Source organism: Streptomyces polygonati (assembly GCF_042650325.1).
GTDB classification, from domain to species: Bacteria; Actinomycetota; Actinomycetes; order Streptomycetales; family Streptomycetaceae; genus Actinacidiphila; species Actinacidiphila polygonati.
Genome location: NZ_JBHSBB010000014.1, coordinates 629753 through 687423, shown reverse-complemented (window position 1 = coordinate 687423; position 57671 = coordinate 629753). Strand labels below are relative to the sequence as shown.

Genomic DNA, 57671 nt, shown 5'->3' with positions numbered 1-57671 from the left:
TCGTCGTACCGCCCCGCCAGCCGGAAAACCTGCCCCCGGTGGGCGAGTACCTCGGCATCGCCGGGTGTGAGAGCGAGGATGGCGGTGAAATCGGTGAGCGCCTCCTCGTACCGCCTCGTCAGCCGATGGGTCTCCCCCCGCTGGGCGAGGGCCAACGCGGAGGTCGGTTCAAGCGCGAGACTGGCCGTCAGATCGGCGACAGCCTCCTCGTACCGGCCCGCCAGCCGATGGGCTACCCCCCGGTGAGCCAGAGCCTCGGCGGAGGCGGGGTCCAGCGTGAGACTGGCCGTCAGATCGGTGACAGCCTCGTCGTACCGGTCCGCCAGCAGATGGGCCTCTCCCCGGCGGGCGAGGACCTCGGAGTCGCCGGGTTCGAGAGTGAGGGCCGCCGTCAGATCCGCGACGGCCTCCTCGTAGCGGTCCGCGCGCAGATGGGCGATCCCCCGGCGGGCGAGCACCGCGGCGGCGTCCTCGGCGGGCCCGTCGTCCCCGGCAGCCCCGGTGTGCCGCTGGGCGGGGTCGGCGAGCCCCGCGGCCTCCTCCGCGGGGTTCCGGCTCGTGCCGCCCGCGGCCGCCGCGCCGGGAGGCGTCCCCGCCGGGCCGCCCCGGGAGACACCCACCGCTCGTACGGACTCCGCCGCGGCGCCGTCGCGCTGCGCCGACGGATCGGCGGCGGGCCGGGCGAAGCGGTCCGGCGACGGCTCGCCGGGGAGGCCGCCGCGATCCCCCCGGGCGTTCTCCGGCGTCTCGTTCGCGGTGGCCGGCGACTCGGCGCCGCGGCCCTGGCGCATGCGCAGGGGGCGGGGGGTCTCGGCCCAGTGCTCGGCTCCGGGCGGCCGGAGGTCGGGGCCGGCCGGGTCGGTGACCGCGGCGGTGAAACGCGCCCCGGAGGGGAGATGGTCGGGACGGAAGGCGGACAGCGCGGCCTGGACGTCCTCGACCTCGTCACGGCGGATCGTGCCGCGCAACTGCTTGCGCACTCCGGCCGTGAACTCGTAGCCGCCGCCGCGAGGGTCGTCGGTGGCGCCGGGCACGCGCTCCAGCAGTCCGCTGAAGACGATTTCGGCCAGCGCGGAGGGAGGACTGCCGGGCATCATGGTGGTCTGGACCATTCGCATGATCGGCGGAGTCAGCGGCACGGCGGCCAGATACGCGGCGAGCCGGAAGACCTCGGGGGAGGCGGTGGCGCGGAACACCGCGAGCGGGTCCGCGTGCCGTTCCGCCGGCGGGAACCTTGCCGGCGGCGCGCCGGGGCCGGGTACCAGCAGGGCGGCGCCGTCGAAGTCGCCGCCGGAGGCGACCGCGTTCGCCCAGGGGCTCAGCCATTCGGGAGTCAGTTCGAGTACGGGGACGGCGATCCGGTCCCGGTCCGCGCCGCGGGCCCGTCGGCGGCCCGACAGGCCGTAGGGCGTCCACCGGGTCTCCGTCGTGGGACGCGCGCCCCCGGCCACCCGGAACCGGCCGCTGGCCGGCGGGAACGCCGTGCGCTGCCAGAGGTGTTCGGGGAGCATCTGGACGACCGCGGCCGGCCCCGCGGCGGCCCACACCCGCAGCAGCCGCCCCAGTTCCGGGGAACGCCATTGCGGCGCCACCAGGTCGGTGAGGACCAGGGTGATCCGCCGCCCCGCCCGGTCGCCGGACCAGGTCCCGGGATCCAGCGGCGGCGATCCCGGATCGGCCACGAGCGCGGGAAGCTCGCCCCGCCCCGGCCGCAGCCGGCGGAGCCGCACCTCGACGAAGGCTCCCGACAGCTGGAGGAAGCGGTGCAGTTCGCGGGCGATCGGGTCCCAGAAGGCGGCGCTGCCGCTGTACTCGTCCAGGACGAGGACCGCGGACAGCCACCGGCCGTCGGCGGGCCGGAGCACCGGCATCCACTGCTCGGAGCGCGCGATCCAGTCCGCGGTCAGATCCTCGTCGAGCACGGAGGCGAACCGCTGCGGTGTCCGGCGTTTGAACGGGCGCAGCGCGCGGGCCAGGCCGCGGGTGCCCGGCAGCGCGGCGGCCCCGGCCAGCCGGATCGGCGAGAGCCGGTCGCCGGTCGGCCCGTCGGCCGCCGGGGCGGCCGTCTCGGAGGAGACGTACAGCCGGGTGGGGCCGACGGCCGGGCCGGTCACCTGCGCGGCCGGCCGGTCCTGGGCCTCGCCCGCCGCGGTGTCCGCGGTGGCCGGCGCGGAGGACGGGGCGGCCCGTACCGGCCGGGACGGCAGATGGTCGGCGAGCCAGACGAGTTCGGCCACCTCGCGCGGTGACGGCGGCTGGTCCGGTGGGCCCAGGGCGGCCAGCAGGCTTCCGAGGTCCGCGACGCCGCCGGCTGGCTTCCGGCCGGCGGCGTCACTGCCCTGGGGGCTCATTCGGTGGGGACCGTCGTATTCAGGTGCTGGAAGATCAGATCGGCCACCCGCTCCATGTCGGGGACGTCCTGGCCGACGGCGTGGCCCATGAAGTAGACCGCGTTGAGCAGTTGGTCGACGGCCAGCTCGCCGGTGGCGGCGTGCTGGACGAAGCGTTCGATGATCCGGTCGGCGTCCTCGTCGGCCGTCGGCAGGTGCGCGCGGACGATGGCCCGCAGCCGATCGCGGTCGGCGCCCGGTGACAGGTGCAGCCGGACGCAGCGGCGCAGGAAGGCCGGCGGGAAATCGCGTTCGCCGTTGCTGGTCAGGATCACGAACGGGAAGGTGTGGCAGTGCACGACACCGTGCCGGACCGTGACGCGGCGGCCGTCGTCGGCCGGCCTGACCTCCACCACCGGATGGGCGTCGGCGGCGCGGGACAGCTCCGGGATCTCGAAGGTGCCCTCCTCGAAGACGTCGAGCAGGTCGTTGGGCAGGTCGATGTCCGCCTTGTCGATCTCGTCGACCACGAGCACGCGGGGCAGCGCGTACGGCGCCAGGGCGGTGCCGAGCGGGCCGAGGCGCACAAAACGGCCCAGGTCGCCGGTGGTGCCGGTCCCGCCGCCCTCCCGGTTCACACCGGCCTCCTCCAGCCGGCCGAGCGAGTCGTAGCGGTAGAGCCCGTCGCGCAGCGTGGTGCGGCTGTTGACCGGCCAGCGCAGGACCCGGCCCAGCCGCAGCTCGCGGGCGACGGCGTGCGCCAGCGAGGACTTGCCGACGCCCGGGTCGCCGGTCACCAGCAGCGGCCGGCGCAGGTACAGCGCGGTGTTCACGGCCTCCACGGTGCGTGCGTCGACGTGGTAGGCGGCGGCCCTCGGGAGCCTGCGCCCGGAGTCGGCGCCCGCGTCGCGTTCCTCCGGCGTCAGCTCGGTGACATGGTGCCCGTCCTCGGCGCGGTCGGGCGCCGACAGGGCGAAGTCCCGCCAGGGCGGCGGCGGGGGCAGCAGACCGATGTCGTCGTGCGGAGCGGCCTCGCCCCGGTAGATCCGCCAGTCGTTCACGCGGGTTGTCCTTCCTCGGCCGGTCGCAGCCGGGCGTCGGGCAGGCGGCGCCCCGGGTCGTCCCAGAGCACCGCGATGCGTCCGCCGACGTGATCGGCGTCCTGGGTGAGAAGGGCGTCGTTACGCAGCACACGCACTCTCTCGGGCACCTCGTCCCGCCCCGACCCGTCCAGGGCGACGCACACCGCGGAGAGGAACGGGTTCCCGGAGCAGGGCGTGTCCCCGGGGAACCCGCAGATCACACTGCCCCGTTCGCCCAGGGGGGAGCCGCGCCGCCAGACGATGACCGGTACGCCGGCCTCGATCGCGACCCGGTAGGCGTCGGCGGCCGTCTCCGTCCGGGGCGAGCCGGCCAGCACCAGCGCGGCCCGCTCCGGATGGGTGTCGATGAACGCCTCCAGCGCGTCCACGCGCTGCCGGTCCCGTCCGCAGACGCACCACAGCGCGCCGGTGACCTGCCTGCCGTGCAACCGGTCCCAGCGCGTCTTCCAGCCGGCCAGCAGATCGATGTCGTCATGCCGCTCCAGCGCCCGCAGCACCACGCGCTGTTTGCGGCCCAGTGCCGACGCGCGGCCCGGCCACAGCGCCCATTCCTCTATGGCCTCGTCCATCGCCTCGACGGGCAGCAGCACCTCGATGAGTCCGGGGTCCGTGGCGCCTCCCATGACACGGATGTGCTCCGGCAGGCTGTCCTTGAGCCAGGCGAACGCTCCGGCCAGCGGCAGCGGAGCGGATTCTCCGGCGGGGGTGATGTCGGTCGCCGAGCGATAGTGCCAGACCGCGGCGTGGAAGAGCCGGTGGTCCCGGGCCAACGGTCGGATGCGGCACAGGATGGAGGGGTACTCACGCCGCGCCGAGACGGGACCGGCGTTGAGACGCTCCCGGGCGCCCGCTTCCCGCCGGACGTGGGCGGCGGCGGTCACCACCGCGTCCCGCAGGTCCCGCACCTCGTCCGATCGTCCCTCCCCGGTCGTCCGGCGCACCAGATCCGCCGCGAGGGCCAGCGGATAGGGAAGCTGCCGGTCCTCGGGTTCCTCGAGGGCCGCCAGCTCGGTGAAGGCGTCCCGCAGGTCGAGCAGCGGGTAGTGCCGGGGCAGTTGGGCGTGCTCAGGGGCGGCGTCCGCGAACGCCCTGGTCAGGTCGCCGGTCGAGGTCACCGGCGGCAGGGCGGCCAGCTGGCCGAGTATCTGGCGGGTGTCGGCCGACGGGAGGGCCGGGGCTTCCCGGTCCTTGACGACGGCCTCCGCCAGTCGGCTCCACCGCGTGTCGGTGCCGTGGAACCGGTCGTGGGCCCTGATGAGGGTGCTGTAGACATCCGGGTCCAGGAGGCGCAGTGCGTCGACCGGGGTGGCGAGACCGCCCATCGGGGAGTTCACCTGCCGGGTCCCCTTGACCACCGAGCACACGCCCCCGGTCTCGGGGTTGAGCACCGGACCGCCGGACAAGCCGTGGTTCACCTCCTCGCCCGCCAGCGCGACCATCGGAACCCCCTGGAGTTCCTGGCGCCCGCCGTGTGTGAAGAAGGCGACGCGCGGCGTGATCCCCTCCCCGGTGTCCCAGGTGGAGGAGTGGCCGGCCGCCGTCAGTGAGCCGGCCTGCGGGGGCCGGGTGCCGTCCAACCGGACGCACGGATGATCGGTGAGGTCCGCCAGCTGGACCACGGCGAGGTCGGGTGCCGTCCAGACGCGGCTGCGCGGCTCCCCCGCCGCGGCGCGGACGGTGCCGGTATGCCTCCGGCCGTGCCAGGTGATCGCGATCTCGTCACCGACCGCGGCGCCGGCCACATGCGCGCAGGTGACGACCCAGCCCGGCGCCACGAAGAAACCGCTGCCCGTCTCCCTGCCCCGGACGAGCACCAGACACTCGCCGAGCAGCGTCTCCAGCCCTGAGACCGCTGTGTCCCGCCGCATCGCCGGCTCCCGGTCGCTACGCGACGGGGGCGGGTGCGGGGCCTGCGGGGGCCGGGGGTCCCGCCGGGGCCGGTCCGGCCGGAACCGCCGCCGCGGGGACCGCCGGAGCGGAGGAGTCGGGCGTCCACTTCAAGGTGACGCCCAGCGTGGCCTTGCCCCCCGCGCCGGCCAACGCGGCGACGACCCCGTGCTTGCTGACCGCCAGCTCCAGTCCGAACGACACCGTGATCTCGTCCGGTCGGACGGCGGACACCGCCCCGTGCACACTGGCGGCCACCGAGCGCAGGGATTCCTGCAACCCCCGCAGCCGCTCGACGGCATCCTCGGCCAGCCCGGAATCGCTGGGACCGTCGTCAGGCCGGCCCTGGCCGTCGGACTCCACGGTCGCCCAGATGACCTGGCCGTCCGGCATCAGCAACTGCGTTAACTCCGGCACGAGCCCCCCTCGCCCAACAGACCGTCACATCTTATAGCGCGGGCCCCGCTCGCGCACCCGCCACGTCTTCTGTCCGTCGGCCGCCGGACGGGCCGCGGCACAGGGCCGTTCACCAGGCGTTGTCACCATGTGCGGGCCGTCATCACCCCGTGCGCGTCATGGCTGAGCAGGCATTTCGCACCAGTTTCGGCGGCGCGCGCCATCGCGCGGGCACGCCCGCCGCCCGGGCCGCTCGCACCGGATGTCAGGAGAGCCCGCCATGCCCAACGTCAACCGCCGAAGGTTCCTTCAGCTCGCCGGAGCCACCACCGCCGCGTCCGTGCTCAGCGACGGCATCGCCAAGGCCGCCGCGATCCCGGCCGCCGCCGGGACCGGGACGCTCCAGGACGTCGAGCACGTCGTCGTCCTGATGCAGGAGAACCGTTCCTTCGACCACTACTTCGGCACCCTGCGAGGCGTCCGCGGCTTCGGCGACCCGCGTCCGGCCACCCTGCCCAGCGGCAAGAGCGTCTTCCACCAGGCGAATTCCTCCGGGCACGAGACGCTGCCCTTCCGGCCGAACGCCGACAACCTGGGCCTGCAGTTCATCCAGGACCTCGACCACAGCTGGTCCGGCACCCACCAGGCGTGGAACGGCGGCAACTACGACCGCTGGATCCCGGCCAAGACGACGACCACGATGGCGTACCTCACCCGCGCGGACATCCCCTTCCACTACGCCCTCGCCGACGCGTTCACCATCTGCGACGCCTACCACTGCTCGATGCTCAGCTCCACCGATCCCAACCGCTACTACATGTACACGGGATACACGGGCAACGACGCCAAGGGCGGCGGCCCGGTGCTGGGCAACGAGGAGGCCGGCTACGGCTGGTCCACCTTCCCTGAGGTGCTGGAGAAGGCGGGCGTCTCCTGGAAGGTCTACCAGGACACCGGCACCGGCCTGGACGCTCCCGGCGGCTGGGGCTGGACCAGCGACGCCTTCATCGGCAACTACGGCGACAACTCACTGCTCTACTTCAACCAGTACCGCAACGCCAAGCCCGGCAACCCGCTGTACGACAAGGCGCGCACCGGCACCCATGTCCAGGGCGGCGACGGCTACTTCGACCAGCTCAAGGCCGACGTGCTGGCCGGGAAGCTGCCCCAGGTCTCCTGGATCGCCGCCCCCGAGGCCTTCTGCGAGCACCCCAACTGGCCCGCCAACTACGGCGCCTGGTACGTCTCCCAGGTGCTGGCCGCGCTGACCGCCGACCCCGACGTGTGGAGCCGGACGGCCGTCTTCCTCACCTATGACGAGAACGACGGCTTCTTCGACCACGTGGTGCCGCCGTTCCCGCCCGCCTCCGCCGCCCGGGGCCTGTCCACCGCCGACGTCACCCAGGATCTCTACAACGGCGGCCAGTCCGGGTACGCCGCCGGGCCGTACGGGCTCGGGCCGCGCGTGCCGATGCTGGTCCTGTCGCCCTGGAGCACCGGGGGCTGGGTGTGCTCCCAGACCTTCGACCACACCTCGATCGTGCAGTTCATCGAGAAGCGGTTCGGGGTACGCAGCCCCAATGTCTCGCCCTGGCGCCGCGCCGTCTGCGGCGACCTCACGGCGGCGTTCGACTTCACCCGCAGCAACCCGGCCGCGCCCGTGCTCCCCGGCACCGGCGGCTACGCCCCGCCCAACCACAACAACCCCGGCAACTACGTCCCGGCCCCGCCGGCCACCGGCGCCGTGCCCAAGCAGGAGGCCGGCCTGCGCAACGCCCGCCCGCTGCCGTACAACCTGGCCGCCGACACCGCGCCGGTCGGCGGGCGGATGCAGTTCACCTTCAGCAGCCTCGGCGCGGCGGGCGCGGCCTTCCTCGTCACCTCCGCCGTACGCACCGACGGCCCCTGGCCCTACACGGTCGAGGCGGGCAAGACCCTGACCGACAGCTGGGCGATGCCCGCCGCGTCGTCCCGCTACGACTTCTCCGTCTCCGGGCCGAACGGCTTCCTGCGCCGTATGGCCGGCACGGCGGGTTCGGTCGGCCCCGAGGTGACCGCCCGGCACGACGCCGCCACCGGGCACGTCACGCTGGTGTTCAGCAACCCCGGCCCCGGCTCGGTCACCTTCACCGCGACCGATGCCTACGCGCCCACCCAGCACTACACCTACACCGTGAAGGCGGGCGGTTCGCAGAGCGTCCCGGGGTGGGGCGTGGCGGCCGGCAACCGCTGGTACGACATCACGGTCACCTCCGGCGCCGACACCGCGTATGTGCGGCGCTTCGCCGGGCACGTGGAGACCGGCGCCGCGAGCACCAGCGACCCGGCCACCCTCACCGCCTGACGGCTCTCCGCCCCCGGCCGCGCGTCCGCCCTCGCGTCCGTCCGCCGGGGGCGGGTGCGGGGCGGGCGACGTAGGGTCCGGCGCCGGATCAGCCGTACACCCGGGAAGTCTCCTAGCGGCCGGGCCGGCCGGGCCCATCGGTCCCGCCGGACCGGTCGGCCAGGCCGGACCGCCAGGCCCAGGCGATCAGGGCGGCGCGGTCGTCCATCGCCAGCTTGGCGAGGACGTGGTTGAGGTGCGTCTTGACCGTCGCCTCGCCGACCACCATCGCCTGAGCCACCTGCCGGTTGTTGAGGCCCTGGGCGACGAGCCGGACGACATCGACCTCGCGGCGGGTGAGCCCCTCGGCCCCGGGCGGCCGGCCGCCCGGGGCCGCCGGTGACGGGGCGGCGGCGTCCGGCTCGGCGGCCTTGTCTGCGTTGTCGGCGTTGTCGGCCTTGAGGACGAGCAGCTGGACCAGGCGCCGCTGGACCGCGGGGTCGAGGACGGTCCGTCCGGCGGCGACCTCGCGGACCGCGTCCAGCAGCGCCTCGCCGGTGGCGTCCTTCGTCAGGTAGCCGGCCGCTCCCGCCCGCAGCGCCGGAAGCACCGCGTCGTCGTCGGCGTACGTGGTGAGGATCAGCACCCGGACCCCGCTGCCGGCGGCGGCCAGCCGGGCGGTCACCTCGGCGCCGTCCAGTACGGGCATCCGCAGGTCGACGAGGGCGACGTCCGGCCTCAGCTCCGCCGCCAGCCGTACGGCCGTGCCGCCGTCGCCCGCCTCGCCGACCACCTCGATGTCATCGGCCGACGACAGCAGCAGGACGACCCCGTCGCGCACCACCGCCTGGTCGTCGGCCACCAGCACCCGAATCGTCACCTTTCCGCCTTTCCGCACGCGCCCGGCGTCCGGCGGCACGGCGTCCGGACTGGCGGCCGGGCCGCCTACGCCCCCATCTTCCCGCCGTCGCCGCCCGCCGCTCCCGGCCCCTCGGCGGCGGGTGCGGAAGCCGCCGCCGAAGCCGCCTCGGCCACCGGTACCCGCAGCGCGATCCGCCAGCCGGTCCCGTCCGGCCGCGGCCCGGCGCTCACCGTGCCGCCGGCCGCCTCGATCCGCTCGCTCATGCTCCGCAGTCCCGTCCCGCCGCCCCGCACCCCCGACCCCCGGTGCCCGGCCGGCAGGCCGTGGTCGCGGACGGCGACCCGCAGCTCGCCCGCCTCCCAGTCCACGCGCACCTCGATGGGGCTGCCGGTGGCGTAGCGGGCCGCGTTGGTCATGGCCTCCTGCACCGCGCGGTACACCGCGTGGCCCGCCTCGGGGTCCAGCCGGCCGGGGCGGCCGTTGATGCGCAGGTCCGCGTCGCCGGGGAAGCCGACGACCAGCGCCTTGAGGTCGTCGACACCGCGCAGGTGGGGCGCGCGCAGGGCGCCGACGGCGGCGCGCGCTTCCTGGACGCCGTCGCGGGCGAGGCCGGCCGCGCGGTCGAGGGGGCCGGTCAGCGAGGCGGGGGAATTCTCCCGGCGGGCGATCGCGCGGATGGCCTGGAGGTGTACGGACAGGCCGGCCAGGCTGTGCGCGAGTACGTCGTGCATCTCCCGGGCGATGCGGTTGCGCTCCTCGGCGGCGGCGGCCTCCTGCCGCGCCTGCCGGGACGCCTCCACCTCGGCCAGCAGGGCGACGGCCCGGTCCCTTTCGGCCCGCAGGGCGCGGCGCTCGACGGACCGGTCGGCGATGGCCCAGGTACCCACGCCGGCCAGCAGGCCGGCCGGGCTGCCGGAGACGGCCGCGATGGTGACCCCGAAGGCGACCGACACCGCCACGACGCCCGCCACGCGCGGCGGACCCGCCGGTACGCACAGCGGCAGGACGGAGGCGCCGGCCAGCACCGGGACCTCGCCGAGGCCGTTCGGCGCCAGCGCGACGGCGGCCAGTCCGGCGCCGATGGTGACCGCGACCGCGCATGCCGCACCGTACGACGGCCGGGTCCGCCGGGACGCCAGCAGGCCGATTTCGGCGCACAGGACGAGGACGCCGACGACGAGCCGGCGGGTCGGGCCGACCGCCGCGAGCACGGTCACCGCCCCGCACGCGAGCATCATGGCCCCGCCGGTGAGATCGCGGCGGTCCAGGGACGGCCACCGCCTCGTACCGTTGGTGCGCTGCTCGGTCGGCATCCCTGGGTCCCATCGCTCGACGGCCGGCGCCAGCTTGCCGGGCGCCGGCCGGTCCGGACCGGACGCGGTGCGGCCCGCGCGGTCCGGCCGCCGCCGTCCGGTCTCCGCTCTCCGGCCGCTGACTGTCCGGCCGCTGTCTGTCCGGTCTCGCTGTCCGGCCCGGTCAGACGTATGTGCCGGGACGGGCCGCGGGGACCGCGCCGGGCGATGCCGGCCGGCCGGCGCGTGCGGTGAGCAGCCGGCCCCGTACCACGATCGTACCCACGCGGAAAACGACCTCGCCGAACGCCATCAGGAGGAGCGCGGTCACCCATGCCTGGCTGGTGGTGATGTGGTGGGCGGCGGAGAAGCTGGTGAGGTGCGCGGCGCCCGAGGAGTGCGAGGACCAGACGGCGAAGCCGAGGCGGAAGCCCATGCTGAGCACCCACAGGGCCGCCGCGCCGGCCGTCGCCTTCACCCACGCGTGCCCGTCCGCGTACCGGACCCGGGTGAGCAGGCCCCCGGCGAGGCCGAAGACCACCCCGATCGCGGTGAACAGCGCGATCAGCGCCAGGTCGTTGCCCGCGGTCGGTATCTCCCGCAGATACTGGCTGGCCGCCCATCCCATCAGGGCCAGCGGCAGCAGGACGGTACGGGCGCTCAGCCGCTCCTCCCGCAGCTGGCGGAAGACGATCAGGAGGAGCGCGAGGTCGATGATCCACTCGGAAAGACTCATACCCCGACTGTGCGGCGCGGGCTCCCGGAAACCTTCAACCCGTGGGTGGAGCCCGGGTTGAACCCGCGCTCTCCACCCGGGACCGGCCGGGCCCGCGCCCACCGCGACATCCCGTGCCCCTGACGGCGGAGGGCGGGCCGGGACCGCGAGGGTCCCGGCCCGCCCGGCTGTCGGGATGCCCGGCCGCCGGTCACGCGGTGAGCCGGGCAGACCTCAGGGGGTCATGCACACCGTTCCGTTGAGCGTCAGCTGCTGCGGCACCGGATTGCGGGCGCTGTAGGTGGCGGTGAACCCGATGTCGACCAGGGCTCCGGGCGCGATCGCGGCGTCGTATCCGGCGTCGCGCAGCGTGACGCTCTGGCCGTTCTGGGTGACTGTGGCGCCCCAGGCGTTGCCGATCCGCTGATCGCCGCCGAAGGTCCAGCCGAGCGTCCAGCCGTTCACCGCGACCGGGCCGGTGTTGGTGATCTTGATGTCTCCCTGGAAGCCGGCGCCCCAGTCGCTGGTGACGGTGTAGGCGATCGCGCAGCCCGCGCCCGTCGCGGCGGGCCTGGTGGAGACAGTCACCGGCGGGGAGGCGGCCGAGGCGGTCCCCGTGTCGTCGAGCGCTTTCACGGTGAAGGCGTAGGCGGTCGCCGGGGTGAGTCCGGTGATCGTCGTCGAGGTCCCGGCGACCGTTCCGCTGCCGGAGCGGACCGGGCCGGACCCGCTGTCGGCGAACACCTGGTAGCCGGCCAGGGGCCGGCTGCCGGGGGTGGCGGCGGGCCAGGTGAGGGTGACCGAGGTGGCGGTGACCGCGGAGGCGACCGGGGCACCGGGCGCGGACGGCGGCGTAGGCGTGGGGTTGCCGGGGGGCGTACCGGAGGTGCCGGGCGCGTCGCCCCAGACCGCGGTGGCGCCGTCGTAGAGCACGATGTCGTGCACGGTGACCGGGGCCGAGCCGGGCGTGGTGGAGACGCCCTGGTAGGACCAGTCGCGGGTCGGATCGTGCGGGCCGGGGAAGGTCAGCCGGAACTGCACCTCGCGGTGGAAGGCGGACTGCCCGGCCGGGGCGATGTCCTGGCCCGCGCAACTCACCGTCAGGTAGTAGATGTTGTCGGCGTAGAAGGTGGGACCGCTCGGTGCGGAGCACTGGTTGTAGGCCGAGGTGAGGGTCACCTGGGACGGGCTGGTGCCGGCGTCGAGGGTGAAGTAGTAGCGGAAGCTGCCCTGCGTGAGGTGACGGGCGGGCCAGCCGGACTTGTTGACCACCTGCGCCTTGATCTCGTAGAAGTTCGTACCCGCCGCGTTCACCGCGGCCTGGGTGAACTCCTCGGGGCCGTCCGGGGTCTCCTTGGGCGGGAAATTCGCCAATGGGGTGCCGCCGTACTGCGCGGTGAGTGCCGCCAGCGCGCCGGAGAAACCGGCGTTGTAGTCGAGTGCGCCTTCGGTCTCACCGTAGTTGGCGCGGTCGTCGGAGAATCCGTCGTCGGCGGAGCCGGGGCCGCCGACCAGCAGACCGTAGTCGAGGTGGCGGGTGGCGGTGGGTTCGGTCATCGACTGGGACCAGGAGCCGTGGGCGGCCCTGCTGTGCGGGTTGCGCGGCCACGCGGTGTTCTTGCCGGAGTTGGTGAACCCGATCTCGTAGCTTTCCCCGGCCGGGTTGTCGCCGAGCGCGTAGTCGATCTGCCGGACGCCGAAGTCGTGGTAGGTCAGCGCCCTGGCGGCGTCCGTGCCCCGGCCGGTCAGCCAGCCGCTGAACTGCAGTGCCACGAAAGCGGTGTTGGCGGAATACCGCAGCGAGCCCCAGGTGTCGAGGAATGCCTCGCCGCCGGGCGAGTAGGCGACCTTCTTGCCGTCCACACCGGTGGTCCACCAGTCCAGCCAGCGTTCGGCGTCGTCGATGTAGGCCTGCTTGCCGGTCAGTTCGGCGAGCAGCACATAGTCGCCGTAGGACTTGTCGTCCCAGGCGAGCGTCCAGTTGTACTCGGGGGTGGTGGTCTGCTGCATCTTCGGCAGTTGGGCGTAGTACGTCTCCGCCTTGGCGAGATAGGCGGTGTCGCCGGTGGCCCGGTACAGCCAGATCGCCCCCCAGACCAGCTCGTCCCAGTAGCCGCTCCAGGAGTTGTAGTAGCCCTGCGCCGCGGTGACGCACTTGTCGTACGTCCCCCGGTAAGTGTCCGCGAAGGTGTACAGCTGCTTGGCATTGGTCAACAGGGTGGCCGCGTAGATGGGGTCGCTCGTTTTGAAGACCATGGACGAGGAGGCGAGCGCGGCGGCGGCCTCGCCCGCGAGGTCCGAGCCGGGGCAGGAGGCGTCGATCCTGAAGGACGGCCGCGGTGACGGATTGACCTCCGGCGGCCCCCAGAACGCGTGGTCGCTGCCGCCGTCGCCGACCTGGCCGTAGAGCACGTTGGGCGAGGGGTGCGCCTTGAGCAGCCAGTCGTCGCCCCAGCGCAGATTGCGCAGCAGATACGTGCTCTGGCCGCTCTTGGTGTAGCCGGCGGCCTCGTCCAGGCCGCCCCAGCCGAGCATGGTCATGGAGAACGCCATGGGAAAGCCGAACTTCACCTCGTCACCGGCGTCGTGATAGCCGCCGGTCAGATCGATTCCGGCGTCGGCGCCGTCGGTGAGGTCGGAGTCGCCGCGCCAGCCGACCCGGTTGTCGGCGGGCAGCTTGCCCGAGCGCTGGGACTCGTAGAAGAGCATCGAGTCCTGGAGCGCCTCGGCGTAGTTGTACGAGGACGGCGACGCGGCAGACGAGGAAGCCGACGACGAAGCCGCCGCAGTGGCCGGCGCCGCGTGGACGGACGGGGCGGCGGCGACCGCCGTCAGGGTCAGCGGGAGCAGGGCGGTCAGCGCGATGCCGGCCCTGGAGAGGAAGGTGCGGAATCCGGGCATGGCGTCCTCCTGGGAGGGCGGTGGAGACAGGTGGGGGGAAAGGGGCCGGGCGGCGGACGCCTGGGACAGACGTCCGCCGCCGGGACCACGGAAGCCGGCGGTCGGGCCCGCTCGGTCAGGTGGTGGCGCAGACCGTGCCGTTGAGCGTGAAGACGGTCGGCGGCGGCGCCGCGCCGTCGTTGGCGCCGGTGAAGCCGAAGGACGCCGAGTTGCCGCCGCCCGCGGCCAGCGTGGCGTTCCAGTCCACCGGGGTGGCCACGACCTGCCGGCCGGTCTGGCTGACCTGCGCGTTCCAGAAACCGCTGACGGATTCGCCGGCGCCGGGGAAGTCGAAGGCCAGTGTCCAGCCGGTGATCTGCGCCGGGCCGGTGTTGGTGACCGTGACCTCGGCGTTGAAGCCGTTGCCCCAGCCGGCGGTGGTCCGGTAGGCGACCCGGCAGGTGGAGTCGGCCGGTGTGCCGGTGCGCACGGTGACCGGGGCGGAAGGCGCCGACAGCCGGCCGGCCGCGTCCCGGGCCAGGACGTTCCAGGTGAAGGTGGTGCCGGGAGTGAGGTTGTGGACGGTGGCGGAGGTGCCCGTGCTGTCCGCGAGCAGTTCGCTGGTGGTGCCGACCTGCCGGTAGACCTCGTAGCGGGTGACCGCGCCCCCGGTGGACGGGGTCCAGCTCACGGTGGCGGTGGTGTCGCCGGCCGCGGTCACCTTCGGCGCGCCGGGCGCGGACAGGGCCGAGGACGTGCCGGCCTTGGCGTGCAGGGTGACGGTGGTCAGCGAGTACGGCGGCAGGGTCCGGTCCGCGCTGTACGCCGAGGTGGCGGTGTCGATCGCGGCGGCCCCGTCGCGGTAGGTGGACACGGTGACCGGCGCCGAGAGGTCGGGGGTGAAGCCGGTGTAGTGCAGCGTGACGGTCCGCGCGGCGGAGGGGTCCTTGTTGATCAGCAGGACGCTCAGATCACCGTTCGCCCGGTGCACGGCGTGGACGGCCACTGTCGCGTCGGTGCTGCCCGAGCCGACCATCGAGTCCCCCGGGCGGCCGAGCTGGCTCAGCATCTTGATCGCGTAGTACGGCGGGAAGGGCGTGTTCAGCGGCGGTTCGCACACCGAGCCGACACAGCCGGCGCTGGAGAGCACGCCCCAGTCGCCGTAGTCGGTGGCGCCGTCGGGCGCCGTGGAGATCTGCTGGGCGCCGTTGTGGGTGTCCCACCAGTCGACCGTGAACACCCCGCTCTGGAGGGCGGTGAAGTAGGCGTCCGCGCCGAACAGGGCGTTGGGCTGGGTGTCCACGGCGGTGCCGCCGTTGACCTCGGTGAGGGCGATCGGGGTGTCCCCCGCGCCGGCCGCGTCCAACTCGTCGTGCAGTTGCGCGAGTTCACCGGTGAGCTGCGAGGGGGTGCCCAGCATGTGCGCGGCGTCGGGACTGCTCGGGTACCAGTGCACGATCACGAAGTCGGCCTTGCCCGCGATCAGCGGGATCACCGCGTGGTTCCAGTCCGCGCTCTCGCCGGCGGCCATCACCCCGTCCGGCCAGTTGCCCGGCATGGTGAGAACGGCGCCGACCTTGACCGTCGGGTCCACCGCCTTCATCGCCGACACGTACTGGAGCACGTTGTCCGCGTAGGCGGTGGGCGAGGTGTCCGGGTGGTCGTCCTGCTCCCAGCCGGAGCCGTAATGCCCGTTGCCGTAGAGCTCGTTGCCCACCTCCCAGTATTTCGCGCCGTACCCCTTGGTGACGTTGGCGTACCGTACCCAGTCCGCGGCCTCCTGCGGTGTGCCGGACCCGTAGTTGGCGATGAGGATCGGCTGGGCCCCGATCTTCCGCACCGTTCCCATGAAGGCGTCGAAGTCCGTGCCGGGCGCGACATAGCCGCCGGGCGCGGTGTTGGTCTGCCAGTGGTAGATGTCGCCGTAGGAGCCGCCGGGGTAGCGCAGCATGCCGACGCCGGCCGCCTTGAGCAGGTCCTGCACCTCGGGCGCGTTCATCTGGGCGTCCCATACGGCGCTGTTGAGGCCGTAGGCCGTGCTGGGGATCGTGCCCAGGCCCTCATTGGCGTTGACGGTCACATCGGCGCCGGCGCCGGCCACGCGGGGGGACGGGCCGTCGGCCCGCGCGGAGGCGCCGCCCATCAGCAGGGCGCCCATGAGCGCGGCGGCCGAGGCGGCGGCCAGGAGACGACGGTGCCTCTGTAACGACCGGTCGGGTGCGGACGGACCCCGCGGGGGCCGGGGGCCCCGCGAGAAGCGCGGGGACGGGGAGGGACGGGGGGACAGGAAGAGACGCACGGCATTCTCACCTTCGACAGGCGGGATGTGGGGGGATGTCTGCGTACGCGCCGGACCGCCGCTCTGTGGGAGCGCTCCCACAATGCGGGCGGCCAGCCGCGCTGTCAATGGTCCGCGCACGGTGCCGTCGCTCCCCGGCCGTGGCCCGGCCGCCGGCGAGCGGTGCTCGTGCCGGAGTGCTCGCGCACTCCGGCCGGGCAGGGGACGCCGGTCAGGGGCGGCCCAGGGCGCGGTACTCCCAGCCGGCCGCGCGCCACTGCGCGGGGTCCAGGGCGTGCCGGCCGTCGACGATGCGGCGCCCGGCGACCACCGCGCCCATCGCCTCCGGGTCGATCTCGCGGAACTGCGACCACTCGGTGAGCAGCACGACCACGTCGGCGCCGGCCGCGGCCGCTATGGCGTCGGTGCTGTAGGCGAGTTCGGGATAGGCCCGGCGGGCGTTCCCGGTGGCCACCGGGTCGACGACGGTGACATCGGCGCCCGCCTCGTGCAGGGTCCTGGCCACGTCGAGCGCCGGAGCGTCGCGGATGTCGTCGGAGTCGGGCTTGAAAGCCGCGCCGAGCGCGGTCACCCGGGCGCCGGCCAGTTCACCGCCGGCCAGCTCGCGCACCAGGTCCACGGTACGGGCGCGGCGCCGCTTGTTGATGCCGTCCACCTCGCGCAGGAAGGCGACGGCCTGGCCGACGCCCAGTTCCTCGGCGCGGTGGGCGAAGGCGCGGATGTCCTTGGGCAGGCAGCCGCCGCCGAAGCCGAGCCCCGGCTTGAGGAACCGGCCGCCGATCCGGTCGTCGTAGCCGAGCGCTTCGGCCAGCCCGGTCACGTCGGCGCCGGTGGCCTCGCAGATCTCGGCCATGGCGTTGATGTACGAGATCTTCGTGGCGAGGAAGGAGTTGGCCGCGACCTTGACGAGTTCCGCGGTCGTCATGTCGGTGACCACCACCGGGCTGCCCTGGGCGATGACCGAGGCGAAGACGGTCCGCAACTGCTCCTCGGCCCAGGCGGAGTCGGTGCCGAAGACCAGCCGGTCCGGGCGCAGGGTGTCGTCCACGGCGTAGCCCTCGCGCAGGAACTCCGGGTTCCAGGCGAGTTCGACCTCCTCACCGGCCGGCGCGATCCGCCGCACCAGCTCGGTCAGCCGGGCGGCGGTGCCCACCGGCACGGTGGACTTGCCGACCACCAGGGCACGCCGGTGCAGGTGCTGGGCGAGGTCGCCGACCGCGCGGTCGACGTAGGTGAGGTCCGCCGCGTGCGAGTCCTTCATCTGCGGTGTCCCCACGCAGATGAAGTGGACATCGCCGAACGCGCCGGCCTCGGCGAAGCTCGTGGTGAAGCGCAGTCGGCCCGACTCCAGTGCCTTGGTGAGCAGTTCGGGCAGTCCGGGCTCGAAGAAGGGCACCTCGCCGGAGTTCAGCCGGTCGACCTTCTCCCGGTCGACGTCGACACCGAGGACGTCGAAGCCGAGGACGGCCATGCAGATGGCGTGGGTGGCACCGAGGTAGCCGGTGCCGATGACGGTGATACGGGGGACGGGCCGGGTCATGCTGACCTCCACGAGTGCGTTATCGGTTTCGATGAGCGGTATGTGTGCTTCTGCCGGGGTGTTTCGCGGTGCACGGGACCGCCGCCGGAGCCGGGGTGGCCACTGCGGCGGTGTGCGGGCTGGGCGGAGCGGAGCGGGGCTGTGCCGGTGCGGCCGGTCGGGGTGGGGCACGACCGGTCGGCGGGACGCGGGTCGGGTCGGGTCGGGTCGGGTTCAGGTCACGCGGTCACGTCGGCCACGTCGGTCACGGTGTGCAGGGGACGTTGGCGAGACCCCGGGCCGCTCCGTACACCTTGTTGTCGCAGGCGACGTCGTTCCCGTCCGAGGTGAGGTGGAAGGCCCAACCCGGCCCGTCCACCTGCGAGTTGTTGCCCTTGAAGACGTTGCCGGTACCCCAGCCGTCCACGATCTGATGCGTCTGGAAGCCGTCTCCCGGGGAGTGGCGTCCGGTGTTGCCCTGGATCAGCCAGTCGTTGCCCTTGACGTCGACCCAGGAGTCGTTGGTGTCGCCGGTGAGCTTCGATCCGTCGAAGGAGTTGCCGACGACCTTGCCGCCGGTGGTGCCCTCCTTGATGTCGACGGCCTCGGCGGTGGTGCCGCTGATGTGGTTGTCCAGCACGGCGTTGCGGTTGCTGGCGTCGGGCTTGCAGCCGCTGTTGGTGCACCAGTTGGACTTGGCGGAGCCGATGTAGACACCCTCGCCGAACTTGTCGCGGCGCAGCCCGGTGGTGCTGACGGTGTTGTCCCGGACCACGTTGTCCGAGCTGAAGTCGCGCAGGTGGATCGCCTCGTCGCCGATCTGCTCGACGGTGAGGCCCTGGAGGACCGCGCCCTGCACCCGGTCGGCCACCACGCCCTTCTGGGCGTCGCGGACGGTGAAGCCCACCAGCCGCCAGTAGCTGGCGCCGTCGAGGTGGACGGCGTAACCGCCCTTGACGCCGCCGCCGTCGATCACCGCGTCCGGACCACCGCACAGGAAGACCGGGGCCTTGGCGCTGCCGGCGACCGTGGCGGTGAAGCGGCCGGCGTAGGTGCCGTCGGCCAGCCGGATGCTGTCGCCGGGCTTGGCCCTGGTGAGGGCGTTCTTGAGCGTGACGGCGTCCGTGACCGTGACCGTCGCGGCCGGGCAGCTGACCGGCGCGGTCGAGAGCGGGCCGCCAGTGCCGGCCGGGATCGTCGGATCGGCGGTCAGGATCGTGGGGTCGCCGGCCGGGTCACCGGTCGGGCCGGCGGCCGGGTCGGCGGTTTCCACCGGGCTCGTGGTCCGGGTGACGGCCGCGGTGCCGGATTCCCGCGCGGTGGTACGGGACGGGGACCCACCGCTCCGGCCGCCGTCGCCGCGTCCGTCGCCGCTGTTCCCGCCGACCCCCGCGATGACCATGCCCATGGTGATCAGCGCGACCACGAGCGCGGCGCCGCCGAGCCAGGCGCCCGGCCCGCCGGGCAGCCGGGACCGTCCGGCCGCCTCCGGGGAATGCGGCGGCGACGGAGGGGAGGAAGGGGGCGGCGGGACTGGCATCGGCGGTGACTCCGGCTCGGCGGGGACGGATGGGCGGGGCCGGCGCCCCGGCGGTAAGGCGGCGGTCACTCCGTCATCGCCGGGACGGGGTGGCGGTCCGCGCTCACCGGCGAGACCTCGGTGACCGCGCTCGGCAGCGGCGCCTTGTCCGCGTAGGGGTGCGTACCGATCACCCGGTGGCCCCGGCGGCTGCTGCGGCGGGCGCCCAGCAGCGCCGAGATCAGGATGATCAGCAGCAGGGACAGCCACAGCAGCGTCATCGGGCTGGCGTAGTGCCGGAATTTGATCCAGAAGGAGCTCGTGTCGTGCCAGGCGAAGGTCTGGTTCTCCTTGACCGTCAGGCGTCCGTGGGCCCGGCTGGTGTCCACCGCGCTCGGGCCGACCCCGGCGACGACGTTGTAGGAGACGGTGGACTTGGCCACATCGCCGACCAGCGAGATCCCGTGGTTGGTGACGTCCTGGACGGTGTTGCCGCGCACCTCGGCCTGCGAGTCGCGGACGTAGACGCCGGTGTCGGCGCCCTCCACGATGTTGCCGGTGACGGTGGCCGCCGACACCCCGTCGCGCACCGAGATGCCCTGCCGCTTCTGGCCGGTGAGGTGGTTGCCGGTGATGGACACCTTGCTGGCGTCCTTGCGGGCCACGATGCCCATGTCGCCGCCGTCGACCTGGTTGTTCTGCACGCCGACGTCGGTGCCCCCGAAGATCTCGATGCCGTAGCGGCCGTTGCCCTCGGCGATGCTGTCGGACACCGAGTTGGAGCCGTAGCTGCTGATCGGCTCGCCGGACGCGGACGGGCCGCTGGCCAGCGGGCGGCCGCTGAGGGTGAAGCCGTTGCCGCCGTTGGACAGCGCCTTCGAGCCGGTGACCCGCACCTCTTCCGTGGCGCGGGACAGCACGAAGCCGTCGCCGCCGTTGTCCTGCGAGACCGTACGGTCGACGATCGCGTTGACGACGCCGCGGTGCATCACCACGCCGGTCTCCAGGCTGTCGCGCACCTGGGTCCTGCTGATGTTGACGCCGGTGGCCCCGGAGACGAACAGCCCGTACAGATTGCCGGAGATGACCGAGTCGGTGATCTCCGCCGACACATAGGACAGCGTCGGGACCGAGAAGCGGCTGTCCGGTGTCGTCAGCGGGCCGGCCGGCTCGGCGACGATGCCGCCGCTGCTGGGCTGCCCGGTGCCGTCGGCGCCGGGGTCCGCGCCGGCCGCCGGCGCCGGGCCCTCGATGTTGCTGGTGTCGGGCCGGTCGGTGCCGGTGAGGCTGAGGCCGCCGGTGCGTCCGCTCCAGAAGCCGAGATCGTCGACCCGGGCGTAGTTCATGCTGAACTGGCCGCCGACCGCGCGGACATAGGCCCGTCCGTCCCGGACGTCGGTGTCCGGCTTGTCGGTCCTGGTGTCCCAGCTGCTGATCCGCATCGGGGCCTGCGGGGTGCCGGCCAAGGTGAGCCGGCCGCCGAACGAGATGATGGACACAAAGCCCTTGTTGTCGCTGGCCAGCAGCAGATCGAGGCCGCCCGGGCTGGAGAGGTTCAGCTTGGCGCCCGCGTCGACGTAGATGTTCTCCGTCAGCAGGTAGGAGCCGTCGTGCCGGCGGACGAACGTCTGGGGGGCCAGGTCGATGAGGTCCGAGACACCGTAGGGCGCGCTGCGCTGGGTCAGCACCAGGGTGTAGCCGCTGCCGGTGTCGAGCCGGTACGGCCGCGTCCACCGGTTGCCCTTGAGTGCGGCGACGGCGACGACCGCGCGGACCTGGTCCAGCCGGTGGTCCTCGGCGGCGACCAGCGCGGCCTCGTTGTCGGCGTCGGCGGGGGTGATCTGCTGGTCGTCGGTCGGCTTGGCGCCGTCGGCCGGCGCGGCGCCGGCGGTGGCCGCCGGGACCGCCAGCAGCAGGGCGGCCACGAGCGGGAGCACCACGGCCAGGCGTATCGCCCGGACCGGGCCCGAGGCGGGTAACGGACGGCGGGTCGTCACTGGAGGGCCCCTGCCTGGTCGGGGGTGTTCGCGCCGGAGCGCGGGCCGCCGCCGCTGAGGGAGGCGGCGGTCTGGCCCTCGCCGCCCATGCTGGTGCTGGTCCGGGTCAGCCAGCCCTGCTTGTTCATGGTGACGAACGCGTACAGCTTGATCGGCAACGAGATCATGATGACCACCAAGGCGAGCAGCGGCAGCAGGAACACCTCCTGCGGATGCCGGCGCAGGTGCGAGTAGCCGCGCACCCCGCGGCCGAGGAGCAGCCAGATCAGCACCAGCGCCACCCCGCGGCCGGTGAGTTCGAGCCGGCTGAACAGCAGATAGCTCAGCGCCATGCCCATCGTCACCGGGGTCACCAGGATCTGCAGCACGGTGACCTTGGTGACCAGCGGCACCCGCCAGATCCAGCCCTTGTACACGGCGGTCAGATAGCAGCGGTAGGAGTTGCGGCTCCAGCGCACCCGCTGCTTGACGAAGGCCCGGAAGGACGAGGGGAACATCGACAGCGCGTGGGCGGAGGACTGGTGCACGGTCTTGTAGCCGGACGCCAGCACCAGCCAGGTCAGCCGGCCGTCGTCACCGGCCACGCAGCGGCGGCCGAGGAAGAACTCGTTCTCCAGGTTGGGCAGTACCGGCTCGATCGCCGACCGCCGGTAGGCCGCCGTACGCCCGGACAGGCACGCCACGGCGCCGGCCCGGCCCATGGCGGGCACGTAGTCGTAGTAGCGCAGGTTCACCAGCCAGTCGGCGATACGGCGCCATACGCTGGTCGTGCGCTGGTAGACGTTCTGCTGCGTGCCGACCCCGCCGACCTCGGGGTCGATGAACGGCATCTGCACCGCCGCGAGCAGCCCCGGCTCCCAGCGGGTGTCGGAGTCGACCAGCACGACGAGTTCGCTCTTGGCGGCCCGGATGCCCACGCCCAGCGCGGAGCGCTTCCCCCGGTGCTCGAAGGCCAGCACCCGCACCCGCGGATCCTCCACCTGCGCGAGTCTGCGCAGCACTTCGGTGTCCTCGACGTCCGGCACGATGATGATCTCGGACGGGTCCTGCCCCAGCCAGGTCTCCAGGCAGTCCAGCAGGATGTCCGGATCCTCGCGGTAGGCCGGCACCACCACGGACACCGTGGTCCGGAACTCGTTCACCACCGGCTTGGCGAACCGCGACAGCACCGCCCGGACCAGCCACAACCCCCATACGAACAGGCCCGCCAACCCCAGTGGCATCACCTCGCGCCACGACGTCTCCGCCGTGACGACGACTATCCACGACCAGATCTGGTCTAAATATCCCGACACGTATCCCGTACCCCCGCCCCAGGTGGTATCTCAGCATTTAGTTCTGAAAAATCCGCCATGCGCATCCGCATCGGCAAATCTACGGGCAGGGGGGATGCCGGTTGACCGACGAAACACAAAGTTCATCCATGCTTACCGCGATTACACCCCACCACCCACTCATTACCCGTGTTCACCGCACGACGCCCCGCTCCCACCGGAATTGCCGGTATTACCAGTGGTAGCGGCTATTTTGCTCCGCCGGGGCAAGGTGGTTCCGGCACGGCCCGGTGGGCTTTCCCGCGATGGATTGTCCGGGGCGGGAAAGCAGCACTTCCGGGGCGCGGAAAAGGGCGCGCGGCGCGGCCGCGCGGGGTGTCAGGAAGGGCGGTCCATCGGTGGCGGCGTCCAGGGAGATACCCACCTGGAGCGGTCCCGGCCGGGCCCGTCATCTCGGCCCGGCCGGGTGTCCTGGTCAGACGGCCGGACTGCCGCCGGGCGCCGCCGACGGCTTCACCGTCGGTGCGGGGGCGCCGGACGGGGCCCGGCGGCGGGGGGACTCGGCTGGTTCGAGGTCGTACGAGGCGGCGATGACGGGGCGTTCGCGCCACAGGTGGTAGAGGGCGATGCCGAAGATGCAGGAGCCGATGACATTGGCGATGAAGTGCCACCAGACGCGGTAGGTGGTCAGGCCCACGCCGGGCTGGATCTGCCCGAACCAGGTGGACAGGCCGATCGCGCGGTCCGCGCCGAGCCACACCGACAGGGTCAGCGACAGGTGCTCCAGGCCGTGGATGCCCTGCATCCACACGCCCATCCGGCCCCAGCGGCGGGTCTGGGTGGCCCGTGCGTGGCTGGTGATCACCATGACGGCCGCGAGGCCCGCCAGGAAGATGAAGTTGCCGGTCAGGTGGAGGATCTCCATGCCCAGCGTGGGCTTGGAGGTGTCGACCACGTTGTAGCCCTTGGCGAGTCCGGTGGCCCACGGGGTCATCCACGCCGGGCTGTTGGGGTGGCCCAGCCAGTAGCCGACCTGGGCCACGTGCTCCTGGAGGTGGCCGATCTGGCCGATCACGCCGACCACGATCACCGCCCCGCTGGCCCGGTACAGCCAGGGCCGCCGCACCGGACCCCGGTTGGCGAACCAGAGCCCGAAGACGGCGGCCCACATCCCGACCGCCCACAGCAGCAGCAGGATCGCGCCCAGCTTGTCCCAGCCGGTGGCTGCCGCGTGCATGCCGGGCATCCCCGGCATCCCCGGCATCATTGGTGCGTAGGTGTGCGCTTGCATAAGACGGTCCCCCTAGCCCTTGCGACATTGTCGGCCGGCCCGGCTGCCGTCCCTCGGCGGGGACGACGGGCTCGACCCCGTCCTCGTCATCCTCCGACGCACTCGCCTGGAGCGGCCGGACCCACCGTAGGAAGAGTGCCCGCGGCGCGGTTCTCCTGAATTGCCCGCTCGTCCAGGACTGTTCCCCGGCGGTACGGGCGGCGGTACGGGTCTCCCCGCACCGCCGCCCGCCGTTCCCGCTGCTCCGGGCCGCCCCTACTGCGGCGAGCCCCACCGGTAGGTCGCGGGGCCGACGAGTGTCGTCCACGCGCCTCCGTCGTTCGAGCCCAGCACGGACAGGGTCTGGGTCCGGGCTGGCCAGCCGGACGGCAGCGTGATGCCGAGCGAGCTGAGCTGGTTCGTCGCGCCGAGGTCGACGGTCAGTGTCGACGGCCAGGCGCCGGTCGCGCTCTGCCAGTACGAAACGGTGTTCCCGTCCACCGCGTTCGGCCCGGGCAGTCCGGCGGTCGCGCTGCTGACCGTGACCGGGGCGTTGAGCGCGAGGTTGCGGGCCGCGGTGCCGTAGACCGCGAACTCGGCCGCCTGCGCGCCGATCTGGGTGCTGTTCGCGGTGAAGTTGAGCCGGACGTAGCGGTCCTTGGCGCTCGCCGGCAAGGTGACGGTGACGGTGTCGCCGTTCGCCGGTCCGCCGGTGTCCTCGCTGAAGGCGACGTTCACCGGTGCGGGCTCGCCGATGAACTCGGTCGCCGCGCCGGCGCCGAGCACCGCGGTGTCGAGCGTGCACGCCTCCAGCAGCGTGGTGTTCTTCACCCCGTCCTTCTGGCAGACCGCCTGGGCCTGGTCGTGCAGGGCCGTCGGCAGCTGATCGGACCAGAACGGCGTGGTGGGATCGGTGTTCTGGGTCTGGTCGCCGCAGACCGCGACCAGGGACTGGGCCGCCGGGACGCGCCAGCTGTCGCCGTAGACCCGGTAGAGCGTGTTCAGGTCGACCGGCAGGCTGATGACGGTGCCCGTGCTCGTCCTGAGCTGGTTGTTGGTGCCCGGCGCGTTGGCCAGCAGCCCGCTCACCGGTTCCGGGTACGCGCCGAGGCCGACATGGACGTCCACATAGCCCGGGTTCATCGTGGCCGTCATGCTGTCGCCCTGCGGGTCGGTCACGACGTACTGACTGCCGTTGCGGACGATCTTGTCTCCCGACGGCAGGCTGATCGTCCCGCCGGAGTCGAGCGTGGCGGCGGTCCCGTCGATCACCAGGCCACGGGAGACGCACAGCGCGACCGTGTTCGCGCCCATCTGCGTGGCGACCGCGCTGTTGACGGCGGCGCCCGGCCAGCCGAGCGGGGCGCCGGAGACCTGGTTCGACTGCACGGTCATGGTCGAGGACCGGGCGAGCGTGAAGGCGCCGTCCGCCTGGAAGTCGTAGTACGTGCCGCCGAAGGTCTGCAGATGGGTGTCACCCGTGCCCTGGGCGGAGGCGCACGAGGGCGGGCTGGTCAGGATGTTGCTCTGGACGCTCTCCATGGAGGGCGACGCCCCCACCGCGTAGGCCGCCGAGTTGACCAGGTTGAGGTTGTTGGTCTCGCCGGTGAAACCCTCGGTCAGACAGGTCGGCGCGTTCGTGGTGCCGTTGTGGGTGACCGTCTTCACGGTGATCGTGGAGCCGGGATTGAAGGTGGCCTGCGAGCCGCCGCCATTGCCGCCGATCATGAACTCGACCGCGTTCCAGGCCGCCGACAGGTCCAGCGTGCTGTCGGCGGTCGCGGCGCTGAGGCTGCCGCCCGGGGTCGTCATGACCACGGTGTCCGTCGTGCCGGTCACGTTCCCGGACAGGCTCAGGGCGCCGAGGTTCGCGATCGGCTGCGAGGGGACCGCGACGGCGGGGCCGTTCTTGTAGCAGTCGCTGAGATACGACGACCAGCCGGCCGGGCAGGTGGTGAAGTAGTTCAGGATCCAGAACTGGATGAAGGCCGCGCTGGTGCCGGAGCCCGGGTTGGCGAAGATGAACTGCTCCCAGCCCTGGCACCCGGCGACCCCGGCACAGACCGGGCTGGTGAAGGGCGCGCTGTTCAGCTGCAGGGAGTAGGAGTTCGCGACGCCGCCGCCGGTCTCGCTCGTCACGCCGGAGACGGTGGGGAAGGAGCCGGTCGCACCGCTCAGGAGGCCGGACACCCCGGCTGAGAAGTCGATACCGTTGCCGACCACGTCGGGTGCGACGCCGGCGGCCGGGCGCGCGCCCGCGCCGGCGACGGCCGGCAGGTGGGGGCCGGCGGCGTTCCCGCCGGGCCGCGGCGCGTAGCGCCGGTTCGGCGCCGTGGTGCAGGCGGCGCTCTGCCAGGTCAGCGCCGGGTAGGAGGCGGTGTAGCAGCCCTTCGCCGGGGTGGCGAGCCGCGTCATGGTGGTGTGCCACTGCTCCGCGGTCATCGACGTGGGGGTCGTTGAGCCGGCGGCCGCGCCGGGGGGTATCAGCATGGTCGTCACCAGGGCGGCGACCACGGCGACGACGACGCCGAGGGCGCGGCGGAGCCGTCGGTGCGTTCTTGCGGAGGGACGTTCGGTAGCCATCTGCGCGCTTCACCTTCTCGCGAGATCGGCCCACGGGCACCGCGGCACGCGCGGCGACGAGGTTCTCGGCGGAGCGGTGCCGGACGACGGATGCCCATTCCCCCGGGTGCGCGCACGGTCCGGCGCGGAGCGTCGGTTCGCCGAGCTGCGTCCCGTCCTGGAACCGGTGCCGTGGGGTGGGGGGATGCTGCTGCGCATCGTAAGGAGGGATCAACGTTCCGTCGATATCGGCTGCGGCGAAAGCCGCGACCGAGGACAGATCATCGCGTGGCGGGAGGTGTGCGGGGCATCCGTGACCCCGCTCCGCCGGATGCGCCGGAGGCGTCGCGAGCTGCGCACCTGTTCGACGGCGGGCCCGCGGCGGACCTGACCATGGGCCCCGGACGGCGCAGCGGACCCCATCACAATCGACCAGCCGCGGCCTGGCTCATCGTCGTACCCGGGGTGGTGCCGACTCCTGGCCGCCGGTGGCGACTTCGTCGCAGCGAGGGGGGATCAGGGCGCCGGGGACAGGACGACCGGCTTCCGGTCGGACGGCCCCTGCCCGGGGAGGGACGTCCCCGGCTGCGGTACGGTCCCGGGCCCGGTGGCCTGGCCGGTCGGAGGGGGACCGGGATTCTCCCGGAGACCCTCCTGCGCGTCCGGCGAGGGCCGGCCGGTGGCGCACCCGGTGGCGCAGTGGCCCGTGTGCGCCGCGGCGGTCGTCGTCGGGGCGGTGTGGTGGACGGCCTTGCGCCGGGGCGGCGCCGTCGGCGTGGCGCGGGGCTTGGCGGAAGGCGACGCCGTCGCGGTGCGGGAGGCGGACGCCTTGGGTGCGGGGGCCGGCGGGGGTGTGGTCGCCGACGGGGCGGTCGACGGCGCGTGCGCGACCGGGGGCCGCGCCGCCGGGGCCGGGGCGGAGCAGCCGCCCACGGACAGCGCGGCCATGACGGCGACGCCGACTACCAGCAAAAAGGGCCGAACCGCCGGCATGATCCCCCCGCTTCTCCGCCGCGTGGCCGCTGCCACGCCCGACGGATCTTCGCACCTCCGCGCGGGAGATGGAAAATCTCCCCCGGGCCGCGACCGCGGTGCGGCGGCGCGGCGGTCAGATGCCGGGCGTCCACCGCCGCGCTGGCCGGAAATCCCGTGGTCCGGACGGCGGCGCGGGCGGAGGATGGCCCGCATGCGCTATGCGGGATCGTCGAGCTGGCTGATGCGGATCGGGTCTCCGCAGGGGCTCCTGATCGGGTTGTTCGTCCGCGACGCCGCCGGCCTGCACCCCCGGACCGTCATCGACGTGCCGCGGCTGGTGCCCGCCGTCGAACTGCGGGCGGACCTGGCTCCGCTGGCCGTCCCCGAGGCGTCGGCGCAGTGGGCCCGCTGGTGGGAAAGGGAGTTGGCGCGGCAGGGCGGCCGGGAACTCCGCTCCTTCGCGCCGGACGCCGGCTTCGGCGACGGCCGGGAGTTCGGCGGGCTCGTGCGTGAGTGCCTCCGCGACGCGGTGCGATGGTGTACCGACCGGAGCCGTGAGGAGACCGACGCACTGACGCGTGGTGATCCCCACCCCCACGAGGGAGACCTCGTCCGGCTGGTCGAGGAGGAGATCGGACGCAAGGCCCGGCCGTTCGAACTCCAGGTGACGGAGCTGCCGGTGGAGGGGTCGGTCGGCTGGCGCGTCTCCTCGGATCATGTGGTGGTGAGCCGGGCGCTGCGGGCGGACCCGGCGGCGTACCGGGACTGGCTGACCCCGGTGGTCCGCGAACTGGCCTGACAAATCCCGGCGTCAGGGCCGCCGTCGCGCGTCCCCTCGGCCGGCCCATGGAGGCGGGCCGAGGGGACGCGGCGACGCGGGCTCAGGAACAGCGGACGTCGAGCGCGGTCAGGTAGGTGCAGTCGACGGTCTGGGTGTTGTTGGTGGTGTCCGGGTCGTCGGCGGACGCCGCGGTGACGGTCGCGGTGGCCCGGAGGGTCAGCGCGAGGGTGACCGGGTTGACGGGCAGGGTGAACGTACGGGACTGGGAGGTGCCCGACGCGATCGGCCCGAAGGGGCACACCGCGCTGCCCGGATTGGTGGTGCAGACGCCGCCGGACGCCGGGGTGAGGACGTCGGAGACGGCGGTGGTCACCCGGGCGCTGGACAGCGCGTCGGGACCGTTGTCGGTGACCGTGACGGTGTAGACGATCGAGGGGGTCAGCAGGGCGAAGTGCGGGGTGGCGGTCAGGGTCACGGCCGCGTCCGCCGTGGGGGTGTCGGCATGGGCCGCGGCGGGCAGGGCGAGCGTTCCCGCCGCCAGCAGCAGGGCGGACGCGCAGGTGGCCAGGGCGCGGTGGTGCCGGTCGTGGGTCATCGGTCTCCTCGGGACGGGGTGGCCGGGCGGCGCCCGGAAAGGGGTGGGTGCGGAGCGGCGGTCAGTGACCGCCGCCGGGGAAGGACGGGGGCGCGGGCAGGAACCCGGTGCGTACGAAATAGCCGACGTACGTACGGATGGTGTCGTCGGTGATCCGCGGCGCCGGGAGGCCGAGGCGGCTCAACTCCGCGGCGGTGTGTGAGGAGTCGAAGGCGCGGGCGGCGGGCGGCGCGGTCGCCGGCGCGCCGAGCCGTTCGGCGGCACGGGCGTCGGACCGGGCGTCGGACCGGGCGTCGGACCGCATGCCGAGCAGCAGTTGGGCCACGTTGTCGCTCTGTTCGCCGACCCGTTCCAACCACCGTTCGACCGGGACCTCTTCGAGGGTGAAACCGCGGTCGCGCAGCACGGCGAAGACCTGGTCGACGGTCGGCGCGGACGGATCGGTGAAGTGGAAGTCGGCGCCCGGAGCGAGCTGTTCGCCGGCCAGCCGGACGATCGCCGCGCTGACGTGGTCCACCGGGATCCAGCCGGTCGACTCGCTCGCCCCCTCGGGCACCGCCCCCGCCTGCACGCACCCCTTGACGAACTGCCAGAGCAGGTCGTGCTCCTGGCAGGCTCCGGTGGTGCGGTCGCCGGAGATCCGGCCCGGGCGGTGCACATGCACGGGCACGCCGTGCCGCCGCGCCAGTGCGGCGATTCCTTCGGCCACCCATTTGCTCTGGGCGTAGCCGCTGGTCAGCGCCTCCGGCGGCCCCGGGGGCGTGGCCTCGACGACCGCCCCCCGGTCGTCGCTGCCGGGTGCGTACACGCTGGTGGTGGAGACGTAGTGCAGGACACCGGCGGCCGAGTCCGCGACCACCCGGAGCAGTTCCCTGGTGCCGTCGACGTTCGCGGGCCGCAGACTCCCGTACGGCGCGAGCACGTTGACATCGGCGCCGTTGTGGATCACGGTGCCGACGCGCCGGCTCAGTGCGGTCAGCGCCTGCGGGTCCCGGCCCAGCGAAGGGGCGGACAGGTCGCCCGGCAGCGCCACGATCCGGCGTTCGTAGTCCGCCCGCCACAGGCCGTAGTGGGTGAGCGCGGCCCGCAGCCGGAGCAGGCCCCGCTCGGTGCTGTCCGCCCTGACCAGGCACTCGACCGGCTCGTCGGACGACTCCAGCAGGTCGCGCAGCAGGAACGCGCCGAGGAAACCCGTGGCGCCGGTGAGCAGCGTCCGCCCGGCGCCCGCGGTCGGCCCGGGTGTCCGGGTGCGCCGGACATCGCCGAGCGTCTCGACCTCCTTGACCAGATCGACCGGTCCGGCGTCCGCCGCGCCCGCGCGGGCCCGGTCCAGCAGCCCTGCCACGGCGGCGACCGTCGGCGCGGTGAAGAGTTCCCGGATCGGCAGCCGCACCCCGAAGAGTTCGTCGACGCGCTGGGCCAGGCGGACCAGCAGCAGGGAGTGGCCGCCGAGGTCGAAGAAGTCGTCGTCGATGGTCAGCCGGGGGACGCCGAGCAGTTCGGCGAAGGCTTCGCACAGGGCCTGCTCCTGCGGGGTACGCGGGGCTCGGCCCTCGCCTGCGGAGCTCGCGCTGTCGGGTGCGGGCAGCGCCCGGCGATCGATCTTGCCGTTGGGGGTGAGCGGCAGCGCGGGGAGGCGGACGAAGGCCGCCGGGATCATATGGGCGGGAAGGCTGCCGGCCAGCGCGGCACGCAACTCCGCCTCGGACAAGGGCTCTTCGTTCGGGCGGTCCTCGACGCCGGTGAGGTAGGCGACGATCCGGCGGTCGCCGGGCCGGTCCTCGCGGACGACCGCGCAGGCCGCGCCGATGCCGTCCAGCGCCGTCAACGCGGCCTCGATCTCGCCGAGTTCGATCCGGAAGCCGCGCACCTTGACCTGCTCGTCGGCGCGGCCCACGTACTCCAGCACCCCGTCGGCGTTCCACCGCACCAGATCCCCGGTCCGGTACATCCGACCGCCCGCCGGACCGAACGGATCAGCCACGAAACGACCCGCCGTAAGACCCGGCCGGCCCAAGTAACCGCGCGCCAGCGCCGGACCGGCCACATACAACTCCCCCACCACACCCGGCGGCAGGAGATCGAGAGCCTCGCCCAGCACATAGACCTGGGCGTTGTGCACCGGGCCGCCGATCGGCACGGTGTGGGAGGGCGCGTTCAGGCCGTGGCCGGCCAGCGGCGCGCTGATGGTCGCGCAGACGGTCGTCTCGGTGGGCCCGTACGCGTTGTGGAGCAGGCGGCCCGGCGCCCAGCGCCGCACCAGCTCCGGGGTGGACGCCTCGCCGGCCAGCACGATCCGGGCACCGGCGAAGGCGTCGGCGTCGTACGGGGTGGCGGCGAGTACGGCGGGCGTCATCGTCACATGGGTGACGCGCTCGCGGGCGGCCAGCGCGGTCAGTTCATGGCCGGGGAGCAGGGTGGCGGGGTCGGCGAGGACCAGGGTGGCGCCGCTGCCGAGGGCCATGACCAGCTCCCAGAAGGCGGCGTCGAAGCTGGGGGACGCCATCTGGAGCACGGTGCTGTCGGCGGTGACGCCGAGGGTGTCGGCGTGGGTGCGCAGCAGGCTCGCCACGCCGCGGTGGGTGACCGCGACGCCCTTGGGGCGGCCGGTCGAACCGGAGGTGTAGATCACATAGGCCGGCTGGTCGGGCAGGCGCCGGACGGGCGGCTCGGTGCCGGGCCGAGCGGCGAGATCCGGCCGGTCGGCCGGGCCAACCGGGCCCGCGGTGTCGGCGGTGACGGCGGTGTCGACGGGCAGGCGGGTGGTGGGGATGTCGACGGGCGGGAGCTGGGCCGCGAGGGGCTCGGTGGTGATCAGGTGGACGGGCCGCGCGTCGCCGATCATGTAGGCGAGGCGGGCCCGCGGATAGGCGGGGTCCAGCGGCAGATAGGCGGCCCCCGCCTTGGCGACGGCGAGCACCGCCACCACCAGCTCCACCCGGCGCGGCAGCGCGAGGGCCACCACCGACTCCGGGGTCACCCCCTGGGCGATCAGGTGGTGCGCCAACTGGTTGGCCTGCCGGTCCAGTTCGCCGTAGGTCAGTTCCTGGAACCCGTCGCGTACGGCGGCGGCTCCAGGGGCTCGGGACACCTGCGCGGCGAACAGCTCGGGGAAGGTCGCCGCCGGCACCCCGAGGACCCGCCCACGGCCCTGGACCAGCACGTCGGCGCGTTCCTCGTCGGTGAGGGCGGTGTAGTGGGCGAGGTGCCGGTCGGGGTCGGCGGTGAGCTGAGTGAGCAGGTGGGTGAAGCGGTCGGTGAGCCGGGCGACGGTGGCGGCGTCGAACAGCTCGGTGGAGAACTCGACGGCCGCGTGCAGACCGCTCTCGTCGGGCAGTTCGCTGAAGGAGAAGGTCAGGTCGAACTTGCTGACGCCGCTGTGCCGGGTGAGCGGTGTCGCGGTCAGGCCGGGCAGGTCGAGGTGGGCGGTCTGCTGGTTCTGGAGCGCGAGCATGACCTGGAAGAGCGGGGACTGGTTCTGCGTCCGGACCGGGTTGAGGTCCTCCACCAAGCGCTCGAAGGGCAGGTCCTGGTGCTGGTACGCGCTCAGGTCCTGGTCGCGGACCCGCTCCAGCAGCTCCCGGAACGTCGGGTCGCCGGACAGATCCGTCCTGAGGACGAGGGAGTTGACGAAGAAACCGACCAGGTCGTCCAGCGCGTCGTCGGTGCGACCCGCGATCGGCGTACCGACCGGGATATCGGTGTCACCACCGTGCAGACGCAGCAGCAGCGCGAGCCCCGCTTGCAGCACCATGAACAGACTGGTGCCGGTGTCCTGGCCCAGCCGGCGCAGCCGCTGATGCAGGGCGGGGTCAAGGGTGGCGAAGTGCATGTCGCCGCGGTGGGTGGTGACGGCCGGGCGGGGCCGGTCCAGGGGGAGGCCCACTTGCTCCGGCAGGGCGCGCAACGCCTCGCGCCAGTAGGCGAGTTGCTCATCAGCCAGGCTGCCGGCCCGCTCCGAGCCGCGGCCGTCCAGGAGTTCCTGCTGCCAGAGGGTGTAGTCGGCGTACTGCACCGGAAGCGGTGCCCAGTCCGGTGCGTGCCCTGCGAGCCGGGCCCGGTAGGCGGTGGCCAGGTCGCGCGTCAGCGGACCCAGCGACCAGCCGTCGGCGGCGATGTGATGCACGACGACCACCAGCGTGTGGCAGTCCGCACCCTGCCGGAACAACCAGGCCCGCAGCGGCAGATCCGTCGTGACATCGAACGGCTCGGCCAGCGCGCCCGCGACGCGGCCGTCGATGTCCTCGTCGTGCCCGCCGTCGACGTCGTGGAGCTCAAGGCGCGGGCTCGCCTCCGACGGCGGCAGGATCAACTGGTAGGGGCTGCCGCCTGCTCCGGGGTACCGGGTCCGCAGCGTCTCGTGCCGGCCGACGACATCGCCGACCGCCGCTTCGAGGGCCGCGACGTCGAGGGCTCCGTCGAGCCGGACGGTCAGCGGGATGTTGTAGGTCGCGCTCGGGCCTTCCAGCCGGTTGAGGAACCACAACCGCCGCTGCGCGAAGGACAGCGGCAGCACTTCGGGCCGTGCCACCGCCTCCACCCGCCGGCGGCCGTCGCCCGCACCCGCCGTGATCCGGGCGAGCCGGGCGACCGTGGGGTGCTCGAACAGGTCGCGTACCGCGATCTCCACGCCCAGGACCGTGCGGATCCGGCTGATCAGCCGGGTGGCGAGCAGCGAGTGACCGCCGAGCAGGAAGAAGTCGTCGTCCACGGAGACGGACGGCACCCCCAGCAGATCGGCGAACAGCCCGCACAGCGTTTCCTCCTGTGGGGTTCGGGGGGCGCGTCCGGCCTGATCGCGGTCGTTGGCACCGGGCGCCGGGAGGGCCCGGCGGTCGATCTTGCCGTTGGGGGTCCTCGGCAGCGCCGGGAGTCCGACGAACGCGGACGGGATCATGTAGTCGGGCAGGGTGGCGGCCAGCGCCGTACGCAGCCGCGCCGGGTCCACCGGCCGCCCGCCCGCAGCGCTGTCGCCGCCCAATCCGTCGCCGGTGAGGTAGGCGACGATCCGGCGGTCGCCGGGCTGGTCCTCGCGGACGACCGCGCAGGCCGCGCCGACGCCGTCCAGCGCCGTCAACGCGGCCTCGATCTCGCCGAGTTCGATCCGGAAGCCGCGCACCTTGACCTGCTCGTCGGCGCGGCCCACGTACTCCAGCACCCCGTCGGCGTTCCACCGCACCAGATCCCCGGTCCGGTACATCCGCCCACCCGCCGGACCGAACGGATCAGCCACGAAACGACCCGCCGTAAGACCCGACCGGCCCAGATAACCGCGCGCCAGCGCCGGACCGGCCACGTACAACTCCCCCACCACACCCCGCGGGACAAGCGCCAACCCCGAATCCAGCACATACAGACGGCTGTTGATTACAGGGGCGCCGATCGGCACGGTGTGCGTGGGCGCGTCGGGGCCCTCGGCGGTGAGCCGGGGGCTCATGGTCACGCAGACGGTGGTCTCGGTGGGGCCGTAGCCGTTGAAGACCCGCCGCCCGTCGGCCCATTGCCGTACCAGTCGCGGGGTCGAGGCCTCGCCGGCCAGCAGGATCGTGGCACCGGACAGGACGGTGTCGTCGGCGGGCATCGCGGCGAGCACGGCCGGGGTGAGGGTCACATGGGTGATACCGCGCTCCCGGACCGTCTCGGCCAGGCCGGCGTTCGGCAGCAGCGCGGCGGCGTCGGCCATCACCAGCGTCGCGCCGCTCAGCAGGGCGGAGGCGATCTCCGAGAAGGCGGCGTCGAAGCTGGGCGAGGCCATCTGCAGCACCGCGCTGCCCGGGCCGATCCCCAGGACGGAGGTCTGGCTGTGGACGAGGTTGTTGAAGCCGCGGTGGGTGACGGTGACGCCTTTGGGGCGGCCGGTCGAACCCGAGGTGTAGATCACATACGCGGGATGATCGGGACGCACGTCCGCGAAAGGCTTCCCACCCACCTGGGGCGCGCTCAGCTCGTCCCGGTCCAGCCGGGTGAACGGCACCCCGCTCGGTGGCAACTGCCCGGCCAGATCCTCCGTCGTCACCAGATGCACCGGCCGGGCATCCTCCAGCATGTACGCCAACCGCTCCCGCGGATACGCCGGATCCAACGGCAAATACGCCGCACCCGCCTTGAACACCCCCAGCACCGCCACCACCAACTCCACCCGCCGAGGCAGCGCAAGAGCCACCACCGACTCCGCAACCACCCCCCGAGCCACCAAATGATGGGCCAACCGATCCGACCACTCATCCAACTCCCGGTACGACAACACCCGGAACCCATCACGCACCGCCACCGCCCCCGGAGCACGCGACACCCACTCCGCGAACAACCGCGGAAACACCCACTCCGGCACCTCCCGCACCACCCCCCGACCCAACTCCAACACCTCCCCCCGCTCCCGCTGGGTCGCGGCGGCGTACGCGGTGAGCCGGCGGTCGGGGTTGGCGGTGAGCTGGGTGAGCAGGTGGGCGAGGCGGTCGGTGAGCCGGGTGACGGTGGCGGTGTCGAAGAGTTCGGTGGAGAACTCGACGGCGGTGTGCAGGCCGCCGTGGTCCGGGAGTTCGGTGAAGGAGAAGGTGAGGTCGAACTTGCTGACGCCGTTGTGGCGTTGCAGGACGGTGGCTTCGATCCCGGGCAGGTCGAGGCGCGCGGTCTGCTGGTTCTGGAGCGCCAACATGACCTGGAAGAGCGGGGACTGGTTCTGCGTCCTGACCGGGTTGAGGTCTTCCACCAGCCGCTCGAAGGGCAGGTCCTGATACTGGTACGCGCTCAGGTCCTGGTCGCGGACCCGCTCCAGCAGCTCCCGGAACGTCGGATCACCGGAAAGATCCGTCCTGAGCACCAGGGAGTTGACGAAGAAACCGACCAGGTCGTCCACCGCGTCGTCGGTGCGGCCCGCGATGGGCGTACCCAGCGGGATATCGGTACCGCCGCCGTGCTGACGCAGCAGCAGGGCCACGGCGCCTTGCAGCACCATGAACAGACTGGTGCCGCTCTCCTGCGCCAGCTGCCGCAGCGCGCCGTGCAGCGGGGCGTCGAGGGTGCGCAGGTGCATGTCGCCCCGATTGGTGGCGACCGCGGGCCGGGGGCGGTCCTGCGGGAGGGCGATCTGCTCGGGCAGACCGCGTAACGCCTCGCGCCAGAAGGCGGACTGCTCGGCCGCGACCCCCTGTTCGCCGTCCAGCAGGTCGTGCTGCCACAGCGTGTAGTCGGCGTACTGCACCGGCAGCGGCGCCCAGCCGGGCGGACGTCCTTCGAGCCGGGCCCGGTAGGCGGTGGCCAGGTCGCGGGTCAGCGGATCGAGGGACCAGCCGTCGGCGGCGATGTGGTGCACGACGACGACCAGCGTGTGGCAGTCGGCGCGCTGCCGGAACAGCCAGGCCCGCAGCGGCAGATCGGTCGCCACGTCGAAGGGCGTGAGCACCGCTGCCCGTACCGCGGCGTCCACCGGGTCCTGCTCCCCGGACGGCGGTGCCCCGGCGGCGAAATCCACCAACTCCAGCTCGGGCCGGGCTTCTTCCGGCGGACGTATCTCCTGGCGGGGGGTGCCGTCGGTCTCGGGGAAGACCGTGCGCAGCGTCTCGTGCCGGTCGGCCACGTCGCCCAGCGCGGTCCGCAGCGCGTCGACGTCCAGTTCCCCGGTCAGCCGGATGGTCAGCGGGATGTTGTAGGCGGCGCTCGGTCCCTCGAAGCGGTTGAGGAACCACAGCCGGCGCTGGGCGAAGGACAGCGGCAGTTCGGCGGGACGCTCCGCCCGCCGCACCTGGCGCCGGGCCGCCGAGGCGCCCGCCAGGGCGCCGGCCAGCGCGGCCACGGTGGGGTGTTCGAACAGCTCGCGCAGCGGCAGCTCCACTCCGAGCACCGAGCGGATCCGGCCGACCAGCCGGGTCGCCAGCAGGGAGTGGCCGCCGAGCTGGAAGAAGTCGTCGTCGATCGACACCTGGTAGCGGCCCAGCAGATCGGCGAACAGCCCGCACAGGATGCTCTCCTGGGGCGTACGCGGTTCCCGGCCGGGCCGGTCGGCGGTGCCGCCTTCCGCGTCCGGTGCCGGCAGCGCGTCCCGGTCGATCTTGCCGTTCGGCGTCAGCGGCAGCCCGGGCAGCTCCACGAAGGCGGCCGGCACCATGTGCTCGGGCAGCACGGCGCCCAGGGCGGCCCGCAGCCGCACCGGGTCGAGGGACCGGCCGTCGTTCCCGGCGGACCGGCCGTCGTGCTGGGCGGCGGTCACGTACGCGACCAGCCGGGGGTCGCCGGGGCGGTCCTCGCGGAGCATCACGGTCGCGTTGTGGACCTCGGGCAGCGCGGTCAGCGCGGCTTCGATCTCGCCGGGTTCGATCCGGTAGCCGCGCAGCTTGACCTGGCTGTCGGCGCGGCCGAGGTATTCGAGCTGCCCTTCGGCGTTCCAGCGGACCAGGTCCCCGGTGCGGTACATCCGGCTGCCGGCCGGGCCGAAGGGGTCGGCGACGAAGCGCCCGGCGGTCAGCGCCGGCCGCCCCAGATAGCCGCGCGCCACACCGGCGCCGGCCACATACAGCTCGCCGGCCACACCGCGCGGTGCGAGCGCCAGCGTCCGGTCCAGCACATACACCGCGCTGTTCCACACCGGTGTGCCGATCGGTATTGCCGAGTCGGGGACCGGGTCCCCCGGGTGGAGATGGTGGGCGACGCAGCCGACGGTGCACTCGGTCGGCCCGTATTCGTTGATCACCGTCGCGGCCGGGTTGCGGTCGCGCCAGGGTCGCAGCACACCGCCGAGCAGTTGCTCACCGCCGACGATCAGGTCGCCGGCGAACTCCGCGCGGTTCAAGTGCTCCAGTACCGCCAGGTGGCTCGGCGTCACCTTCAACAGCCGGTAGGTCTCGGGCGCCGTCGCGGGGTCCAGGGTCCGGGCGCCGAGATCGTCCCAGGTCACCCGGCCGCCCGCGGTCAGGGGGACCAGCACGGAGGTCACGGTGAGGTCGAAGGCGATGGAGGAGTGAAAGGACGCGTTGCCCGCGGCGCCGGGATAGGTCGCCCGCGCCCAGGCCACGTAGTCCACCACGTTGCCGTGCGTGACGGCGACGCCCTTGGGCCGGCCGCTGGAGCCGGAGGTGTAGATCACATAGGCCGGGTGGCCGGCGGAGCGGTCCGGCTGCGGGAAGGAGGCCGCCGGAGCACCCGCCGGCTCGCCGGGAAGCGTGTCCAGCAAGGTGGCCGGCACGTCGGTGGCCGGCAGGCCGGCCGCGATCCCCCTGGTGGTGACCAGGTGCACGGGCCGGGCGTCGTCCAGCATGTGGGCAAGGCGGGCGGCCGGATAGGCCGGGTCCAGCGGCAGGTAGGCGGCGCCGGACTTCAGGACGGCCAGGATCGCGGTGACCAGCTCGGCGCCGCGCGGCAGGGCCAGGGCGACGATCCGTTCGGGACCGGCGCCGCGCGCCGCCAGGTGGGCGGCGAGCCGGTCGGTACGGGTGTCGAGGTCGGCGTAGGTCAGCGTGGTCGCCGGGTCCCGGACCGCCTCGGCGTCCGGCGTACGGGCCACCTGCTCGGCGAACAGCTCCAGGTAATTCCGCGCGGGTTGGGGCCGTACGGCGCCCCGGCCGAGCGCCAGCAGGGTGTCCCGTTCGGACGCGGTGAGGATGTCCAGGCCGCCGACCCGGCGGGCGGGGTCCTCGGCGATCGTCGTCAGCAGCGCCGTCATGCGGTCGGCGAGGGAGGCGACGGCCTCGGCGGTGAAGATGTCGGCGCGGTAGTTGAGGGCGAGCCGCAGTTCGGCCCCCGGGTCGACGGTGAGGGCGAGCGGGTAGTGGGTGGCGTCCGCGCCCTGGAAACCGGTGACCCGCAGCCGGGGCAGGTCGTCCCGCGGCGGCTGGTCCGACACCGCGTCCAGCGGGTAGTTCTCGAAGACGGCGAGCGTGTCGAAGAGCGTGGGCAGCCCGGTGAGCGCCCGGATCTCGGTGAGCCCGAGATGCTGGTGGTCGAGGAGTTGCGCCTGCTCCTTCTGCACCCGCGCGCACAGCTCCGCGAGGGATTCCTGCGGCCGTACGTCGACGCGCACCGGGATGGTGTTGATGAACAGCCCGATCATCGACTCCACGCCGGGGATCTCCGGCGGCCGGCCCGACACCGTGGTGCCGAAGACGACATCCTGCTGGCCGGTGGCCTGCGCCAGCACGATGCCCCAGGCGCTCTGCACCACGCTGTTGAGGGTGAGCCCGTGGCTCCTGGCCGTCGCGCGCAGCCGGGCGGAGGTCTCGCCGGGCAGCGAGACGACGAGCCGCCGCGGCAGCGCGGCGGCCGGGGCCCGGCCGCTGTCCGTCGCTCCGGGGCCGGCCAGCAGCGTCGGGGACACGACCCCGGTGAGCGCGAGCCGCCAGGCCGCCTCGGCGGCGGCCCGGTCGCGGGCGGCCAGCCACGCCAGATAGGTGCGGAAGGGGGTGACCGGCGGCAGCGCGCTGTCGTCGCCGCCGTGTGCGTACAGCTCCAGCAACTCCTGGAGCAGCACCGGCATCGACCAGCCGTCCCACAGAATGTGATGGCTCGTCAGCACGATGCGGTGCGTGTCCGGCGCGAGGCGGACCAGGGTGAAGCGCAGCAGCGGCGGCTCGGCCAGGTCGAACCGCTCGGCGCGGTCGGCGGCGAGGAATCGCGCCAACGCGGCCTCGGCGTCCTCGCGTTCCTCATGGCTCAGGTCCAACTCCGTCCAGCGCGGGGGCACATCGGCGGCCACCGCCTGCACCGGCTCGTCCAGGTCCTCGTGCAGGAAACCGACCCGGAGGTTGGCGTGCCGGCGCAGCAGCGCGGCGGTCGCGCCGCGCAACCGGTCCGCGTCCACCGGTCCTTCGGTCTCCAGCACGATCTGCACCGTGTAGACGTCCACGCCGTCGGCGTCGTAGAGCGAGTGGAAGAGCATCCCCGACTGCAACGGTGTCAGCGGCAGCAGCTCTTCCAGGCTGAACCCGGTCATTTCCGTTTCCCCCACTTGTCGCTCAGCTTGTCGGTCAGCCGGTCGAGCTGAGCCTGTTTGACGGTGACCAGCGGCATGTCCGACGGGGTGAAGCCACCCGCGTCCGTGCCCCGGACGTGGTCGACCAGGGCGCGCAGCACCCGCAGCCAGTCGTCCGCCAACTCCTGTACGTCGTCCTCGGCCAGGAGATCGCGCGGCCAGGACCATTGCGCGACCAGTCGCGGTCCGCTCGGCAGGTCGCGGGTGTGCGCGTTGATGTCGAGTACGTGCGACGCGGGCATGTCCGGGTCCTGGTTGCGCGGCGCGGTCGCGTCGAAGACCACCTGCCAGTCGCCGTTCGCCGCCGGAGCGGTGCCCGAGATCCGGCCCAGGTAGTTGAAGCCGATCTGCGGTGCGGTGTCGGCCGGGGACAGCAGGTCGCGGGTGGCGGGGTTCAGATACCGCAGCATCCCGAAGCCCAGGCCCCGGTCGGGCACGGTCCGCAACTGCTCCTTGACCTGCTTCAGTGCCTGGTCGAGGGTGGCCCCGGGGATCCGCGCGGCGGTCAGGCGCGGCACCGGGCCGGGGTCCAGCCGGACCGGGAAGAGACTGGTGAACCAGCCCACCGTGCGCGACAGGTCCACCCCGTCCACCAGCTGTTCCCGCCCGTGCCCCTCCAGGTGCAGCAGCAGCTCCGTGCGGTCGGAGATCCCCCGGCGGGTCCGCCAGTCGACCACCGCCAGGGCCAGCGCGGCGAGCAGCACGTCGTTGATCCCGGCGTGGTAGGCCGAGGCCACCGTGGTGAGCAGCGGCTGGGTCCACTGCGTCGGCAGCTCCACCGTGTGGTCGCCGATCCGCTCGGCGGTGTCCCGGGCCGGGTCCAGCGGGCGCTCGCCGAGCAGCGGATCGGGCGTGCGCAACACGTCCTGCCAGTAGGGCAGTTCGGCGGCGCGGCGGTCGTTGAGGGCGTCCGCGCCGAGCAGCCGCGCCCATTGTTTGAAGGAGGTGGCTGCCAGCGGGAGCGGATCGTCCGGCCGACTCGCGGTCGCGGGCGCGCCGACGGCGGTCCAGGCGGCGGGCAGGTCGGCGGCGAGCGTACGCCACGACACGCCGTCGACCGCCAGATGGTGCACCACCAGGAGCAGCCGGCCGGAACGCCCGGGGCCCGCGTCGAACCAGACGGCCCGCAGCATCACACCCGCCCGCGGGGACAGTGCCCGCCGGGCCGCCTCCCCCTCCCGGACGAAGACCGCCTCGGACTCCCGCGCGCCGAGTCCCGCCACGTCCACCCGGGTCAGCGCCGCCGCCCCGGACACCGTGCCCGCCTCGGGCACCTCAAGACCGGGCCGGTCGCCGTCCGCCCGCTCGACGAGCCGCAGCCGCAGCGCGCCATGGGTGTCCAGCACCGCTTGGAGGACGCGGGCCAGGCCGGCCTCGGTCGCGTCCGCCGGGGTGCGGAAGGTCATCGACTGGTTGAAGCCGTCCCGCCCGCCGGGCCGGTCCAGGAACCACGAGACGATCGGTGTCAGCGGCACCGGGCCGGTGCCCGGGTCGGCCTCCGCCGCTGTTTCGGCCGTCAGCGGCGCCGCGACCTGGGCGATCCGCTCCGGCGTCCGGTGCACGAACACGTCCTGCGGGGTGATCGCCAGATCGGCGCCGCGCACCCGGCTGACGACCTGGATGGACAGGATGCTGTCGCCGCCGAGCTGGAAGAAGTCGTCGTCGATGCCGACCCCGGGGATGCCGAGCACGTCGGTGAAGACACCGCAGAGCGCTTCTTCCTCGGGGGTGCGCGGGCTCCGACCACCACCGCCGGCGCCGCGTGCGGCCGGATCGGGGGCGGGCAGGGCCTTGCGGTCGATCTTGCCGTTCGGGGTGAGCGGGAGCACCGGCAGGTCGACGAAGGCGCCGGGCACCATGTAGTCGGGCAGTGTGACCGCCAGCGCGGCGCGCAGCTCCGCGTCGGGAACGCGGTCTTCGTCGCCGGTGAGATAGGCGACCAGGCGCCGGTCGCCGGGCTGATCCTCGCGGACGACCGCGCAGGCCGTGGCGATGCCCTTCTGGCCGGTCAACGCGGCTTCGATCTCGCCGAGTTCGATCCGGAAGCCGCGCAGTTTCACCTGGTCGTCGGCGCGGCCGACGTATTCGAGCCGCCCATGGTTGTTCCAGCGGACCAGGTCCCCGGTGCGGTACATCCGGCTACCGGCCGCGCCGAACGGATCGGCCACGAATCGCCCGGCGGTGAGACCGGCCCGCCCGAGATAACCGCGGGCCAGACCGGCGCCGGCCAGATAGAGCTCGCCGGTCACCCCCTGCGGGGCCGGGTCGAGACGCGAGTCGAGAACGTACAGGCTCATGCCGTCCAGGGCGCGTCCGATGGGCGGCGCCGTGTCGAAGGAGCTGCCGGACTCGATGAGGTGCCGGGTGGCGAAGGTGGTGGTCTCGGTCGGGCCGTAGACATGGTGGACGGCCGTACGGGGGCAGGCGTCGGCGACCTTCTGCAGCATGCCGAGGGCGGCCGCCTCGCCGCCGGTGCAGACCATCCGCAGGCCGGCGAAGACCGTCGGGTCCGCCTCCGCCAGCGCGTTGAACAGCGCCGTCGTCATGAAGAGCGCGCGGACCCCTTCGTCCTGGACGACGCGGGCCAGCGCCGCCGGATCGAGGACACCCGGCGGTGCCACCACGATGCGTCCGCCGGCCAGCAGCGGGGCCCACATCTCGTAGGTGGAAGCGTCGAAGGCGTAGGCGGAGTGCATCAGGACCGCTTCGCGTGCGCCGTCGAAGAGGGAGTCGGTGGCCAGCGCGAGGATGTCGGCATGGGTGATCGCCACCGCCTTGGGCTCACCGGTCGAGCCCGAGGTGAACATCACGTAGGCCAGCCGCTCACCGCCGCCGACCGGCGGCAAGTCCCCCCGGAACAGCGGTTCTTGTTCGGGCAGGCGGCCCACCGGGTCCAGTTCGAGGACCTGGAGACCGGCGGCGGCCGCCTCTTCGACCCAGGCGTGACCGCGCCACACCGCATCCACCAGCAGCACCCGCACACCGGCGGTGCGGACCGCCTGCCGGATCCGCGCCACCGGCCAGCGACCGTCCAGCGGCACATACGCACCACCCGCACGCAACGCACCGAGCGACGCCACCACAAGCCCCGGGCACCGGTCCATCAGCACCGCGACCCCGGACTCAGGGCCGACCCCCCGGGCGACCAGCGCACCGGCCAGCTGGCCGGAGCGCCGGTCCACGTCCCGGTAGGTCAGCTCCACGCCGGGCGCCCGGACCGCGACCGCCTCCGGGTTCCGTGCGGCGGCCCGCTCGAACGCCGCCGGTATCGACAGGGTGCCCGGTTCGCCTGCGCGGCCCCGGCCGAGGACGAGCACCTCGGCGCGTTCCTCGTCGGTGAGGGCGCTGTAGTGCGCGAGGTGCCGGTCCGGGTCGGCGCTGAGCTGGCCGAGCAGATGGGTGAAGCGGTCCAGCAGCCGGGAGACGGTCGCGGTGTCGAACAGCTCGGTGGAGAACTCCACGGCGGTGTGCAGGCCGCCGTGGTCCGGGAGTTCGGTGAAGGAGAAGGTGAGGTCGAACTTGCTGATGCCGTGGTGGCGTTCCTCCGGAGTGACGGTGAGGCCGGGCAGATCGGGCCGGGCGGTCTGCTGGTTCTGGAGGGCGAGCATCACCTGGAAGAGCGGGGACTGGTTCTGCGTCCGGGTCGGGTTGAGGTCTTCGACCAGCCGCTCGAAGGGCAGGTCCTGGTGCTGGTACGCGCTCAGGTCCTGGTCGCGGACCCGGCCCAGCAGCTCGCGGAAGGTCGGGTCGCCGGACAGATCGGTCCTGAGCACGAGGGAGTTGACGAAGAACCCGACCAGGTCGTCCAGCGCGTCGTCGGTGCGGCCCGCGATCGGGGTGCCCAGCGGAATGTCGGTGTCACCGCCGTGCAGATGCAGCAGGAAGGCAAGACCGGCCTGGAGCACCATGAACAGACTGGTGCCGGTGTCCTGGGCCAGCCTCCGCAGCCCCCCGTGCAGCGAGCCCTCCAGCGTACGGACCTCCGCATCACCCCGATGAGCACTGATCGCCGGCCGCGGCCGGTCCTGCGGCAGACCGATCTGCTCCGGAAGACCACGTAACACACCCCGCCAGTAGGCGAGTTGCTCATCGGCGACGCCCTCGTCATCGAGGTACTGGCGCTGCCAGAGGGTGTAGTCGGCGTACTGCACCGGCAAGGGCGCCCAGTCCGGCGCGTGCCCTTCCAGCCGGGCCCGGTAGGCGGTGGCCAGGTCCCGCGTCAGCGGACCCAACGACCACCCGTCGGCCGCGATGTGATGCACGACGACCACCAGCGTATGGCAGTCGGCACCCTGCCGGAACAACCAGGCCCGCAGCGGCAGATCCGTCGTCACATCGAACGGAGTACGCATCGCCGCCCGTACGCCGTGGTCCGCCCAGGTGCGGATCTCGTCGTCCGTGGCTCCGTCCGGTGTCTCGGCCAACTCCAGGCGCGGAACGGCGGCTTCGACCGGCAGGACCAGCTGGTGCGGGGTGCCGTCGGCGTCCGGGAAGATCGTGCGCAGCGTTTCGTGGCGCCCCACCACGTCCGTCAGGGCGGCCCGGAGCGCGGTCACGTCCAGGGCGCCGTCGAGGCGGAGGGTGAGCGGGACGTTGTAGGTGGCGTTCGGTCCCTCGAAGCGGTTGAGGAACCACAGCCGGCGCTGGGCGAAGGACAGCGGCAGCGTCGAAGGGCGGTCCACGACGGCGATCCGGCGGCGCCCATCGCCTGCCCCGGTCGCCAGCGCCGCCAGCCGGGCGACCGTCGGGTGCTCGAACAGGTCCCTGATCGTCAGCTCCACCCCCAGCACCGAGCGCACCCGGCTCACCAGCCGGGTCGCGAGCAGCGAGTGTCCGCCCAGCTGGAAGAAGTCGTCGTCGGCGCCGACCCGGTGGACGCCGAGCAGGTCGGCGAAGATCTCGCCGAGCGCCTCTTCCTCCGGGGTGCGGGGGAGGCGTCCCTCCCCGGCCCCGCCGATGATGTGAGCGGCCGGGTCGGGGGCGGGCAAGGCCCTGCGGTCGATCTTGCCGTTGGGGGTGAGCGGCAGGGCGGCCAGCTCCACGAACGCGGAGGGGAGCATGTAGTCCGGCAGGGTCGTCCGCAGCGCATCGCGCAGCCGCGCCGGGTCGAGTGGCGAGCCGGGTGCGGTCGCGGTCAGATACGCGGTGAGCCGCCGGTCCCCCGGCTGGTCCTCCCGGACGGTCACGGTCGCGCCGCGGACCTCGGGCAGCGATGTCAACGCGGCCTCGATCTCGCCGAGTTCGATCCGGAAGCCGCGCAGTTTCACCTGGTCGTCGGCGCGGCCGACGTATTCGAGCCGCCCGTGGCTGTTCCAGCGGACCAGGTCCCCGGTGCGGTACATCCGGCTACCGGCCGCGCCGAACGGATCGGCCACGAAGCGCCCGGCGGTGAGACCGGCCCGCCCGAGATAACCGCGGGCGAGGCCGCTGCCCGCGATGTACAGCTCGCCGGTCACCCCTTGCGGGGCCGGGTCGAGACGCCCGTCGAGGACGTACAGGCTCATGCCGTCCAGGGCTCCGCCGATCGGCGGCACCGTGTCGAACCGCTCCTCCGCGCCGATCAGTTGGCGGGCGGCGAAGGTGGTGGTCTCGGTCGGGCCGTAGACATGGTGGACGGCCGTACGGGGGCACGCGTCGGCGACCTTCCGCAGGACGCCGACAGCGGCCGCCTCGCCACCGGTGCAGACCATCCGGACGCCCGCGAAGACCGCCGGGTCCGCCTCCGCCAGCGCGTTGAACAGCGCCGTCGTGACGAACATCGACCCGAGTCCCTCGTCCGCCGCGATCCGCCGCAAAGCGGCGGGCTCCAGTACGCCGGGCGGGGCCACCACGACGCGTCCGCCGGCCAGCAGTGGCACCCACAGCTCGTAGGTGGACGCGTCGAAGGCGTAGGCGGAGTGCATCAGGACCGCGTCGCGCACGCCGTCGAAGAGGGAGTCGCGGGTCAGGGCGAGGATGTCGGCGTGGCTGATCGCCACCGCCTTGGGCTCACCGGTCGAGCCCGAAGTGAACATCACATAGGCCAGCCGCTCGCCCCCGGTCACCTCGGGCAGCGGGCCCGGCGACTCCGGCGCGCCGTCCACCACCTGCCCGGTGGCGTCCAGTCGGAGCACGCGGACCCCGGCGGCGGCTGCCTCTTCGACCCAGGCGTGGCCCTGCCACACCGCATCCACCAGCAGCACCCGCACACCGGCGGTGCGGACCGCCTGCCGGATCCGCGCCACCGGCCAGCGACCGTCCAGCGGCACATACGCACCACCCGCACGCAACGCACCGAGCGACGCCACCACAAGGCCCGGGCACCGGTCCATCAGCACCGCGACCCCGGATTCGGCGCCCACACCGAGGCCGACCAGCGCACCGGCCAGTTCGGCGGTCAGCGCGTCGAGTCGGGCGTATGTGACGGTGGTCGAGCCGTCCCGCACGGCGACAGCCTGCGGCGAGCGGGCCACCTGCTCGGCGAAGACCTCCGGCACCGTACGCGCCGGCCGGGGACGGACCGCCCCACGGCTGAGGGCCAGCAGATCGGCGCGTTCCTCGTCGGTGAGGGCGGTGTAACGCGCGAGGCGCTGGTCGGGGTCGGCGATGAGCTGGGCGAGCAGATGGGTGAAGCGGTCCAGCAGCCGGGAGACGGTCGCGGTGTCGAACAGCTCGGTGGAGAACTCCACCGCCGTGTCGAGTCCCCCCTCGTCGGGCCTTTCGGTGAAGAAGAAGGTGAGGTCGAACTTGCTGACGCCGTTGTGGCGTTGGACGACGGTGGCTTCGATCCCCGGCAGGTCGAGATGGGCGGTCTGCTGGTTCTGGAGGGCGAGCATGACCTGGAAGAGCGGTGACTGGTTCTGGGTGCGGGTCGGGTTGAGGTCCTCGACCAGCCGCTCGAAGGGCAGGTCCTGGTGCTGGTACGCGCTCAGGTCCTGGTCGCGGACCCGGCCCAGCAACTCGCGGAACGTCGGGTCGCCGGACAGATCGGTCCTGAGCACGAGGGAGTTGACGAAGAACCCGACCAGGTCGTCCAGCGCGTCGTCGGTGCGGCCCGCGATCGGGGTGCCCAGCGGGATATCGGTGTCACCGCCGTGCAGACGCAGCAGGAAGGCAAGACCGGCCTGGAGCACCATGAACAGACTGGTGCCGGTGTCCTGGGCCAGCCTCCGCAGCCCCCGGTGCAGCGAACCGTCCAGCGTACGGACCTCGGCATCGCCACGGTGCACACTGATCGCCGGCCGCGGCCGGTCCTGCGGCAGACCGATCTGCTCCGGAAGACCACGCAACGCGCCCCGCCAGAAGTCCAGTTGCTGTTCGGCGAGTCCGCTGTCGGGTCCGTCGAGCAGGTCGTGCTGCCAGAGGGTGTAGTCGGCGTACTGCACCGGCAGCGGCGCCCAGTCCGGCGCGTGCCCCGCGAGCCGGGCCCGGTAGGCGGTGGCCAGGTCCCGCGTCAGCGGACCCAACGACCACCCGTCGGCCGCGATGTGATGCACGACGACCACCAGCGTGTGGCAGTCGGCACCCTGCCGGAACAACCAGGCCCGCAACGGCAGATCCGCCGTCACATCGAACGGCTCGGCCAGCGCGCCCGCGATACGGCCGTCGAGATCCTCCGCGCTCGCATCGGTGACGCCGACCGGGGGCACGGCCTGCCCGGGCGGCAGGATCAGCTGGTGCGGGACGCCACCGGTTTCCGGGTAGACCGTGCGCAGCGTCTCGTGCCGGCCGACGACGTCACCCAGCGCCGCCTGGAGCGCGGCGACATCCAGCGGCCCGTCCAACTCCACGGTCAGCGGCACGTTGTAGGTGGCGTTCGGTCCCTCGAAGCGGTTGAGGAACCACAGCCGGCGCTGCGCGAAGGACAGCGGCAGGCGCTCCGGGCGGTCGAGGACGCCGACCCGGGGCCGGGGGCGGCCGGCAGTGCCCGCGCCCGCGTCCGCGCCCGCGATGATCCGGGCGACGTGGGCGACCGTGGGGTGCTCGAAGAGTTCCCGCACCGACAGCTCCACGCCCAGGACCGTGCGGATCCGGCTGATCAGCCGGGTGGCCAGCAGCGAGTGACCGCCCAGCAGGAAGAAGTCGTCGTCCACGGAGACGGCCGGCACCGCCAGCACCTCCGCGAACAGCCCGCACAGAATCTGCTCCTGCGGGGTGTGCGGCGCCCGACCCGACCGTCCGGCCGTGCCGGCCGTGTCCGGGGCGGGCAGTGCGCGGTGGTCGACCTTGCCGTTGGGGGTGAGCGGCAACGCCGCCAGCTCGACGAACGCCGACGGCACCATATAGTCGGGCAGCATCGCCCCCAGCGCCTCCCGGAGCGTCGCGGGGTCGACCGGGCCGGCGCCCTCGGTCCCCGTCAGGTAGGCGACGATCCGACGGTCGCCGGGCCGGTCCTCGCGGACGACGGCGCAGGCCGCGCCGATGCCGTCCAGTGCCGTCAACGCGGCCTCGATCTCGCCGAGTTCGATCCGGAAGCCGCGCAGCTTGACCTGCTCGTCGGCGCGGCCCACGTACTCCAGCACCCCGTCGGCGTTCCACCGCACCAGATCCCCGGTCCGGTACATCCGCCCACCCGCCGGACCGAACGGATCAGCCACGAAACGACCCGCCGTAAGACCCGACCGGCCCAGATAACCGCGCGCCAGCGCCGGGCCGGCCACGTACAACTCCCCGACCACACCGCGCGGGACAAGCGCCAACCCCGAATCCAGCACATACAGAAGGCTGTTGACCACAGGCGCGCCGATCGGCACGGTGTGGGTGGGGGCGTTCGGCCCGTGGCCGGCCAGCGGCGCGCTGATGGTCGCGCAGACGGTGGTCTCGGTGGGCCCGTACGCGTTGTGGAGCAGGCGGCCCGGCGCCCAGCGGCGGACGAGGTCGGGGGTGGACGCCTCGCCGGCCAGCACGATCCGGGCACCGGCGAAGGCGTCGGCGTCGTACGGGGTGGCGGCGAGTACGGCCGGGGTGAGCGTGAGGTGCGTGACGGCTTCGGCGGCGGCGAGGCGGGTGAGCGCGGGCCCCGGAAGGAGTGTGCCGGGGTCGGCCAGGACCAGGGTGGCGCCGTTGCCGAGCGCCATGGCCAGCTCCCAGAAGGCGGCGTCGAAGCTGGGGGACGCCATTTGCAGGACGGTGCTGTTCCGGTCGACGGCGAGCACCTCGGCGTGCGTGCGCATCAGGGAGGCCACGCCCCGGTGGGTGACGGTGACGCCTTTGGGGCGGCCGGTCGAGCCCGAGGTGTAGATCACATACGCGGGATGATCGGGACGCACGTCCGCGAAAGGCTTCACACCCACCGGGGGCGCGCTCAGCTCATCCCGGTCCAGCCAGGTGAACGGCACCCCGCTCGACGGCAACCGCCCCGCCAGATCCTCCGTCGTCACCAGATGCACCGGGCGCGCGTCATCCAGCATGTACGCCAACCGCTCCCGCGGATACGCCGGATCCAACGGCAAATACGCCGCACCCGCCTTGAACACCCCCAGCACCGCCACCACCAACTCCACCCGCCGAGGCAGCGCAAGAGCCACCACCGACTCCGCAACCACCCCCCGAGCCACCAAATGATGGGCCAACCGATCCGACCACTCATCCAACTCCCGGTACGACAACGACCGGAACCCATCACGCACCGCCACCGCCCCCGGAGCACGCGACACCCGCTCCGCGAACAACCGCGGAAACACCCACTCCGGCACCTCCCGCACCACCCCCCGACCCAACTCCAACACCTCCCCCCGCTCTTCGGGCGATACGGCCTGGAGGGAGGCGACCGGCGTTTCGGGCAGCGCGTGGGAGAGCGAGGTCAGCAGGCCGACGATTCCGCGCTGATGCGGCGCCAGGCTTTCCGGGGGATAAAGGTGCGGATTCGCGTCGAAACCGATGAGGGGTCCCATGCCCTCGGAGCGCTCGGAGAGGAAGAACGCGATTTCGTCCACCGGTCCGGTGGACAGGATGCGGGACTTCGCCGGGGCGTCACCGAACACCAAGCCGTAGTCGTACGGCATGATGTTGATCACCAGGCTGGTCATGGGGTTCGGGCCGCCGGAGATTTTCATGTCCCGGACCAACATCTCGCGGGAATAGCGGCGGTGACGCAGCGCACCGCGGATTTCGGTCGCGGCGGCCTTGATCAGTTCGCCCACGGTCGTGCCGGGCGATATTCGCAGCTGCAGCGGGACGACATTGGCCGTCATACCGGGAATGTCGGTGTGTGCGCCGGCCCGGCCGTTCGTGGTGAGGCCCAGCATGACGTCGGCGGAGCCGGTCGCCCGCGCGACGTGCAGCGCGGCTGCCGCCACCGCGACGGCCGACCAGCTCGTACGGGCGGCCCGGCCGACGGCCTTCAGTCCGCTCAGCACCTCGGCGCCGAGTCCTTCCGCGACGTGCAGGCCGGCGGCGGCCCCCTGCTGCCCTTCGGCCTGGTCACCGGGCCGGTCCTCGGTCGGCTCGCCACCGCTGGCCGCCGTGACGCGCGGCGGGACCAGCGTCTCCGGCGGCGGGAAGTCCGGAAAGCGCCCGGCCCAGTAGGCACGGTCGCGGGTGTACTCCGCAGACTTCGCGTACGACCGGTCGCTGTCCACCAATACCCGCAGCGAGGCGGTCTTCGGCTCGATGGCGCTCCCGCGCACCAGTGCCGTATACAACTCGGCCACCCGCTGACCCATCAGCGAGATACTCAGTCCGTCCATGACCAGGTGGTGATAGCGCGAATACCAGAGGTACCGGTCCTCGGCCACTTTGATCAGCAGGTGGACGAAAAGCTCGGCCGGCCGGGTCGGGTCCGCCGGTCTGCGCAGGTCTTCGGCCAGGAGTCTTTCGGCGGCGGCGGGCGGATCGGCGTGCGCGGTCAGATCGATGACCGAGGGCGGTACCCGGCGCGGCGGCAACTGACGCTGATAGGGGAGGCCGTCGACCGTGAAGAACTCGACATGCAGCGATTCGCACTCTTCCACGGCGGTCGCCACAGCCTCGGCGAAGGTATTCTCGTCGATGCGGGATGCCATCTCGAAGCATTCGCCGATATTGTACTTCGGGCTGGTCGGGTCCAGGTGCTGACTGAACCAGACTCCCTGCTGGGCATCGGTCAGCGGCAGGATACGGGAATCGATTTCGGGCATGCCAATTCCGCCGTTCGTGAAATTCTGCGAAGTGGAGAGAAGGGAGTGGCGCTCCCCCGGTGATCCGGCATCCCGCACCGGACCGGACGGAAACGCGGCCGGTCCGGAAAGCGTCCGCCGGTCCGGAAACACCGGTCAGGGAAAAGCCCCTACCCCGAGGACGCGGCGCCCGGACCGCGACGCCGCACCGGCCGGCCCGCTCAGCCGCCGGCCGTGTCCATGGCCGCGGCGAGGCTGGCCGGCCGCATGTCCGTCCAGGTGGCCTCGACGAAGCTCACGCAGTCGGCGTGCGAACTCTCGGCCAGCGCGATGTGCCAGCCCGCGGGCACGGCCGCGTCGGCCGGCCACAGGGAATACTGCCGCTCGTCATTGACCAGAACGAGGAAACGCGCGGTTTCGTCGTCGAACGGATTCGCCATCGGAGAACTCCCACACATCGCGGTTCGCTGACTTTGCCGATCGAGTCGGATCGGGCTGGTTCCGCTGCTCCGGTAAGGCATTCCAGCCGGTCCGACAATATTCTTGATCAGGGCCCGGCCAGCGTACAACAGCCGTCTTGGCGTTACCGGATTACGGCAACCGAGGTCAGGAATGGCTGATTAGTTTCGGGGGTGAGCAGTCACCCAGTGCCACCTTGATTCACCACTCCGAGCCGGGGTATACGAGGCGCCGTCAATTCCGGACAGATATTCGAAACCAGCCGACCACCCCGCCCCACCTGCGAGTTCTTGGGTAGTTGATTTTTGCACCGGATGGTTTCGTGAATAAATGTGAGGCCAGAACATTACGAATCGTGCCAGTCAGGGATGTCCCGGCGGCCTCGCGCGACTAGACAGCCGGTCAAGAATGGCCAGATCGCTGACTGGAAACCGACGATCGCGGGCATGACGCGGAAGGCAAGGTCGATTGGCATAGGACACCTGAACCGGAAGTCGGATATCACCTTGCCGTGCACTTCAGGGCGTTGCGCGGATGAACGGCGGGCGAGAAACGCGAACACCATCCGTCACAGGGGAAACTTTCGCACCGTGTATCCGGCGTGTTTCCGGTAGCCGCTCCCTGCCGTCCGCCGCGGATCGGCAGTCGCCGCGCGGACACCTGTGGGTGCCCGGGATGAGATCTACGACCTTGGACGTACGGCGGATACGGACAGGGGGCCAGCCGAAATCGCCCTGACGCGTCGTTGAGACGGGCGGACCACGGCCCGAGCGCGGTCGGGACCGGTCTCCGCCGACCACTTCCGGGAGCCGGGAGGCCGCGCAGCCCGTCGGCCGCCGGCGGTCGGCCGCCGCAGCCGGCAGCCGGGCGGTCAGCGGTCAGTTGTCAGCTGTCACCGGTCGGGCATCGGCTCCGCCCATGCGGCGCGCCCGGGAGGGGCGATCCCCGGCCCGGCACGACAGCCGCGACCGGGGACCGCCCCTCCGTCACGCGCTACAACTGCGCCACGAAGTACGGGTCGACCGTCATCCATCCATTGCCGCGGGCACCGTTGAGGCGGCCGGCGGAGGGCTGGGCCAGGGTGTACCAGGAGTCCACGTAGTCGTCGTCGTTGGTGTACCACGAGGACGGGATGGCGGCCAGGATCGCGTCGACCAGCGGCACGTACGCGCCCTGGTCGGTGATGGTGAGCAACGCGTCGGCGAGCGCCTTGGCCAGGGCGGCGTAGTTGGTGTCGCCGTCGTCCTCCATCATCACCACGTCGGCCAGGTCGTACTTGTAGTTCGACCAGTTCACCAGGATCTGGTTCGGGTAGTAGGTGGTGTGGTCGTCGTCGAGGTACGGCATGTCGACGGTGTCCACCCGTACCTTGCCGTCGAAGCCGAAGCCGCTGACGATCGAGTAGATCTCCGCGTCGCCCAGGACCCAGGGCTCCTCGTCGTCGTTGAGGTAGACCGAGTCCACCCGGGTGGTCCAGAAGCCGGCCACGGCTGGCGACGCGCCGGACTTGGTTCCGGACTCGGCGTCCGGCCTGGCGGCGGGCTTCCGGGCGGCCGGGGGCGAGGCCGCCGTGGTGAGGCCGGCCCGGGCGAGCTGCCGGTCGATTTGCGCCAGGCCCGCGGACATGGCCTTGGAGACGTCGATGTCGACGACGTACACCGGCTGTCGCGGCACCTCGCGCGCGCTGAGGGTGTGGGCGCGTCCCGAGCTGTCGTAGGCGGTGACGGTGGCCGCGGAGTCCGCGCCGGTGGCGGCGGCGACCAGCGGCACCGCGCCGGGGGTCAGCGCCGGACGCATGGAGTCGGCGCCGAGCCGCAGGACCAGCAGCGAACCGGAGTCCGCGGCAAGGCCCTTGGCCGCGGTGATGCCGCGGTCGGCGGCGGCGACGGACGGACCAAGGCCGCCCGGCGCGGCGGCCCGCGCGGTCAGTGCGCCGAGGGCGACCTGCCGGGAGCCGAGCGCCGCGCCGCGGACCTGGGCGCGCCAGGAGGGATCGGCGAGCGAGGCGGCGAGCCGACGGGCGACACCGGTCTCGATGCCGCCGACGGCGGAGTGGCCGGCGGCCGCCGACGACACGGACGACACGGGAGCCACGGGCGCGGAGGCGCTCGCGGTGGCGGAGGCGAGCCCCTGGAAGGCGAGGGCGGTCACGGCGCAGAGCGAGACGGCGAGGGCGCCGCGCCGGATGGGGGTGAGGTGCACGGAAAAGGTCCTCCTGGAGGCGTGCCGCGGCCTCCTTGTGGGCGGCGCGCGGCGGATGGGGAGCGTTCAGGACGGAGCCGGTGCTATGCGGGTAGATGTCCCCGCACAGAAGAAGGATGTCCGTAGCATGCCAAGTTGGCAAGACACTCCCGCCCGCGGCGGAGACCTCGGAGCGGCACGGCGCAGCGGGCGCCGCCGACCGTCCGCCGGGACGCCGGACGCCGGACGCGGGCCACCCGGCCCGCGTCCCAGTCGGACCGTCAGAACACGCTCTTGTATCCCTGCCACCCCGTGGCGATCTTCGTCCGGGCGCCGAGCGCTCCCTTGCCGTCACCGTTGTTGCGCCACACATTGCCGGCGGTGTCACGGGACACGATGTCCGCCTTGCCGTCGCCGGTGATGTCACCGACGCCGATGACCGCGTTGTACGGAATCCAGGTGGCGACGAGCTTCACCCGCGCCTTGAAGCCACCGGAGGCGTTGCCGTCGAGCCGCCACAGGGTGTTCGCGCCGTCTTGGGCCAGCAGGTCACCGACACCGTCCCCGTTGAAGTCGCCGACTCCCACGATCTTCTTGTAGCCCGACCAGTTCGCCGCGATCCGCACCGGCGCCGACAGCTTCCCCGCGCTCGTCCCCTTGTAGAGGAACGCCTCGCCCGTCGACGCCCGCCGCACGACCAGGTCCGGGCGGCCGTCACCGGTGACGTCCCCCGGCGAGGTCAGCGCGTTGAAGGCGTTCCAGCCGGTACCCAGCGAGATGTACGGGGTGCGCGGGCCGAAAGGCTGCCCGTCCAGGGGCCGGTACACCCGCAGTTCGCCGCTGCTGAGCCGGACGAGGATCTCGTTGCGGCGGTCGCCGTTCAGATCGCCGAAGGGGACCAGCGTCACCGTGGAGGGCCAGCCCGAAGCCGACAGGAAGGGGCCGAACCCGCCGGTCCCGTTGCCGGGCTGGTAGCGGATGGTGCCGGACGGCGTGACGGTGAGGACATCGCCGATCCCGTCGGGCGCGTTGGTGCCGCTGTTCGTGAAGTCGCCGCGTACGGCGGCCCCGGTGGAGACGGTCATCGTGCGCGCCCCCGTCAGCACGGCTCCGGAGCCGTCGGCGGGCCGCGCCGTCAGCTTGAAGGTATATGCGCCGTTGGGCACCAGCGCCCCGGCGGTGTTCCGCAGGTTCCAGCGCACGGTCAGCGTGCCGTCGACCTCGCCGCCGCTGAACGTACGGACCACGGCGCCGGTGGCCTTGCTGGTGAGGGTGGCGGTCCAGGAGGCGGCGGGCTTGGAGAGCACCCCGCGCCACTGCCACCACGGGCTGCTGATCGCGCCGCTCTCGTTCGTGTTGTCGGTCACCTCGGACTCGACGAACCCGAGCGGCTGGGTGGCGACCCCGCTGGGCACCAGGTGGATCTTCCGGTCCGCGTCGACGTAGGCGGCCGGTCCGCCGAACTTGTCCACGGTCCAGGTCACCCCGCGCAGGCTGGAGGCGCCCGCCGGCAGGTCGCCGATCTTGCAGGTGGTCGCGGCGCCGCCGGCGAAGGCGGTGAGGAGGAGCGCACCGGCGGAGGTGTCCTGCCGCACGAGGTAGCCGTCGCCGAGCAGCGCCGGGCCGGAGGGGACCGCGATGTTCTTCTTCGCCGTGCGGTCCCAGACACCGGCCGCGGCGGTGGGACCGCAGGACCAGTAGATCCAGCGGCCGACGACCTGGAGCTCCTTGGGGACGCAAGGGGCGCCGGTGCTCACGGTGTCGGTGGTCCGGCCGGTCCTGAGGTCCTTCGCCGTGACGGAACCAGTGGTGGAGCCCGGCGTCCACAGGCTGGTCCCCCACACGGAGGCGGCCGTGACGGAGCGGGTGAGGACGGGCTGGAGGTCGCCGTAGACGTCGAGGTCGCCGACGTACTGCTTGGCGGGGGAGGAGCCGTTGACGATCGCGTAGCGGCCGGTGATGTCCAGCACGGTCCCGTAGGCGGACGGCAGATAGAAGAAACCCGCCGCGTCGGTGTCGTCGACGGACCGGATGAACGACCCGCCGGGGAGGGGCTCGGGGGTGAGCGTCACCGCGCGCCCGTCGCCGGTGGCGTACGGGCCGGTGTCGCCGTTGGCCCACGACCGCAAGGTCTCGGCGCCCGGCGCGTAGGCCGTCGCGGTGGTCGAGACCCGGCGGGTGTAGTAGGCGCCCATGAAGCTGCTGTCGGCCTCTTCGGTGGCCAGGGTGCCGTTCTGCAGCGAGAGCCGGTCGATCCGCGCGGCGACCGGCGGGACGGCGGTCACCTCCGTGAGCGCCGGTGCGGCCGTCCCCGGGTCGGAGACCTCGCGGACCGCCCAGTGCCCGGAGTCGGCGCCGCCAACGACCAGCAGGCCGCCGTCCGGCGCCGGGGTGACCGAGGTGGCCGCGTGCCGGAGCAGGGTGATCGCGGCGCCGCCGGCGAGGGGGCGGCCAGCAGCGGCTCGCCGGATTCGTCGACGAGGTCGTGGGGTCCCGGTGACGGGACGGACCGGGCGACCACCAGCCAGCGGCCGGCGATGCCCAGGTACGGGGCGCCCTCGGCGCCGGGCAGCGTCACCGTCGTCCCCGCGGCGGAGAGATCGGCGCGGTCCAGGACATGGGCGGTGCTGCCGGAGGAGTACCAGACCAGCCGGTCGGCGCTCAGCGCGACGGCCGTCACGGCGGCGGGCACCGTCACGTCGGCGGTGAGTCTCGCGGCGGCCAGGTCCACCAGCGCCAGGTGGTTCGTACCCGCCAGCGCGTAGCCGATCACCGCGGTGCCGCTGTCGCCGCCGAGGACGGTGAAGCCGCCGGTGATCCCGGTCGGCCACCCGTCGACAAGAGTGCCTTCGGCGGGCGCGCCGCCGCCGAACAGCCACAGCAGGCGGTTGCCGTCGGTGTCCTGTGCCTGGGAGAGCACATGGACGCCGTAGGTGGCCCGGTAGACGCCGTGCGTGACGGCGACGTCCGTGGCCGTGCCCGCGGCCATGTCCCGGAGCACGACCGTGTCGCCGTGCGGACCGACCTCGGTCACGATGTCCGACGACGATCCGAGGTAGCCGGGGATCTCCAGCCGGGTGAGATCGCCGAGCGGGGTGGAGGCGCCGGTGCCGTACGACGTCCACGTACAGCCGGAACCGCCCTCCTGGGCATGCAGATAACCGCTCGGGCCCGCGGCGTACAGCCGGTCCGCGCGGGGGAGATAGCGGTCGGACTGGAAGACCTTCTCCGCCGCGAGGCCGGTGCTCCGCGCGGCGGTGTCCGCGCCGGCGGACACCGAGAGCGGTCCGGGCCCCGCGGTCACGGTGAGGACCGCCAACGCGGCGACGACCCCCCGGGCGGTGGTACGACGGGCCAACGCGGCCTCCTGTGCCTGGAAAAGAGGCGTGGCGGGACAGCGGCGCGCACGGCGCGCGGCAGTGGTACCGCCAAGAACGCTCAGCCCCCCGGCTGTCCCCCCACGCAAGAAGTCGTCAGGCTAACAGCAACTACACAGCCTTCCCACGGAGCGTGTACGGGCGAGGACGGTGTCTTCCGCCCCTTGAGCACCTCCAGCACCGGCGGCATGCTGAGTACCGCCGCACCCACGGCCGACCCGGACCCGAACGGTTACCGAAAGGACAACGATGACCTCGTCCTCCTCCCCCATGGACCGTCGCACCCTGCTGCTCGGAACGCTGGCCGCCGGCGCGGGAGTCGTGCTCGGACCGGTGCTGCTGTCCGGTTCGGCGTACGCCTACTCGTGGTCGCGGACCCTCACGCAGGGGATGACCGGCGCCGACGTCACCGAGCTGCAGATCAGGGTGGCCGGCTGGCCCACCAGCGGCGCCGGCCAGACCCGGGTCGCCATCGACGGCGACTTCGGCCCGGGCACCGCCACCGCGGTCCGCCTCTTCCAGTCCGCCTACGGCCTGTCGTCCGACGCCGTCGTCGGGCCCGCGACGCAGGCGCAGCTCAACGCCCTCCAGCAGTCGGACGGTTCGACCACGCATTTCGACTTCAGCGAGTTCACCGACCGGGTGAGCGGCACCTTCGACGGCGGCAAGGTCAGCGCCGCCGCGGCCAAGGAGAACGCCCGCCGCGCGATGTACAAACTCGAAGCGCTCCGCAAGAAGCTGGGCAACGTCCCGATCACCGTCAACTCCGGCTTCCGCAGCATCGCGCACAACGCCTCGGTCGGCGGGGCGAGCGACAGCATGCACCTCTACGGCACGGCCGCCGACCTCGATGTCCCCGGCGTGGCCAACAAAACCGTCTACCAGAAGGCGGAGACCTGCGGCTTCTCCGGCCTGGAGACCTACGTCGAGGACCACCAGCACGTCGACAGCAGGGCGGACCTGGGCCGCGCCTGGTGGTGGGAGGACGGCACCGTCTGACGCCCGGCACCGCCCGGCACCGCCCGGCCGGGCGCGGGGCC

At 72.8% G+C, this 57671-nt stretch carries 25 protein-coding genes (1 of these 25 cut by a window edge); 3 read left to right on the top strand and 22 right to left on the bottom strand.

Translation table 11 applies throughout. From position 1 onward, the window contains the following. The 4 genes in view from ACFO3J_RS23500 to ACFO3J_RS23485 are tightly spaced (at most 16 nt apart) and all read right to left on the bottom strand, a layout consistent with a single transcriptional unit that may run on beyond the window. A protein-coding gene (locus ACFO3J_RS23500) for an SAV_2336 N-terminal domain-related protein (protein WP_386432506.1) crosses the window boundary here: on the bottom strand, positions 1 to 2351 show its 5' portion. The gene continues 1714 nt to the left of window position 1, outside the view; only the first 2351 of its 4065 coding nucleotides appear in the window; the start codon lies at positions 2349 to 2351; the stop codon falls past the left edge of the window. Beyond that, positions 2348 to 3391: an AAA family ATPase gene (locus ACFO3J_RS23495; protein ID WP_386432504.1), complete on the bottom strand. Its 1044-nt coding sequence runs from the start codon at positions 3389 to 3391 to the stop codon at positions 2348 to 2350. Before ACFO3J_RS23495 ends, ACFO3J_RS23500 begins: the two co-directional genes overlap by 4 nt. Next, positions 3388 to 5301, bottom strand: a complete 1914-nt coding sequence (locus tag ACFO3J_RS23490) for a VMAP-C domain-containing protein (protein WP_386432502.1) — start codon at positions 5299 to 5301, stop codon at positions 3388 to 3390. Before ACFO3J_RS23490 ends, ACFO3J_RS23495 begins: the two co-directional genes overlap by 4 nt. Before the next feature lie 16 nt (positions 5302 to 5317). Then, entirely contained in the window at positions 5318 to 5737 is a 420-nt protein-coding gene (locus tag ACFO3J_RS23485) for a CU044_2847 family protein (protein WP_386432500.1), read from the bottom strand. A gap of 259 nt (positions 5738 to 5996) precedes the next feature. On the opposite strand from ACFO3J_RS23485, the gene ACFO3J_RS23480 reads away from it, so the two are divergent. Continuing rightward, positions 5997 to 8060 (top strand): phosphocholine-specific phospholipase C, encoded by a 2064-nt coding sequence (locus ACFO3J_RS23480; protein WP_386432498.1) that lies wholly within the window; start codon positions 5997 to 5999, stop codon positions 8058 to 8060. A gap of 112 nt (positions 8061 to 8172) precedes the next feature. Here the strand turns inward: ACFO3J_RS23480 and ACFO3J_RS23475 are convergent, their stop codons facing one another. The 11 genes from ACFO3J_RS23475 to ACFO3J_RS23425 all read right to left on the bottom strand — a co-directional run bounded on the left by ACFO3J_RS23475 (position 8173) and on the right by ACFO3J_RS23425 (position 26249). Continuing rightward, positions 8173 to 8919, bottom strand: coding sequence for a response regulator (locus ACFO3J_RS23475; RefSeq protein ID WP_386432495.1), 747 nt, complete (start codon positions 8917 to 8919; stop codon positions 8173 to 8175). 65 nt (positions 8920 to 8984) lie between these two features. After that, positions 8985 to 10214 (bottom strand): sensor histidine kinase, encoded by a 1230-nt coding sequence (locus ACFO3J_RS23470; RefSeq protein ID WP_386432492.1) that lies wholly within the window; start codon positions 10212 to 10214, stop codon positions 8985 to 8987. A gap of 163 nt (positions 10215 to 10377) precedes the next feature. After that, positions 10378 to 10929, bottom strand: a complete 552-nt coding sequence (locus ACFO3J_RS23465) for a hypothetical protein (RefSeq protein WP_386432489.1) — start codon at positions 10927 to 10929, stop codon at positions 10378 to 10380. A gap of 213 nt (positions 10930 to 11142) precedes the next feature. After that, on the bottom strand, positions 11143 to 13809 hold the full coding sequence (locus tag ACFO3J_RS23460) for a glycoside hydrolase family 9 protein (RefSeq protein WP_386432486.1): 2667 nt from the start codon (positions 13807 to 13809) through the stop codon (positions 11143 to 11145). Between the two features lie 115 nt (positions 13810 to 13924). Then, positions 13925 to 15946 (bottom strand): cellulose binding domain-containing protein, encoded by a 2022-nt coding sequence (locus ACFO3J_RS23455; RefSeq protein WP_386432483.1) that lies wholly within the window; start codon positions 15944 to 15946, stop codon positions 13925 to 13927. Positions 15947 to 16298: 352 nt separating this feature from the next. Further along, positions 16299 to 17627, bottom strand: a complete 1329-nt coding sequence (locus ACFO3J_RS23450; RefSeq protein ID WP_386432480.1) for a UDP-glucose dehydrogenase family protein — start codon at positions 17625 to 17627, stop codon at positions 16299 to 16301. 244 nt (positions 17628 to 17871) lie between these two features. Then, on the bottom strand, positions 17872 to 19146 hold the full coding sequence (locus tag ACFO3J_RS23445) for a right-handed parallel beta-helix repeat-containing protein (protein ID WP_386432478.1): 1275 nt from the start codon (positions 19144 to 19146) through the stop codon (positions 17872 to 17874). Positions 19147 to 19211: 65 nt separating this feature from the next. Next, on the bottom strand, positions 19212 to 21065 hold the full coding sequence (locus ACFO3J_RS23440) for a right-handed parallel beta-helix repeat-containing protein (protein WP_386432476.1): 1854 nt from the start codon (positions 21063 to 21065) through the stop codon (positions 19212 to 19214). A gap of 53 nt (positions 21066 to 21118) precedes the next feature. After that, positions 21119 to 22417, bottom strand: a complete 1299-nt coding sequence (locus tag ACFO3J_RS23435; RefSeq protein ID WP_386432473.1) for a glycosyltransferase family 2 protein — start codon at positions 22415 to 22417, stop codon at positions 21119 to 21121. A gap of 454 nt (positions 22418 to 22871) precedes the next feature. Then, on the bottom strand, positions 22872 to 23651 hold the full coding sequence (locus ACFO3J_RS23430; RefSeq protein ID WP_386432471.1) for a DUF6008 family protein: 780 nt from the start codon (positions 23649 to 23651) through the stop codon (positions 22872 to 22874). A gap of 291 nt (positions 23652 to 23942) precedes the next feature. After that, positions 23943 to 26249: a discoidin domain-containing protein gene (locus ACFO3J_RS23425; protein ID WP_386432468.1), complete on the bottom strand. Its 2307-nt coding sequence runs from the start codon at positions 26247 to 26249 to the stop codon at positions 23943 to 23945. A gap of 1165 nt (positions 26250 to 27414) precedes the next feature. On the opposite strand from ACFO3J_RS23425, the gene ACFO3J_RS23420 reads away from it, so the two are divergent. Next, entirely contained in the window at positions 27415 to 28002 is a 588-nt protein-coding gene (locus ACFO3J_RS23420; protein ID WP_386432465.1) for a hypothetical protein, read from the top strand. Positions 28003 to 28084: 82 nt separating this feature from the next. Here the strand turns inward: ACFO3J_RS23420 and ACFO3J_RS23415 are convergent, their stop codons facing one another. From ACFO3J_RS23415 to ACFO3J_RS23385, 7 genes are all read right to left on the bottom strand, one after another. Beyond that, positions 28085 to 28579, bottom strand: coding sequence for a hypothetical protein (locus tag ACFO3J_RS23415; RefSeq protein ID WP_386432462.1), 495 nt, complete (start codon positions 28577 to 28579; stop codon positions 28085 to 28087). 61 nt (positions 28580 to 28640) lie between these two features. Beyond that, complete coding sequence (locus tag ACFO3J_RS23410; protein ID WP_386432460.1) at positions 28641 to 39500, bottom strand: non-ribosomal peptide synthetase; 10860 nt, start codon at positions 39498 to 39500, stop codon at positions 28641 to 28643. Next, positions 39497 to 50635: an amino acid adenylation domain-containing protein gene (locus tag ACFO3J_RS23405; protein WP_386432458.1), complete on the bottom strand. Its 11139-nt coding sequence runs from the start codon at positions 50633 to 50635 to the stop codon at positions 39497 to 39499. The genes ACFO3J_RS23410 and ACFO3J_RS23405 overlap by 4 nt, the downstream gene beginning before the upstream one ends. A gap of 200 nt (positions 50636 to 50835) precedes the next feature. Then, complete coding sequence (locus ACFO3J_RS23400; protein WP_386432455.1) at positions 50836 to 51054, bottom strand: MbtH family protein; 219 nt, start codon at positions 51052 to 51054, stop codon at positions 50836 to 50838. Between the two features lie 1012 nt (positions 51055 to 52066). Further along, on the bottom strand, positions 52067 to 53275 hold the full coding sequence (locus tag ACFO3J_RS23395) for a DUF3103 family protein (RefSeq protein WP_386432452.1): 1209 nt from the start codon (positions 53273 to 53275) through the stop codon (positions 52067 to 52069). A 260-nt stretch (positions 53276 to 53535) separates the two neighbouring features. Next, positions 53536 to 55539: an FG-GAP-like repeat-containing protein gene (locus ACFO3J_RS23390; RefSeq protein ID WP_386432450.1), complete on the bottom strand. Its 2004-nt coding sequence runs from the start codon at positions 55537 to 55539 to the stop codon at positions 53536 to 53538. Beyond that, entirely contained in the window at positions 55536 to 56612 is a 1077-nt protein-coding gene (locus ACFO3J_RS23385; protein WP_386432448.1) for a hypothetical protein, read from the bottom strand. Before ACFO3J_RS23385 ends, ACFO3J_RS23390 begins: the two co-directional genes overlap by 4 nt. Positions 56613 to 56880: 268 nt before the next feature. Here ACFO3J_RS23385 and ACFO3J_RS23380 point away from each other — a divergent pair, with 268 nt between their 5' ends. Beyond that, the gene (locus ACFO3J_RS23380) at positions 56881 to 57630 is read left to right on the top strand and encodes a D-Ala-D-Ala carboxypeptidase family metallohydrolase (RefSeq protein ID WP_386432445.1); all 750 of its coding nucleotides are present in this window, start codon (positions 56881 to 56883) and stop codon (positions 57628 to 57630) included. The last annotated feature ends 41 nt before the right edge of the window (positions 57631 to 57671 follow it).

Bases quoted from the DNA above. Each gene is read 5' to 3' on its own strand.
- ACFO3J_RS23420 (WP_386432465.1), top strand. From the start codon at position 27,415: ATGCGCTATGCGGGATCGTCGAGCTGGCTGATGCGGATCGGGTCTCCG.
- ACFO3J_RS23410 (WP_386432460.1), bottom strand. From the start codon at position 39,500: ATGACCGGGTTCAGCCTGGAAGAGCTGCTGCCGCTGACACCGTTGCAG.
- ACFO3J_RS23430 (WP_386432471.1), bottom strand. From the start codon at position 23,651: ATGCCGGGGATGCCCGGCATGCACGCGGCAGCCACCGGCTGGGACAAG.
- ACFO3J_RS23405 (WP_386432458.1), bottom strand. From the start codon at position 50,635: ATGCCCGAAATCGATTCCCGTATCCTGCCGCTGACCGATGCCCAGCAG.
- ACFO3J_RS23470 (WP_386432492.1), bottom strand. From the start codon at position 10,214: ATGCCGACCGAGCAGCGCACCAACGGTACGAGGCGGTGGCCGTCCCTG.
- ACFO3J_RS23460 (WP_386432486.1), bottom strand. From the start codon at position 13,809: ATGCCCGGATTCCGCACCTTCCTCTCCAGGGCCGGCATCGCGCTGACC.
- ACFO3J_RS23415 (WP_386432462.1), bottom strand. From the start codon at position 28,579: ATGACCCACGACCGGCACCACCGCGCCCTGGCCACCTGCGCGTCCGCC.
- ACFO3J_RS23445 (WP_386432478.1), bottom strand. From the start codon at position 19,146: ATGCCAGTCCCGCCGCCCCCTTCCTCCCCTCCGTCGCCGCCGCATTCC.
- ACFO3J_RS23450 (WP_386432480.1), bottom strand. From the start codon at position 17,627: ATGACCCGGCCCGTCCCCCGTATCACCGTCATCGGCACCGGCTACCTC.
- ACFO3J_RS23400 (WP_386432455.1), bottom strand. From the start codon at position 51,054: ATGGCGAATCCGTTCGACGACGAAACCGCGCGTTTCCTCGTTCTGGTC.
- ACFO3J_RS23425 (WP_386432468.1), bottom strand. From the start codon at position 26,249: ATGGCTACCGAACGTCCCTCCGCAAGAACGCACCGACGGCTCCGCCGC.
- ACFO3J_RS23480 (WP_386432498.1), top strand. From the start codon at position 5,997: ATGCCCAACGTCAACCGCCGAAGGTTCCTTCAGCTCGCCGGAGCCACC.
- ACFO3J_RS23455 (WP_386432483.1), bottom strand. From the start codon at position 15,946: ATGGGCGCCCTGCTGATGGGCGGCGCCTCCGCGCGGGCCGACGGCCCG.
- ACFO3J_RS23465 (WP_386432489.1), bottom strand. From the start codon at position 10,929: ATGAGTCTTTCCGAGTGGATCATCGACCTCGCGCTCCTCCTGATCGTC.
- ACFO3J_RS23490 (WP_386432502.1), bottom strand. From the start codon at position 5,301: ATGCGGCGGGACACAGCGGTCTCAGGGCTGGAGACGCTGCTCGGCGAG.
- ACFO3J_RS23380 (WP_386432445.1), top strand. From the start codon at position 56,881: ATGACCTCGTCCTCCTCCCCCATGGACCGTCGCACCCTGCTGCTCGGA.